The organism is Pseudomonas sp. Marseille-Q1929, from assembly GCF_017316265.1.
Lineage (GTDB): Bacteria > Pseudomonadota > Gammaproteobacteria > Pseudomonadales > Pseudomonadaceae > Aquipseudomonas.
This window is the reverse complement of sequence record NZ_JAFLWU010000003.1, coordinates 57,672-115,342: the sequence shown is the minus strand read 5'-3', so window position 1 is coordinate 115,342 and position 57,671 is coordinate 57,672. Positions and strand designations below refer to the sequence as shown.

Genomic DNA, 57,671 nt, shown 5'->3' with positions numbered 1-57,671 from the left:
CGTCACTGATGAAACCCGGCAGGATCAACAGGCCACCGGCCAGGGCCATCATCAAGCCTTCAAGCATGGTCTGAGCTGGCAGTTCGCCACGATTCAGGCTTTCACGAGCACGCAGTGCCGTGGCCAGGCCGGCGACGCGCAGCACCAACACGCCAAGCATCGAGCCGAGAATAATCAGCAGCAACGCCGGGAAAAACCCGATCGCACTGCTGACTTGAACGAAGACAAACAGCTCCAACACTGGAAATAGCAGAAAGAGCAATAAAAAAGGGCGCATCAACTGGTTCCTCAACGCAAGAATGCCTTGCTAGTCCACCTTAGATGACGTCGCCGTTTCGTGAATTCAAGCGCTGGCCACGGTTTTTTTCGGCCAGGCCTCGGCGTGAGCCAATGAAACCAGGGCTTCGCGCACTTGTGTCGGCGTGTTGCAGGGTTCTGCAAACGGCAGCCAATGCAACGATTGGCCGACACGCAAGTGCATGCCCTCGCTGTCGATGCCTGCCAACTGCGCTGGCTCGAAAGTGGGCAAGCCGGTCAAGGCGACGTAGTGGGCGATGGCCTTGGTGTGATCGCTGTTCATGTGTTCGATCATGCTGCGCTCAGCCTTGCCAGCGAACGGGTTGGCCAGAGTCAGTTGATCAACCCAGTGAATCGCGCCAAACCCGCCGATGTAGCGATGGCGTACCGGCTTGAGCACCCAGAAATCAAAGTCATGGGCCTTGTGGTAGTTGGCCGAGTCGGGGAAGTAGCGGTAATAACGCTCTGCCGCCGCTTCGATCGCAGCCGGGTCTTCGATCTTCTCGGCTTCACCCAGGTAGGTCAGGCGCCCTACCGCCTGCACGTCATCCGCCTCGCGCTCGCCGACCAGCAGCGAACACTTGGGGTCTTTTTGCAGGTTGTGGGTGTGCTGGGCGATGCGGCTGATGAGGATCAGCGGGCGGCCCTGCTCGTCGAGGCAGTACGGCACCACTGAGCCGAAAGGAAACCCGGGCATGGCTTTGGATTGTGTGGCGAGAGCCCCACGGTATTCCTTGAGCAAAAGCTCTCGGGCGTTCTTGGCAACCTGTGCGCTCAACGTATGACTCCTCGGGGTATTCAGCCGCCCATAGCATATGGGAATGGATCTCAACACAAGGTAATCAATATCCGCAGAGGTTGCCAAGCAGGTTTTGTTCGACCGTGTTACCAGGCCACGCCAAAACCAGCGGTGTAGCGGGTCTTGCTCAAGCTGCTGTCGGAATCGCCACTGATGATGTCGCGCTCGGCCTTGAGGTTGAGGGACGCCCATTCGGTGACTTTGTAGCGCAGGCCCATTTCCGCATCCAGGGAGTAGTCGATCGGACCGTCGACAGGCTTGCCCACTTCACCGGTGGTGAAGAATTCAACGGTCTTGCCCACCAGGTAGCGGTTGTAGTTCCACTTCATGGCCAGCGAGTAGAAATGGTCTTTGCCACCCTCGGAATATTCGTAATCGGTGCGGTTGACCAGGGAACCGAGGGAGAACGCGCCCAGTTCATCATCCCAGAACTGGTAGCCCGGACCTGTACCGACGGTGCGCTGGCGCGAGAGGTCTTCAACCTTGTCGCGCTTGTAGGTCAGACGGCCCTGCCAGAACCAGTGTTCGGTGATAAATCGGTCCAGGTCATATTCCAGCGCCCAGTTGTCGGTAGTGGTCACGTCATCCTGGAACTCGCGGTTGTACTCGCCCTGCCCGGTGTGGCGCCATTGGCCATGACGGGCAGAGGTCTTGAAGTCGATGTCGTAGTCGTTGGTGTCTTTTTCCGCACGCTTGTAGTCCAGCGCCAGATCGACATTGCCCTTCCACACCAGGTCTTCGATCACCGGCTTGGGCTTGATGATCTGCTGGATGCTCGCCAGGTCGACGGTTTTCGGCGCCTCGCCATTGGCCAGCACCACCTTGCCGTCATCCGCCGCTTTCAACGACTTGGCCTTCTCGCCGGTGTAGGCGTCCTGCTTGACCAGCAACTCCTGGTCGCTCTCCAGGGTTTTCACCTGTTTCCAGTCGATCGGGATGGCCCCTGCGTAATCGGTCTGAATCAGCAGCTTGCCACCATCGAAGACTTTGATCTTGCCGCTCAGGCGGTCACCGTTCTTCAACCAGACGGTGTCAGCCAGCAAGGGCGTGGAGGCGCTGAAAACAGCAAGGCACAGCAGGGTTCTGGACAACATAAGCGGATTCGGGGCTCAGGATTGGCGAAAAGGGCGCGTTATCGTGTTAGATAGCTAGGACTGACTCAAGGATTAAAATTGAGTTCAATTCTCATCGGCATACTTACAGATGTTTCTTACAGACAGACCGAGAATCTCAACGGATGCCCCCACAGTGAATCAATCCGCCGCCCCCCCGCAAAGCCCCGCCGAAATGCGCCGTACGGCGCTGTACCTGACGCTGGCCCAGGTGCCCGAAGGCTGCGTGGTGAGTTACGGCGAGCTGGCACAGCTGGCCGGATTGGGTCGGGCGGCGCGCTGGGTCGGGCGCACGTTGAGCCAGTTGCCGCAAGACACGCGGTTGCCCTGGCACCGGGTGCTGGCTGCCGGTGGTCGGATAAGCCTGCCAGTGGGCAGCGCCTCGGGCGACGAACAACGTGCGCGTTTACGCAGCGAAGGCGTCAGTATCCTGAACAATCGCGTGGATATTCAGCGTCATGGCTGGCGCCCGGTAGAGCACAGCGGTTAGAGTGCGCGCTTTGTTTTCGCAATCCTGAGGCAGACTCCAGCCCATGCCCCGTAAAACCTGGCGCGCCGCGCTCGCCGCCTATGCCAGCCCCTCGACATTAGTCCTGTTGTTGCTCGGCTTTGCCGCCGGCTTGCCTTACATGTTGGTGTTCTCGACGCTTTCGGTGTGGCTGCGTGAGGCCGGTGTGGCCCGCGAGACCATCGGCTATGCGAGCCTGATCGGTTTGGCGTACGCCTTCAAATGGGTCTGGTCGCCGCTGCTCGATCAATGGCGCCTGCCAATCCTCGGCAAACTCGGGCGTCGACGTTCCTGGCTGGTGCTTGCCCAATCGCTGGTGATCCTCGGATTGATCGGCATGGGTTTCTGCGATCCGCAGAAACACCTGTCCTGGCTGATAGCCATCGCCGTGGTCGTGGCCTTCGCGTCGGCCACCCAGGATATTGCGGTGGACGCCTACCGCCTGGAAATCGCCGACGACAGCCGCCAGGCCGCCCTGGCTGCCAGCTATATGTCCGGCTACCGCATCGCCGCCCTGCTGGCCACGGCCGGTGCGCTGTTCTTTGCCGAAGGTTTCGGCTCTACCGGTTTCAACTACCAACACTCGGCGTGGCTCGGCACCTATGTGCTGTTCGGCGTACTGATGGTGCCGGCGCTGTTGACCACCCTGTTCATGCGCGAACCGAATGTGCCACTGCGCACCCAGTTGCAGGCCGGGCGCTACAGTTTTGTGCATCAATTGGTCTCGGTGTTTGTGCTGATTGTGCTGCTGGTGTCGGTGCCGGCGATGTTCACCCAGCTGTACAACACCGATTTCGAGAGTGTGCTGTTCCACGGCATGAGCCTGTGGGACCTGTTGATGGACGACCGCGCGTTCCTGCGGGCCATCCTCTATATCACCCTCACCGCGCTATGCCTCTCGGCCATGGGCCGCCGCGGCCTGGCACCGGTGCTGACGCCGGTCAACGACTTCATCCTGCGTTACCGCTGGCAGGCGCTGCTGCTGCTCGGGCTGATCGCCACCTACCGCATGTCCGACACGGTAATGGGCGTGATGGCCAACGTGTTCTACATCGACCAGGGCTTTACCAAGGACCAGATCGCCGGGGTCAGCAAGATCTTCGGCCTGATCATGACCCTGCTCGGCGCCGGCATGGGCGGCCTGCTGATTGTGCGGTTTGGTATCTTGCCGATCCTGTTTATCGGCGGTGTGTTCTCGGCCGGTACCAACCTGCTGTTCGTCGCGCTGGCCGACATGGGCCCCGACCTGCAGATGCTGATTTTCACCATTTCCCTGGATAACTTCAGCTCGGGCATGGCGACCTCGGCGTTCGTCGCCTACTTGTCGAGCCTGACCAACCTGAAGTTCTCCGCCACCCAATACGCCCTGCTCAGCTCGATCATGCTTCTACTGCCGCGCCTGATCGGCGGGTATTCAGGGGTGATGGTGGAGAAGTTCGGCTATCACAACTTCTTCCTGATCACCTGCCTGCTGGGTGTGCCGACGTTGTTTCTGATTGCACTGCATTGGTTCCAGGAGAACCGGCGGGCGCGGTTGAATCCACCGCAAGAAGACTGACACACCCCGATCAATGTGGGAGCCAGCTCCCACAAACACACACTGCGCCCTCGCGCCTGTACTCCGGCAGCAACCGCCCGTACAATCCCAAGTCATTTCAAGTCCAAGCAACCGACAACGGCCTACCATGCGTACCAGTCAATATTTGCTCGCCACACAGAAAGAAACGCCTTCCGACGCGGTTGTGATCAGCCATCAGCTGATGCTGCGCGCCGGTATGATCCGCAAACTGGCCTCCGGCCTGTACACCTGGCTGCCCATGGGCTTGAAGGTGATGCGCAAGGTCGAAGCCATCGTTCGCGAAGAAATGAACGCCGCCGGCTCTCTGGAAGTGTTGATGCCGAGCACCCAACCGGCTGAACTGTGGCAGGAATCCGGGCGCTGGGAAGAGTACGGCCCGGAATTGCTGCGCTTCAAGGATCGTCACGGCCGCGATTTCTGCGCAGGCCCGACCCACGAAGAAGTGATCACCGACCTGATGCGCAACGAGCTGAGCAGCTACAAGCAGCTGCCGCTGAACCTGTATCAGATCCAGACCAAGTTCCGTGATGAAATCCGCCCACGCTTCGGCTTGATGCGCGGCCGCGAATTCATCATGAAGGATGCCTATTCGTTCCACGCAGACCAGGCGTCCCTGCAGGTCACCTACGACCGCATGCACCAGGCCTATTGCAACGTGTTCACGCGCCTGGGCCTGAAATTCCGCCCGGTTGAAGCGGACAACGGTTCCATCGGCGGCGCCGGCTCCCACGAATTCCACGTACTGGCCGAATCCGGCGAAGACGACATCGTGTTCAGCAACGGTTCCGACTACGCGGCGAACATCGAGAAAGCCGAAGCCGTGCCACGGGAAACTTCCCGCCCAGCGCCAAGCGAAGAGCTGCGTCTGGTGGACACGCCTGAGACCAAGACCATCGCGGCCCTGGTGGAAAAATTCAATCTGCCGATTGAAAAGACCATCAAGACCCTGATCGTGCGCGCCGAGGAAGAAGGCAAGCTGATCGCCCTGGTGATCCGTGGCGACCACGAACTCAACGAAATCAAGGCGGCCCAGCAACCTGGCGTGGCCAGCCCGCTGGTCATGGCCACCGATGCCGAACTGCGCGACGCCATTGGCGCTGGCGCCGGTTCCCTCGGCCCGCTGAACCTGGCGCTGCCGATCATCATCGACCGTTCGGTCGAGCTGATGAGCGACTTCGGGATTGGCGCGAACATCGACGACAAGCACTACTTCGGCGTGAACTGGGAGCGTGACCTGCCGGTTCCGACCGTGGCCGACCTGCGCAACGTCGTCGCTGGCGACCCAAGCCCGGATGGCAAGGGCACCCTGGAAATCAAGCGCGGCATCGAAGTCGGGCACATCTTCCAGCTGGGCAACAAGTACAGTCAGGCGATGAACTGCAAGGTGCTGGGCGAAAACGGCAAGCCGGTGATCCTCGAAATGGGTTGCTACGGTATTGGTGTGTCCCGCGTGGTTGCCGCTGCCATCGAGCAGAACAACGACGCAAACGGCATCATCTGGAGCGACACCCTGGCGCCGTTCCAGATCGCCCTCGTGCCCCTGCGCTACGAAACCGAGCAAGTACGCGAAGCCACCGACAAACTGTATGCCGAACTGACGGCCGCCGGTTTTGAAGTGCTGCTGGATGACCGGGACAAGAAAACCAGCCCGGGTATCAAGTTCGCCGACATGGAACTGATTGGCATCCCGCACCGGATCGTGGTCAGTGACCGCGGCCTGGCCGATGGCAATCTGGAATACAAGAGCCGGACCGAAGCCGAAGCCCAACCGTTGCCGGTGGCTGACGTGCTGTCTTTCCTTCAGGCGCGTATTCGTCGCTGAAAACCAGATCAAGAGAAGTCATGTTCAAGCGAAACACCAGAGCCCTGGGGGGCGCCGCCTTGTGCGGCGCCCTGCTGGTCAGCGGCTGCGCCAACCAGATGTCGCAACGCAGTGAGCACGAGGAGCGGGTCGAGCGTAAGTTGCTCGACCACAGCCTGCAGATCGATGTAGGCGAACCCAAAGTGCTGGAGCTGCCGCAACGCCGGGTACGCATTCACGAGCAGAAGACCTTTGAGGTCACCGAGTTCGAAGTCACCCGTCGTTACGACCGCTACACCCCCTACCAGCCCTGGCGCAAACTCTATGAGATGCCTCTGGGTGCCGTCGCCCTGGTGGCCGGCGCGGGCGCCAACGTGGTGAATATCTTCGCCCTTGGCAACCTGCCGACCAGCGTTACCCGCGATTGGTTGACCTATGGCGTGGACGGTCTCAACCCGTTCATGAACGTGCAGTCCCATGGCCGCGCGCAACAGAACCTGGCGGGTATCGATGAAGTCCAGCGCGACAAGCGCGTGGAGTATTCGAGCCTGCCCTGGAGCGAGCGCCCGGTACAAGTCACCGCCGGCAAGCAAACCCATGAGCTGAGCACCGACCGCAACGGCGTCCTGCGCCTGAACCTGTTGGACAGCCCGTTTGCCGAGCAGGACCTGAACCGCATCACCACCCTGAAAATCAGCGTGGAAGATGGCCAGGACGACGTGCATTCGGACTCGACCCTGGCGATCAGCAGCACATTGCGCGGCAAGCTGCTGGAAGCCCATGGCCTGATCTACGACGACCTGGAAGATGACGAGGTGAACCAGTGGGTGCACCGGGTCAAGCGCTTGTCGGAGTTGGGTTTGGAAGAGGAAGCCAGTGAGTTGGAACAGAGCTTGATTGAACTGACGCGCAATGATCCGGAGTTGCAGCAGGAATTTTTGCAGGCATTGACCAAGGATGCCGGGCGACTCGTCGCAGATCCCGGCGCTCGCTGAGACCTTAAGCCTGCCACAGATATAAATGTGTGGGCTTGTGTGGGAGCTGGCTTGCCTGCGATGGCATCACCTCGGTGTTACTGACACTCCGAGGTGCCTGCATCGCAGGCAAGCCAGCTCCCACAGTTTTATTCGGTTTCTACCAGGAGAATTCGAGTTGTTCGTTGCCGCTGCTTAAATCCAGCAGCCGCACACCAATGCCTAATAGCCGCACCGGCTTCCCACCCCGATTAAACGCCTGCGTCAGCAGCTGTTGATAACTCTCCAGATCCCGCCCTGCCCCCGCCTGTTCCAGGGTCGTCTGGGTAAAATCATGAAACTTCACTTTAACGAACGGCTTGCCCGCACGGTAGCTGCTGTCGATACGCGCCATGCGCCCAGCCAGGGTTTCCATCAGTTCGGGCAGTTTCGCCAGGCAGCTTGAGAGATCCGGCAGGTCGACATCGTAGGTATTTTCCACGCTGATGGATTGCCGACGACTGTCGTTGTGCACCACCCGGTCATCAATCCCACGCGCCAGGCTCCACAGTCGCTCGCCAAAACTGCCGAATTCGCGCACCAGCGCCAGCTTGTTCCATTCGCGCAACTGCAAGCAGTCTTCAATGCCCAGGCGCGCCAGCTTGTCCGCCGTGACTTTGCCGACACCGTGCAATTTGTTCACCGGCAATTGGGACACAAAGTCTTCGACCTGGTCCGGGGTAATCACGAACAGGCCGTTGGGTTTCTTCCAGTCGCTGGCGATCTTGGCCAGGAACTTGTTCGGCGCCACGCCAGCGGAGACGGTGATGTGCAACTGATTGGAAACCCTACGCCGGATATCCTGGGCAATACGCGTGGCACTGCCGCCAAAGTGCGGGCAGTCGGACACATCCAGGTAGGCTTCATCCAGCGACAGCGGCTCGATCAGGTCGGTGTAGTCGCGAAAGATCGTGTGGATTTCTTTCGACGCTTCCTTATAAGCATCCATGCGCGGCTTGACGATGGTCAGGTCCGGGCACAGCTTCAAGGCGTGGCGTGAAGACATGGCCGAACGCACCCCATACGCCCGCGCCTCGTAGTTGCAGGTGGCGATCACTCCGCGCCGGTCAGCCGAGCCGCCTACCGCCAACGGCTTTTGCGCCAGGCTCGGGTCGTCGCGCATCTCGATGGCGGCGTAGAAACAGTCACAGTCGACGTGGATGATTTTGCGCTGCGTCATATAAACAGAGGGTTGATTCAACGGATCGCCAGTATCGCACCCGCACCTGTATATAGCACCAGTAGTTTGAATCTTCCGCTTGAGCGATAGGAAGATTCGCGGATGAATTTATTTTTTCAATCGAATCTAGCCTCCCGATAGAGCTGAAACCCTTAGCCAGACTGGGCCAAAAGGCTTTACGCAACCCCCTTGGAGAGCTAACCGATTGAACCACAAGCGCTTTTCTTCGATTAAGCGGTTGACACCCCAGCGTTCCTCTGTAGAATGCCGACACACAGACGCGGGATGGAGCAGTCTGGTAGCTCGTCGGGCTCATAACCCGAAGGTCGTCGGTTCAAATCCGGCTCCCGCAACCAAACATCAAAAAAGGCTACTCGAAAGAGTGGCCTTTTTTGTGCACGTCTGTTTTTGATTGTCGGACAAAAATCTTTGTCTATCGCGCACTTACCGCTCGCGGGCGGCCATTCAACGGCTAATTCACACTTATTTGACCGATACATCTATTAACGGTTGACACCCCGCCGCTTGGCTGTAGAATGCCGCCCACAGACGCGGGATGGAGCAGTCTGGTAGCTCGTCGGGCTCATAACCCGAAGGTCGTCGGTTCAAATCCGGCTCCCGCAACCAAACATCAAAAAAGGCTACTCGAAAGAGTGGCCTTTTTTGTATCCGGTGAAAAAGTCCTTCTGAAACAATGGCATGGCATCTTTCATGAAACCGTAGACGGTTTGTAGAGTCCATCTCATTGCAAGCTATGCTCAATGCTCAAGCGCTGCCCTCTACGACCAATGGCCGCAGTCGCCGCCCCCGGCGATCCGCGTTAATATTTGTAATTATTTTGTCCATAGGGATTGGTAACTTGGCTGGATACCTCCATCCTGTCGCGCACAATCCACGAGGTGATTGATGCGCGCCAACTCGTCTGAACCACTAGACACCGTCACAGCAGAACAACCGATCGCTCCCGCCCGTTTGCGCTGGCTGGATCTGTTGAGCAAATACCGCCAACCTATCGGGCTGGCCGTCACGTTGCTGCTGTTCGCAATCGCCCTGATCGCCTGCCGGCACTTGCTGCTGGAACTGGACCTTTACGCCCTGCATGACTCAATCCTGGAAGTGCCCAAACCCGCCCTACTCGGCGCGTTTGCTGCAGCCGTCGCCGGTTTCGTCATTCTGTTGGGCTATGAGTTTTCCGGTGCGCGCTACGCCGGCGTGAACCTGCCGGCCAAGACCCTGGCCCTCGGCGGCTTCACCGCCTTTGCCATTGGCAACGCCATTGGCCTGTCGATGCTCTCCGGCGGCTCGGTACGCTACCGTTTATATGCACGGCATGGCATCGGGGCTTCAGAAGTCGCCCACATGACCGTGTTTGCCAGCCTGGCCCTGGGCACCGCCCTGCCACCACTGGCTGCACTGGCGACGCTGAGCAACCTGCCGGCCGCCTCGACCTACCTGCATTTGCCGCAAGCGGTGCTGGGCGGAATTGCTGGCGCGGTGCTGCTGTTGTCGGCGGTGCTGTGCATCGGCATTTATCGTCGCCGCCTGCCTGAGCAACCCTACCCGGACAATCTGCTGGTGAAAGCCGGCCGGCGCACCCTGCGCCTGCCGGGCCGTCGCCTGACCTTCTTGCAACTGATCATCACCGCACTGGACGTCGCTGCCGCCGCCACTGTCCTCTATATGTTGCTGCCGGAAGCGCCACCCTTCGGCCCGTTCCTGCTGGTATACCTGCTGGCCCTGGCGGCCGGCGTGCTCAGCCATGTGCCGGGCGGTGTGGGTGTGTTCGAAGCGATCCTGCTCGCCGCCTTCGCCGACAAACTCGGTGCTGCGCCATTGGCTGCCGCCCTGCTGCTGTACCGCATGATCTATGTGGTGCTGCCATTGCTGATCGCCTGCGTGTTCCTGCTGGTCAATGAAGCGCAGCGCCTGTTCCAGACCCAGCAAAGCCTGCGGGTCGCCTCTGGCCTGGCGGCACCAGTGTTGGCCGTCCTGGTTTTTTTGTCCGGCGTGGTCCTGCTGTTTTCCGGCGCCACGCCAGAAATCGACTCACGCCTGGAAAACATCGGCTTCCTGATTCCCCACCGCCTGATTGACGCCTCGCACTTCGGCGCCAGCCTGATCGGTGTGTTGTGCCTGTTGCTGGCCCAGGGTTTGCGCCGACGCTTGTCGGCGGCCTGGATGCTGACCATGGTGTTGCTGCTGACCGGCGCCCTGCTCTCGCTGCTCAAGGGTTTCGACTGGGAAGAAGCCAGTCTGATGACCATGACCGCGATCCTGCTGGCGATCTTCCGCCGCTCGTTCTACCGCGCCAGCCGCCTGACCGAACTGCCGTTCTCACCGCTGTACCTGGTGGCCAGCGTCTGCGTGCTCGGCGCGTCGATCTGGCTGCTGCTGTTCGCCTATCAAGACGTGCCCTACAGCCACCAACTGTGGTGGCAGTTCACCCTCGACGCCAACGCCCCACGCGGCCTGCGCTCGTTGCTGGGTGCCGCCGTGCTGCTGGTGATCGTGTCGCTGACCTGGCTGCTGCGCACCGCACGCCCGATCATCCACCTGCCGACCCCGGAAGAACTGGAGCGCGCCAGCAAGATCCTGATGGCCTCGTCCCAGCCCGACGGCGGCCTGGCGCTGACTGGCGACAAAGCGCTGCTGTTCCATCCCAATGATGAAGCTTTCCTCATGTACGCCCGTCGCGGCCGCAGCCTGGTAGCCTTGTACGACCCGATCGGCCCGACCCAACCGCGTGCCGAGATGATCTGGCAGTTCCGCGACCTGTGCGACATCCACCATGCGCGCCCGGTGTTCTACCAGGTGCGGGCGGAAAACCTGCCGTACTACATGGACATCGGCCTCACCGCGATCAAGCTGGGCGAAGAAGCCCGCGTCGACCTGAAACGCTTTGACCTGGAAGCCAAGGGCAAAGAGATGAAGGACCTGCGCTACACCTGGAACCGTGGCACCCGGGACGGCCTGTCCCTGGAGATCCATGAACCGGGCACGGCGCCGATGGATGAACTCAAAGTCATCTCCGACGCCTGGCTGACCGGTAAGAACGTGCGGGAAAAAGGCTTTTCCCTGGGACGATTCAGCGACGACTACCTCAAGCACTTTCGTATCGCGATCATTCGCTTCGAAGGGCGCCCAGTGGCTTTCGCCAACCTGCTCGAGACCTACAACCACGACCTGGCCAGCCTCGACCTGATGCGTGCGCACCCGGACGCGCCCAAGCTGACCATGGAGTTCATGATGGTCGGCCTGATTCAACACTATAAGAGTCACGGCTACGCCCGCTTCAGCCTCGGCATGGTGCCGTTGTCGGGCCTGCAACCACGACGCGGCGCCCCACTGACCCAACGCCTGGGTTCGATGGTGTTCCGTCGTGGCGAGCAACTGTATAACTTCCAAGGTTTGCGCCGCTTCAAAGACAAGTTCCAGCCTGACTGGGAACCCCGTTACATGGCCGTGCCCGCAGGACTTGATCCGCTGGTGGCACTGGCCGATACCGCCGCCCTGATCGCGGGCGGCTTGACTGGATTGGTGAAACGCTGATGATTCGACGTTCCTGGCGGTATGTATTGGTCGCTGTAGTGCTGCTCGCCCTGATCGCAGGCGGTGGCTTTTGGTACTGGAACCGCCCTGCCCCGCAGCCGACCCTGGAGCAACTGCCCCAGGCGGACGGCTCGGCGATCACCCGCGTGACGCCAAACGGCACACCCAAAGCCCGCGTCGTCGTGGCCGTGATGGCAGATGAAACCCTGACCGATAGCCAACTGATTGCCCTGAGCCAGGGCGGCAAGGCACAAATCGTACAGGTTGTCCTGCCAAAGGATGACTGCAAGCTGCAGGAACAAGCACTGCAAAGCGCCCTGGCTCAGCTCAAGGGCCCGGCAACGCTGGTCAGCGGCATCGGCCCTGGCGCAGGCCTTGCCTGGCGCTGGCTGGCCACCCAGAACGACGACAAGGCCAATGCCATCTCCGTTGGCTTCGCCCTGGTGCAGGAAGGTTGCAAGGATCCACTGCCAAAAACTTCAGCCCATGGCAACTGGCTGGTGGCGTGGAACGACAACCCTGACGACGAAAGCGCCAGTTTCGTACGTGACACACCGCGCGCCACCACCAGCATCAGCGACTACGACATTCACTACCCGCAAGTGCTGAACAACGAGCTGCGCAAGCAACTGGTGGGCTCGGACAACGGCGGCCTGGCAATCCCGGTGGTCGAAGTACCGGCAGGCCAAGCCAAGGACACCGTGACCCTGTTCCTCTCCGGTGACGGCGGCTGGCGCGACCTGGACCGCGACGTGGCCGGCGAAATGGCCAAGATCGGCTACCCGGTGGTCGGCATCGACACCCTGCGCTACTACTGGCAGCACAAGACCCCGGAACAAAGCGCCAAGGACCTCACCGAACTGATGCAACACTACCGGCAGAAGTGGGGCACCAAGCGTTTCGTCCTGACCGGTTACTCGTTCGGCGCCGACGTGCTGCCCGCGATCTACAACCGCATGCCGGAAAACGAACAGCAGCGGGTTGACGCGATCATCCTGCTGGCCTTTGCCCGCACCGGCAGCTTTGAAATCGAAGTGGAAGGCTGGCTGGGCAACGCCGGCAAAGAAGCGGCGACCGGCCCGGAAATGGCCAAGCTGCCGCCGGAGAAGGTGGTGTGCATCTATGGTGCGGAAGAAGTCGACGAGAGTGGTTGCACCGACAAGACGGCGGTGGGTGAAGCGTTGAAGCTGCCAGGTGGGCATCACTTTGACGAGAACTACCCGGCGCTGGCGCAGCGGTTGGTGGATATCATCGTGAAGCATCAGGCCAAGGACAAAGCCGAATAATTTTAGCCATATGCAAAACAAACTGTGGGAGCGGGCTTGCCCGCGATAGCGGTGGGTCAGTCACAACATCGTTGGCTGACACTCCGTAATCGCGGGCAAGCCCGCTCCCACATTTGTTTGATGGTGTGGCTGATAACTAGCGCGGCTCGATATGCGCAATCATCAACTGCACCGTTTCATTCCCCCGAAACTCATTCACATCCAGCTTGTAGGCCAACTCCACCCACTTCACCGTCGGGTTTGGCCAGACTTCACGGTCCACGCCAAACGCAATGCCATCGAGCTTCACCGATCCGCATTCACTCTTGAGCACCACCTTCAGGTGCCGCTCCCCCACCACGCGCTGCTCCACCAACTGAAACACCCCGTGAAACAACGGCTCGGGAAAGTGCTGCCCCCATGGGCCGGCGTGGCGCAGGGCGCGAGCCAGTTCCAGGTGAAATTCTTCCACTGCCAGGGTGCCGTCAGACAGTAGACGACCGGTGAGGTCTTCTTCGCGCAATTGCCGACGCACTTCAGCATCAAAGGCTTCAGCAAACAGTGGGAAGTTTTCCTCGGGCAGTGTCAGCCCCGCCGCCATCGCGTGACCGCCGTATTTGGCGATCAGGTCGGGATGCTGGCTCGCGACCACCGCCAGCGCGTCACGGATGTGAAAGCCCGGCACAGAGCGCCCTGAGCCCTTGAGCAAGCCATCACCGGCGTCGGCGAAGGCGATGGTCGGGCGGAAGTAACGCTCCTTCATGCGTGACGCCAGGATGCCGATCACACCTTGGTGCCATTCCGGGTCGAACAGGCACAAGCCGAACGGCATCGACTCCACCGGCAAGTCCTTGAGCTGGGCCAGGGCCTCGCGCTGCATGCCTTGCTCGATGGATTTGCGGTCCTGGTTCATGCCGTCCAGTTGTGCGGCCATTTCCCGCGCGGCGGCGACGTCGGTGGTGAGCAGGCATTCGATGCCCAGGCTCATGTCATCCAGGCGCCCGGCGGCGTTGAGCCGTGGGCCGAGGATGAAACCGAGGTCGGTGGAGGTGATACGCGCCGCGTCGCGCTTGGCCACTTCAAGGATCGCCTTGATCCCCGGCCGCGCACGACCGGCACGAATGCGCTCCAGGCCCTGGTGCACGAGGATGCGGTTGTTGGCGTCCAGGGGCACCACGTCCGCCACGCTGCCCAGGGCCACCAGGTCGAGCAAGTCGCCGATGTTCGGCTGCGGTTTGTTGGTGTACCAGCCCAGGTCGCGCAAACGCGCACGCAGGGCCATCAGCACGTAGAAGATCACGCCCACGCCCGCCAGGGCCTTGCTCGGGAAGCCACAGCCCGGCTGGTTGGGGTTGACGATCGCATCCGCCGCCGGCAATTCATCGCCCGGCAAGTGGTGGTCGGTGACCAGCACTTGCAGCCCCGCCGCTTTCGCCGCCGCCACGCCTTCGACGCTGGAGATGCCGTTATCCACGGTGATCAACAACTGCGGCTCGCGCTGCAACGCCACCGCGACGATTTCCGGGGTCAGGCCGTAGCCGTACTCGAAGCGGTTGGGCACCAGGTAATCCACATGGGCCGCGCCGAGCAAGCGCAAGCCCAGGGTGCCCACGGTGCTGGCGGTGGCGCCATCGGCGTCGAAGTCACCGACGATCAGGATGCGCTGGCGTTGCTCCAGGGCCGTCACCAGCAAGTCCACGGCCGCGTCGATCCCTTTGAGCTGCTGATAGGGAATCAACCGCGCCAGGCTTTTATCCAGCTCGGCTTCTGACTGCACGCCGCGAGCGGCATAGAGACGGGTCAACAGCGGTGGCAATTCACCGAGGAACGGCAAGACGGCGGGCAACGGGCGGGGATCGATACGCATGGGGTGAGGAAGGCTTCTCTTCGATACAACGGTTAAACAGGAATATTGAGAACGGTACAAATTTAATGTGGGAGCTGGCTTGCCTGCGATGCAGGCACCTCGGTCAAACAGTTGGACCGCGGTGATGCAATCGCGGGCAAGCCCGCTCCCACAGAAGCCAGTTCCTACAGGGTCAGCCGCGCTCGCCGACCAGCCATTGCAGTTGCACTTCGTGCTGGCCGCGGTCGTCGGTGACGAAGATCGTGCCTTCGCTGATCATCACATCCCACTTGATCACGCGCGGCATGTCCTTGGCCAGGGTCTCCAGGATGTCCTGCGGCACGGCAGCGATGTGCACGTTTTTCAGGTTGTTGGCCACCGGCACCACCTTGCCTTCCCACACGCGCAGGCTGCCGTAGGCCAGCAGGCTGGTGCGCTCGGTACGACGCGAGCACCAGGTCAGGCGGTCTGCATCCGGCTGGCCGACTTCGATCCAATGCAAAACCCGATCATCCAGGCTTTTTTCCCACAGGGCTGGCTCGTCTACATCTGACAGGCCACGGCCGAACGACAACTGCTCGTTGTACCAGAGGGCGTAGGCCAGCAGGCGCACGGTCATGCGTTCTTCGGTTTCCGAAGGATGGCGGGCGATGGTCTGTTTGACGCTCTCGTACACCGAACGATCGAGGTCGGTGAGGTTGAGTTCGAATTTGTAGGTCGTGGACGGCTGGGCCATGAACGGGCTTCTAGAGACAGGGAAAGGCGGCCAGTCTAACCGATGGCGAGGCCATTCAACGAATACTGCGCTGCATCATCCTTATCCATGGGCCGCTCGCCTATGTTAAAAGGCATCACACCACCGTCCCGTGTTTGTAAGGATCCCCATGTCGCTTAATGCCAAACCCCTTGCCGGCCTGAAAGTCATCGAACTGGGCACCCTGATCGCCGGCCCGTTTGCCTCGCGGATCTGCGCCGAGTTCGGCGCCGAGGTGATCAAGGTCGAATCCCCGGACGGCGGCGATCCGCTGCGCAAATGGCGCAAGTTGTATGAAGGCACTTCGCTGTGGTGGTTTGTGCAGGCACGCAACAAAAAGTCACTGACGCTGAACCTCAAGCACCCGGACGGCCTGGCCATCCTCAAGCAGTTGCTGGCGGATGCCGACATCCTCATCGAGAACTTTCGCCCCGGCGTGCTGGAAAAGCTCGGCTTGAGTTGGGAGACCCTGCACGCGCTGAACCCGAAGCTGGTGATGGTGCGCCTGTCGGGGTTCGGCCAGACCGGGCCGATGAAGGACCAGCCAGGGTTTGGCGCGGTGGGCGAATCCATGGGCGGGCTGCGCTATATCACCGGTTTCGAGGACCGCCCGCCCGTGCGCACCGGGATCTCCATCGGCGACTCGATTGCCGCGCTGTGGGCGGTGATCGGCGCGCTGATGGCCCTGCGGCATCGCGAAGTCAACGGCGGGCTGGGCCAGGTGGTGGATGTGGCGCTGTATGAAGCCATCTTCGCCATGATGGAAAGCATGATTCCCGAGTTCGACGTGTTCGGGTTCATCCGCGAGCGCACCGGCAACATCATGCCCGGCATTACCCCGTCCTCTATCCACACCAGCGCCGACGGCAAGCATGTGCAGATCGGCGCCAACGGTGATGCGATCTTCAAACGCTTCATGCTCGCCATCGGGCGCGAAGACCTGGCCAACGACCCGGCACTGGCCAGCAATGACGGGCGCGATAGCCGTCGCGATGAGCTGTATGGCGTGATTGATCGATGGGTCAATTCATTGCCGCTGGAGCAGGTGGTCGAGGCCTTGAATAAAGCCGAGGTGCCCGCCAGCCGGATCTACAGTGCCGAAGACATGCTGGGCGACCCGCAATTTCTCGCCCGGGAAATGTTCCTCAAGGCTCAGTTGCCCGATGGCAAGGACTTCAAGATGCCCGGCATCGTGCCCAAGCTGTCGGACACCCCGGGCAGCTGCGAGTGGGTAGGCCCGCAGCTGGGCGAGCACAATGGCGTGCTGCTGGAGAGCCTGGGTTACGACGCCGCCGCCATTGCCCGTTTGCGTGAGGAAGGCGCGATCTGATGGTGCTTCGGTGCAAACGCGGGTGGGTGCAGCTCTGCCTTGTCGCTTCGATGCTCGGTGGCTGGCCCCTGTCGGCCCACGCCGGCGAGACGTTGACCTGGCTGTTGCGCGACCTGCCACCGCTGACCATTTTCGAGGGGCCGCGCAAGGGCCAGGGCGCACTGGACCAGCTGTTGCCGATCCTCATCGAGCACCTGCCGGACTATCAACATCAGGTCCTGCACGTCAATCGCGCGCGCGGCATACAGATGATGCGCGAGCCGACGACACTCACCTGCGACCCCTCATTGCTGTGGACGGCAGAGCGAGCCAAATACATCGTGTTTTCCAGCCAGGCGTTTGTGGTCGCCAGCAACGGCATCATGATCCGGCAGAGCCAGGAGGACGCGATGGCGCCCTATATCGTCGATGGCCAGTTTGACCTGCAAGCGTTTTTCGATGCGCATAAAGCACGGGCGGGCGCCATTGCCGAACGCAGTTATGGGCCGGTCGTCGATCGACAGCTCAAGCAGGCCGATGCGCACAAACTTGCCCTTCATTACGGCAACGATGCCCTCGGCAGCCTGCTGCAAATGCAACGTCTAGGGCGACTGGAGGCGGTGTTGGGTTATTGGCCGGAAATCCGCTATCACGCGATGCAGCAGGGCATCCCGGCTGCTGACTTGAGCTTTTATCCGATCAAAGGCTCGGCGCCCTACCAACGCACGCATATCGGTTGCTCGGATACGCCTCGGGGGCGTCAGATCATTCAACGCATCAATCAGGTGCTGCTGAACATCCCACTGGAACAGGTGCAGCAGTCCTACGCTTCGTGGCTGGACCCGGTGATGCGCGAGCACTATCTGCGGGATAACCCAAGCTTCTTCCAGGACTCACCAGAGCCCTGACAAATCGCAGGCAAAAAGAAACCCCGAAGAGTGGGGAGACACTTCGGGGTTAAACGTGGCCTACAAAGACCAGTACAACAAGGTACAAACACCGGAGCACAATGTTTGCTCTTGCTGTTACAAAATCTGACCGGCCATGTTGTAGGAAGTTTCCATGATTAAACAATTCTTCATGCGGCGGCCGCGCTGCGGGTCTGGGCAGCGTTGCGCAACGCCGCAATGACCGAGGGTTCCAGACGCCCTTCGGCAATCTTGATGTCACGCAGCAGGCAGTCCACCACATCCACCAGCACGCGTTTATCCAGCAACTGTGTGCGGTCCACTTCTCGCTCGACCACGATGGCGCCAGCAGGGTTCTTCACGGTGACCAGGCACTCGTCCTGCACACCGGAGGTGGTCAGCGTAACCTGATAAGGGCTCAGTGCTTCTTCGAGCAATAGGCTGATACTTTCCATCTCGATCACCACTCAATAGTTCAGGAACAATCGGTTCAACGGGAGCTGCATCTCTCCTAAGTGACTGTTTGTGACGTAGGAAAGTTCGCTTTATCGTCTTTATGGGGCCGCCAGGGGTGACGGATTCCAGCATGCGCTTTCAACATGACAAGCAAAAAACGGCGCACATAAATGCTTACGCAATGGGCGACTGTTTTGGGGGTTGCCGACGGCTGAGGCCGGGGGTGAATCCTATACTCGGTGAGCGCTGGTGACGCGGCTACGCAGATAAAAGCGCATGTCAAAAGGCCCTTATTGCGAAGGATGAAGACGATGGCAGAACAAAATGAACAGCAGACTTCAACAGACAGAATGCACGCCGAGGTATCACGTATTTTTGCTGAAATAGCACGCATGAATGCAGAGCAAAACAAGATGAATGCAGAGCAAAACAAACTCAACAAAGAATCGCTGAAGATAACCTGTGAGACTTTCTGGTACCCGGTGGGTATCGCAACAGGCTTTTATGCCGCTGTCGGCACCGTGATCGTGGTCGTGCAGAAGCTATTCTCATAACGCTCGGCCGGGCCTGCCAAAACAAAAAACGCCGCCAACCCAAGGAACGGAAAGCGGCGTGTTTCCACACAGTTAAAAACCCACATTCAACCACCACCGGGTTAACAGGCTAGAATCCCCGAATTGCCCGGGGAACCTACTTTGAGAAGCGCACCTGAAACACCCTTGCGCATCATCCTTGCCGACGACCATCCGATTTTCCTGATTGGTCTGCGGGCGGTCTTGGAGCGCGATGAACAACTGGAAATAGTCGGCGAAGCCAACTCTCCCCAATCCCTGACCCAATTGCTGCAACACTGTGCCTGCGACCTGTTGATCACCGATTTCATGATGCCTGACGAACCCCAGGCCGACGGCTTGCGCCTGATCGACCAACTGCGCCGCCATCACCCGTCGCTGCCTATCGTCGTGGTGACCATGCTCAACAATGCGGGGTTGTTTCACGCCATCCTGGAGCTGGGTGTCATGGGCTTGCTGAGCAAAGCCAGCCTCGCGAACGAATTGCCTGAAGCGGTACGCCAGGTACGCCTGCAGCGCTGCTATGTGGCCCACACCATTCGCCAGGCGCTGAGCGCACTGGGCACTGATCGATTACAGTCCCACGAGCAGCTGTCGCCCCGCGAGCTGGAGGTGATTCGCCTGCTGGCGAGAGGCCTGACCGTTGGCGAGATCGCGGCCCATCTGCATCGCAGCAAGCAGACGGTCAGCGCGCAAAAAGTCAGCGCCATGCGCAAGCTTGGGCTCAGTACCGACGCCTCACTGTTTATCTACGTGCAGGAGCATGGGTTGGCCTGACCTGGCGGCAGATCCACGCTTTCAGTGCCTGGGCGTCCATCGGCGGTGCAATCAGGCAACCTTGCAACCAGGCAGGGCCCAGCAGAGCGACTGCATCACGATCGGCAGGGGTTTCAATACCCGTCACCACCACGTTCATGCCCATGCGGCTGGCCATGCTCATGGCGCCCGCGACGACGGCCACTTTGCGCTCATCACGGGCCATGCCACAGGCAAAGGCCGGTGGTATTTTCAGCTCAGTGAACGGCAACTCCAGCAAACGCTGCAAGCTGGTACCGCCGACGCCGAAGTCACCGATAGACAACTTGCACCCGATCATGCGCAAACGCAGCAAGCTGCTGACATGCGCACTGTCGGTGTTCAACCGCGTGGTTTCGACCAATTCCAGCGTCAGGCTATGGGCCGGCACGGCATGGCGTTGCAGCAAGCGCTGCAGCGCCTGGGGGAAGTGCGCATGCTCCAGCATTCGCCCGGGAATGTTCACCGCCACCGGCAGGATCTCGCCCGTGTCCCACACGATCTGGCTGACAAAGCTCAGGGCCTCTTCCAGCACATGCCAGGTAAACGCCTCCTCCATGCCGGCAAACTCCAGCACCGGCAGGAATTCATGGGGCAGTAACACTTCCCCGTCAGGCAGATACCAGCGCGCCAACACCTCAACCCCCTGCAATACACCTGCCTGGCAAACGATAGGCTGGAAGCTGGCGCTGGCGTAGCGCGCAATGGCCACCTGGCAGGCATCCACCGAAGGCGGCAACTCATCCAGCTCATTCAAACCCAACAGTTGGCGCACCTTATCCCAGGACACGACCTGCGGCCCCGGACGCAAGTGTTGCAGGCAAGCGCTCAGCAGTTGCCCAACCAACTGGGCCGAAGCGGGTTTGGGCAAACACCGGAGCACATTCAACCCAGCCTGGCGCGCCATGCTGGCGACCCCTTCCAATACGTCAGGCTGAGCACTGCTCAACAGGATCAGCACCTGAGCCTGGCGCAGTTCGCCCAGTTCGCGAATCAGTTCAAGGGCATCACCTTGCTCCAGATAGAGGTCGCAAATGGCAATGTCTACCGGCCCCTTGCTCGCCAATGACTGCCGGGCGGCGTCTACGGTTTCGGCGGTCATGACATTGAACACACCGTTGGCGTTGAGCATCTGGTGCAGGGCCATCAGTTGGAACGGGTGATCTTCGAGGATCAAGACATTGAGGGAGCGCATGGCAAACTCTGAGACGCAGAAGCAAGGTTGCGCAGGCTACGCAAAAGGTCATGCGCGCCCCATAGGACACGTCCTATTCTTGCGGACTCAAATGGGTGCCCAGCTCAACCCTGAATGCTGCCAGCGCTTCACTCAGCACGCGCCACAGCGCTTCAACCTCGTCAATGCGCTGCTCACGCAGGCAGCCCTCAAGCCCCACACACGCCTTGGCCAGCGGCAGCGCATCCACCAGGCAGCAAATCCCCTTGAGGCGATGCAACGAGGCCATTACCCCTGGAAAGTCCTGACACGCCAACGCCGTCTTGATCCCATCGTGCTCATGTTCAAGACTCTTCGCCAACTCCTCCAACATGCGCTGCAGGACCGGCCCATCGGCCTGGGTCATCGCCTGCAAGGTGTGGATATTGAAGGTGCGCAACGGCGCCACGCGGGCGAGGACCCGGGCCCACTGTTCAAGGGTCACCGGCTTGACCAACAACTCATCCATCCCCGACGCCAGGCAACGCTGGCGCTCATCCTCCAGGGCATTGGCGGTACACCCCACCAGCGCCGTGCGCGATCGTTGCTCTTGGGTTTCAATACCGCGCACGGCTTCGCTCAAGGCGTAGCCGGACATGCCCGGCATGTTGCAATCCGTCACCAGCACGTCAAAAGCGTCATCGCGCCAGCGCTGCAAGGCTGACTCAGCCGAGTCGAAGGCCACCACCCGGTGGCCGAGGAATTGAAGCTGCTGAGCCAGCACCAGGCGGTTGGCCGCCAGGTCATCGACGATCAGCACCGACAAACGGCGACCGGCAGCCGGCAGGACCGCCGCAGGCTCAGTTGGCCTGTCGTCGCCGCTGACCCGCTGCAGGTACAGGTCAATGCAAATCGTCGTGCCCTCGCCCGCCGCGCTGCTCAGGGAGATCGTGCCGCCCATCAACTCCACCAGTTGTTGGCAAATGCTCAAGCCCAACCCCGTGCCGCCATGTTGAGCCGCCGTCAGCGGGCTGACCTGGACAAACGGCTTGAACACCCCAGCCTGTTGTTCAGCGCCGATTCCCGGCCCGGTGTCTTCGACACACAGATGCAGGAACTCTGCCCCGGACTCATCGCGCCGAGTATCGACGCTGAGGCGCACCGCACCACGCTCGGTAAACTTCAACGCATTGCCCACCAGGTTATGCATGACCTGCCGCAAGCGCAGCGGGTCGAACCAATAATCCCCTTGCGCCGCCGGGTCGAACGCCAGGGTAAAATCCAGGCCTTTTTGACTCGCCATCGCCGCAAACAGCCGCTGGATGCCGTCGAAAAAAACCTTCAGGTCAGTGGTCTGCGGCACCAGCTGCAAATGGCCAGCTTCGATCTTGGCCAGGTCCAGGCTATCGCCCATCAACTCAATCAGCTCACGTGCCGAGCGATGGGCCACCTGCAAAGCTTCGGAGACGCGCTTGCCTTCAGCCAGTGCGCGTTCTTGCTCCAACTCAAGCAGGCCGATGATGGCGGTCATGGGGGTGCGGATTTCGTGACTGAGTGTGGAGAGAAACGCACTTTTTGCGTAGTTCGCGTCATCGGCGGCCTGGCGTGCGTCCATCAGCTGACGCTCCAGGACCTTGCGCTCATTGATGTCGATCCAGCCGCCCAGCAGCCCCTGCAATTGGCCGCGCGCATCGAAAAACGGCACCGTCCATTGGTAAACGTGGAACGTCCCGCTGTTGAACTCCAGTTGCCGATCAACAAACAACGATTGCTGTGTGGCCAACTGCTCCATGTGCCCGGCGTGCAGGCGTGCGGCCGTGGCTTCTGGCAGCAAGCCGCTTTCCATCAAGGTCAGGCCCTGGATCAGTTCGCGTCGGGTGGCCAACTGCTGTTCGTAACGGGTGTTGCAGGTCACCAACCGGCCAGCCAGGTCCCGTACGAAGACCGGATTGGGCATGCCATCGAGCAGGGCCCGCTTGAAGGCCAACTGGTCGCTCAGCCGTTGCTCGGCCACCAGGCGCTGCTGGATCTGCCGCTTGAGCCGGCTATTCCAGACCAACGACACCAATACACACAACAGCGCCATGGCGACCGTCCAGTAGGCCCATGGCGGCACACGTTGCCAAGCCGACGTCGGGATCGGCACCGTGCCCAGCCAGCGCAAGCGCAGCGCGCTCAACTCTGCCACCGGCATCGCTTCCAACGCCTTGTTCACAATGCTCAACAGCTCGGGCTGGTCCTTGCGCACCACCAGGCTGTTGGACGACCACTTGCCCTCGACACTGCGCCCGATGCGCAAGCCGTCGGACGGGTAGCTTTGCACCTCCACTTCATTCTGGATCGTCGCCGCCGCACGCCCCTGGATCACCTGCTCACGGGCCTGGGTGTAGTTGTCGACGGAGAGAATCTCGATGTCCGGGTGTTCACGGCGAATAAAGTTTTCCAGCACATGCCGGGCCGGCAACGCCAACACCTGGCCGGAAAGCTCACTCAAGCTGGCCACTAACGGCGTGTCGCTGCGCTGGACAAACACCCAACCGGCGCCGCCAAAACCATGGCTGAAATCCAGGAACTGCCTACGTTCCTGATTCTCCGCCAGCGTGGTGTTCATGTCCGCCCTGCCCGCTGCCAGTAATTCCAGGGTCTGCGCGGTGGAAGACACTTCCTCCATCACGAACTGCAAGCCGGTCATGCGTGAAATCCGGTTCAGCAGATCGACGTTCAAGCCGACCCATTGACCGTCCTTGTCCTTGAAGATGTACGGCGACTGTTGCTGGGACACCACCACCACATGGGGATGGTGCAATAGCCACGCTTGCTCCTCGGCCGACAACACAATGCGGTCGGCGGCGATGCCCACCCCCAGGCCGGTGGTCCAGCGCGCGAGGATTTCACGCTGTATCGACTCGTCGATACTCGCCAGGGCCCGGTCCAGCATGCCCCCCAACAGCGGGTCGGCCGTGCGGGAAGCAAAGGCAAAGCCAATCGGCGCCAGCCGGCTCTCCACGTTTATCTGCAACCCCAGGTAAGGACGCAGCGACTTGTAGGCGCGCACAATCACTTCATTGCCGATAAATGCATCGGCATCCCCTTGGTTCAACGCTTCCAGGCCGCTGTAGAGGTTCGGGGCCAGCATGATATGGCTGGCGGGATAAGCCCGATGCACGTTGCCGACATTGGCATAGCCCTCCAGCAAGACCACCTTCTTGCCCTCAAGGTCGTCGTTCTGCGTGGTGTCGTCGCGGCGCACGACCACCACCGAACGGTCCGGCATGTAGTCGCGGGTAAAGCGCAAACCCGGCACATCCCGTTCATAGCCATTGGCGCTGGTCAGAATATCGATGGCCCCACTGCGCAAGGCTTCCACCGCCTGCGCCCGCTCAGCAAAGCCCATCACCTGCATGGGCACATCGAGGCGCGCGCCGACCAGGCTCAGGTAGTCGGCGCTGATGCCCTGGTAGCGATTGTGGTCACGGGTGATATCAATCGGCTGGTAGTCAGCAATGGAAATGCCGACCTTCAACGTTCGATGGCTCGCCAGCCATTGCTGCTCGGCGGCCGTCAACGGCAAGGCTGCCAACGGGGTAAACGCCGGCACCAGTTTGAACGGCAGGCTGACGGCGGCCAGGCTTGCCGGCGATTGACCAAGCAAGAGCAAACACAGCAGCCACACGCACCTTCGGCTCAATAAACGCACCGGGTTGGTTTCCTCTCTTTTTTAGTCGATTGCCCACTGGAGTATGGCGTGCCCCAATGAAAAAGCCCGTCACGAAGACGGGCTTGAGCAACCTTGCAAAGCCGTTGGATCAGAGCGGCTTGCCACGATTGCCGTGCTGGCTCACAAACGCCTGCACGGCTTTCAGGTCATTGGCCAACACGGTGCAACGCTCTTCACGCTCGAACAGGTCCGCCAAGTGCGCTGGCAATTCCAGCGCCTTGCCAACACCGGCCTTTTCCACTGCTTCCGGGAATTTGACCGGATGCGCGGTGCCGAGGATCACCATCGGGATGTCCAGGCTGCGACGACATTCGCGGGCGGCCTTCACACCGATGGCGGTGTGTGGGTCCAGCAGCTCGCCGGTCTGGGCGTAGACTTCGGCGATGGTTTCGCACGTTTCGGCGTCGTCCACGGCCAGGGAGTCGAACAGCTTGCGGGTTTCGGTCCAGCGCTCTTCTTCAACGCTGAAACCGCCACCGCTCTTGAAGGTGTCCATCAAGCCGGCAATTGCCGCGCCGTTGCGACCGTGCATGTCGAACAGCAGGCGTTCGAAGTTCGACGAGACCATGATGTCCATCGACGGCGACAGCGTGGCGTGCAGGGTTTCCTTGACGTACCGGTTGCCGCTCATGAAGCGGTGCAGGATGTCGTTGCGGTTGGTGGCGACGATCAACTGGTTGATCGGCAAGCCCATGTTGCGCGCCAGGTAACCGGCGAAGATGTCGCCGAAGTTGCCGGTCGGCACCGAGAACGACACCGAACGCGCCGGGCCGCCCAACTGCAGCGAGGCATGGAAGTAGTAGACGATCTGGGCCATGATCCGCGCCCAGTTGATCGAGTTCACCGCTACCAGGCGCGTGCCTTTGAGGAAGCTCTGGTCAGCGAAGCTGTTCTTGACCATTTCCTGGCAGTCATCGAAGTTGCCTTCGATGGCGATGTTATGGATGTTCTCGCCAAAGATGGTGGTCATCTGGCGACGCTGCACTTCCGACACGCGCTGGTGCGGGTGCAGGATGAAGATGTCGACGTTTTCGCAGTGCTTGCAGCCTTCGATGGCGGCCGAACCGGTATCACCGGAGGTAGCACCGATGATCACCACGCGCTCGCCGCGCTTTTGCAGCACGTAGTCGAGCAGGCGACCCAGCAGTTGCAGGGCGAAGTCCTTGAACGCCAGGGTCGGGCCGTGGAACAGTTCCAGGACCCACTCGTTGCCATTCAGCTGACGCAATGGCGCGATGGCGCTGTGGGAAAACACGCCGTACGTTTCTTCGAGGATCTTCTTGAAATCCGCATCCGGGATGCTGCCGGTGACGAACGGGCGCATCACCCGGAACGCCAGCTCGTGGTACGGCAGGCCGGCCCAGGACGCGATTTCTTCCTGGGTGAAGCGTGGCAGGTTTTCCGGCACGTACAGGCCGCCGTCAGTGGCAAGGCCTGCCAGCAGGACGTCTTCGAAATTCAGGGCCGGTGCCTGGCCGCGGGTGCTGATGTAACGCATGACTGGCTCCTCTAAAACATTCTCGAACAGGGGCCGCCGCACACACGGGGCCCCTGGAACAAATCGGTTAGTTCAAGTGCTCGACGCGGATGCGCACCACAGGGCCGACCACGCCTTGCAAGGCTTCCAGGGCGGCGATGGCATCGTTCATATGCTGTTCAAGCACGCGGTGAGTCAGCAGGATCATCGGCACCTGGCCGTTTTGCTCCTCGACTTCCTTCTGCATGATCGACTCTATGTTGATACCGCGCTCCGACAGGATGCTGGCGACCTGGGCCAACACGCCCGGGTGGTCCTGGGCCTGGATGCGCAGGTAGTAGGCGCTTTCGCAGGCTTCGATCGGCAGGATCGGGTGGGCCGACAGCGAGTCCGGCTGGAAGGCCAGGTGCGGCACGCGGTTTTCCGGGTCGCTGGTCATGGCGCGAACCACGTCCACCAGGTCGGCGATCACCGACGAAGCGGTCGGCTCCATGCCGGCGCCGGCGCCGTAGAACAGGGTCGAACCGGCAGCATCACCGTTGACCATCACGGCGTTCATCACGCCATTGACGTTGGCGATCAGGCGGTCGGCCGGGATCAGTGTCGGGTGCACACGCAGCTCGATACCGGCTGGGGTGCTGCGCGCGACACCGAGGTGCTTGATGCGGTAGCCCAGGGCTTCGGCGTAGTTCACGTCGGCGGTGGTCAGCTTGGTGATGCCTTCGGTGTAGGCCTTGTCGAACTGCAGCGGGATACCAAAGGCGATGGACGCCAGGATGGTCAGCTTGTGCGCCGCGTCGATGCCTTCCACGTCAAAGGTTGGATCGGCTTCGGCGTAGCCCAGGGCCTGGGCTTCGGCCAGCACGTCTTCGAAGGTGCGGCCCTTCTCGCGCATTTCGGTGAGGATGAAGTTGCCGGTGCCGTTGATGATGCCCGCAACCCAGTTGATGCGGTTGGCGGACAGGCCTTCACGGATCGCCTTGATCACCGGGATACCACCGGCCACGGCGGCTTCGAACGCCACGATCACCCCCTTCTCGCGGGCCTTGGCGAAGATCTCGTTGCCGTGCACGGCAATCAGCGCCTTGTTGGCGGTAACCACGTGCTTGCCGTTCTCGATGGCCTTGAGCACCAGCTCGCGGGCCACGGTGTAGCCGCCCACCAGCTCGATGACGATATCGATTTCAGGGTTGGTGGCAACGGCGAAGACATCGTTGGTAATCGCAATACCGGTCGTTTCGAACTGAGGCTTTGGCGAACGCGTGGCAATTTGCGCCACTTCAATCCCGCGACCTGCGCGGCGGGAAATTTCTTCAGCATTACGCTGAAGTACGTTGAAGGTGCCGCCACCGACGGTCCCTAACCCACAGATGCCTACTTTGACCGGTTTCACTGAAGAACTCCCCATGAAACGGCCGACACTAGGTCGGCCGTGGAAAACAGCCGCACGACTGCGGCTTGCAATTAACGACCCGCCGACGTGTCAGCGAGCCTTGATCGTCGATGCTTCGACGATGCTGGTTTATTTGGCACCGAGCGCCAGTTTGGCAACTTGTGGTGCCGGCTGGTAGCCCGGAATCACTTGGCCGTCAGCCAAAACGATGGCCGGTGTACCGTTCACACCGATGGACTGGCCCAAGGCGAATTGCTTGGAAACCGGGTTGGCGCATTTGGCCGCCTTGATTTCCTTGCCATCGACCATCTTGTCCATGGCTGCCTTCTTGTCAGCCGAGCACCAGACGGCTTGCAACTGCTCGTCACCCGGCGAGCCCAGGCCCTGGCGCGGGAACGCTACGTAGCGTACTTCCACGCCGAGCTTGTTCAGCGCAGGCACTTCGGCGTGCAGCTTGTGGCAGTACGGGCAGGTGGTGTCGGTAAACACGGTGATGTGGGTCTTGGTCTCGCCAATGGCCGGGTAAACCACGGTCTCGGCCACCGGAATACCATTGATCAACTTGGACACGCCCAGGCGCTCGGCTTTCTCGGTGAGGTTGACCGGCTTGCCGTCTTTCAACTGGAACAGGTAGCCCTGCACGATGTACTGGCCATCGGCACTGGCGTACAGCACACGGCTGCCCTTGAGCTTGACTTCATACAGGCCGGCCATCGGGCTGGCACTGATGCTTTCGATTGGCGTGTCGAGTTGCAGGTTGGCCAGGCTCTTGCGGATGGTCTGCTCGGCAGCGTCATCGGCGACAACAAAGGTGGAAACCAACGCAATGGCTGCGGCGGCAATAATCTGGGTCAAGCGCATGGGAACTCCTGAAGGCAGATACAGGGACGGGCATAAACGCCGCTTGGAAACACAGGCCTGGGCCGTCCCCTTTGCTAACCGGCAAAGCCTACCACAGTTGGGCGCAAGGGCAGCCCGCAGCGGGACAAATTGGCGGTTTTCAGCCTCGTGGGTGGTGCTTGGCGTGCATATCCTGCAAACGTGCCCGCGCCACGTGGGTGTAGATCTGGGTTGTGGATAAGTCGCTGTGACCGAGCAGCATTTGTACAACGCGCAAATCCGCCCCGTGGTTGAGCAAATGGGTGGCAAAAGCGTGACGTAATGTGTGGGGCGACAGGCTCTTGCCGATACCCGCGACCTTGGCCTGATGCTTGATGCGGTGCCAGAACGTCTGGCGCGTCATCTGCTCGCCACGCTGGCTGGGAAACAGCACATCGCTGGGGCGCCCACCGAGCAACTCACTGCGTCCGTCGCGCATATAACGCTCGACCCACACGATCGCTTCCTCCCCCATCGGCACCAGCCGCTCCTTGCTGCCCTTGCCCATCACCCGCAACACGCCCTGACGCAGGTTGATCTGCTCCAGGGTCAGGCTGATCAACTCCGTCACCCGCAGGCCGCAGGCGTACAACACCTCCAGCATGGCGCGGTCGCGCTGGCCGATGGCTTCGCTCAGGTCCGGGGCGGCGAGCAAGGCATCGACGTCGGCTTCCGACAAAGACTTGGGCAACGGCCTGCCGAGTTGTGGCATATCGACTTGCAGGGTCGGGTCGAGGGCGATCAGTTTTTCCCGCAACAGGTAGCGATAGAAGCCACGCACACCGGAGAGGAATCGCGCAGTGGAACGCGGCTTGTAGTTCTGCTCAAGGCGCCAGGCCAGGTGATCGAGGATCAGCTCGCGGCCAGCATTGGGCAGTTCGAGGTTTTTTTCCTGCAGCCAGCCATTGAACAGGGCCAAGTCGCTGCGGTACGCCTGGCGGGTGTTGTCCGACAGGCCTTTTTCCAGCCAGAGGGCGTCGAGGAAGCGGTCGATCAAGGGGTGGTCGATGGCGGGCATGGGGGCTCAGGCGGGTTTCTGTAGTGTCTGTTAGATCCTATCGCAGGCAAGCCAGCTCCCACAGGGGTTTTGTGTCGGGTCACTGATTTCTACCCACCACAGATCAATTGTGGGAGCTGGCTTGCCTGCGATAGCCGCGACTCGGTCTCAAGTCAGTCTACAAACCCAGGCAACACCGGCACCGGCCGCTTATCGGCATCAATGGCCACAAAACTGAACACACCCTGGATCGCCCTTTCACGGCCATCGGCACTCATGCTCTCGACAAACACTTCCACTTCAACCTTGAGGCTGGTGTTACCCACTTTGATCACCCGGCCGATCAGTTCAACGATGGAGCCGGCAGGGATCGCATGATTGAAGTCGATACGGTCGGTGGAAACCGTCACCAACGGCAATCGGCAAAACCGCGTAGCCGTGATGAACGACACTTCATCCATCCAGGCCAACGCCGTGCCACCGAACAGCGTGTTGTGGTGGTTGGTGGTCGGCGGGAACACCGCCTTGGTCACATGGGTCACGGAAAGGTCGGTGCGGCGCTGGATTTCTTCAAGGCGAGTGGTCATTAACAAATACCGGCAAATAGACAAATTTCAGGCACAAAAAAGCAGCCCGTAGGCTGCTTTTTCCTGCATCGGGAAGCTGGACTTAAGCCAGTTTTTCCTTGATGCGAGCTGCTTTACCGGACAGGTCACGCAGGTAGTACAGCTTGGCTTTACGTACGTCACCGCGACGTTTAACGGCCATGCTGTCGATTTGCGGGCTGTAGGTCTGGAAAGTACGCTCTACGCCAACACCGTTGGAGATTTTACGAACAGTGAAAGCACTGTTCACACCACGGTTACGCTTGGCAATTACCACGCCTTCGAACGCTTGCAGACGCGAACGGTCGCCTTCCTTCACTTTCACCTGAACGACAATGGTGTCGCCCGGGGCAAAGGTAGGGATCTCTTTGGTCATCTGCTCTGCTTCGAGTGCAAGGATGATTTTGTTAGTCATGCTGTGCTCCTAAGGTAAGTCAATGGACCTACCATCGATACGTTGTTAACTATCGTCCCGCGCGAGGATGTATTCCTCGAGCAGCTTCTTCTCTTCTCCAGAAAGCGAGCGGCTTTCCAGAAGATCGGCGCGTCGTTCATAGGTCCGACCAAGGGACTGCTGTAAACGCCAACGCCGGATGTGTGCGTGATTGCCACTTAGCAATACGTCGGGAACACGCTGATCCGCATACACCTCCGGTCGGGTGTAGTGCGGGCAATCCAGCAAACCATCCGTGAAGGAATCTTCCTCCGCGGAGTCCGCATGCCCTAAAGCTCCAGGCAGCAGTCGTGTAACCGCATCTATCAGGACCATCGCCGGCAGCTCGCCGCCAGACAGGACATAGTCCCCAATCGACCACTCTTCATCGACATGAGCATCTATAAAACGCTCGTCAATGCCTTCGTAGCGACCGGCAATCAGGATCAATGCTTCCTCATTCGCCATGTCGCGTACCGCAGCCTGTTTCAGCTGACGGCCTTGAGGGGACAGGTAAATTACCTTCGCCTTCTCCCCGGCTGCGGCCTTGGCCTGGGCCAACGCGTCTTCCAGGGGCTTGATCTTCATCACCATGCCCGGGCCACCGCCAAATGGGCGATCGTCCACAGTGTGATGTCGATCCGTCGTGTAGTCTCGCGGGTTCCAACAGGTGAGCTGCAACAGCCCCTGTTTCACCGCCCGACTGGTGATGCCGTACTCGCTGATGGCGGAAAACATCTCGGGAAACAAACTGATCACTTCAATGCGCAAATTAGCCACGCTTAGAAGTCCGCATCCCATTCCACCTTCATCTCGCCTGCGGCCAGGTCGACGGCCAACACGCATTGCTCCGTATAGGGCAACAGGCGTTCGCGATCATCCAGGCTGCCAGCGCAAGGCTTGACCACCATTACATCATTGGCGCCGGTTTCCAGAAGATGGTCGATTTTCCCGAGCAATTGCCCGAGTTGATCAATAACCTTCAGACCTTCCAGCTGGTACCAGTAGTACTCGCCGTCGGTCAATTCAGGGAACAGGTTGCGCGGCACGCAGATCTCATAACCAGCCAGAAGACGAGCTTCTTCACGATCATCAAGACCCTTGAGCTTTGCGACCAGGAACTTGTCGCTCCCGCGTCCACTGACCAGCTCGACCTGTTTCACACTCCCTTCGCGCTTGAGCGTCCAGGTTTTGTACTGCAACAGGTTTTCAGTCGGATCAGTAAAGGAATACACCTTCACTTCGCCGCGAACGCCATGAACAGAGTAGATCTTGCCGATAACGATCAAATCATCAGCAACAGCTGGCGTCGCGTTCATATTGCTCAGGCTGCGGCCTTAGCCGAGTCTTTCAACAGCTTGGCAACGCGCTCGGATGGCTGTGCGCCAACGCTCAGCCAGTAGGCTACGCGCTCTTGGTTCACGGACAGACGAACTTCTTGACCACGAGCGATCGGGTTGAAGAAGCCAACTTGTTCCTTGTGAGAGCCGTCACGCGGGTTGCGGCTGTCAGTTACGGTCAAGTGGTAAAACGGGCGCTTTTTGGAGCCGCCAAGGGCAAGACGGATTGTTAGCATGTGAACATCGTTCCTGTAGTCGGTGCTGCAAATCTAAATGCACAGCGGGCATAGGTGCCCGAAAGGCCGCATATTCTAAGGAATATCCGGACTTTTGCAAATGTCTTTTTCTGGCGCCTATCGGCGTGCCATTCAGATCTGCTATAGAGCCGTCGGTTAAAACGGCAAGTCAGCTCCCGCTAACCGCGGGTTTGCTGGAGATCCCACGTCCATGTGGGTCGGAGCGCAAGCGTGCTTGCGCTCGAATACTTTACATTTTCGGCATGCCGCCGCCGGGCAACATACCGCCCATGCCGCGCATCATCTTGGCCATTCCGCCTTTTGCGGAGAATTTCTTCATCATCTTCTGCATCTGCTTGTGTTGCTTGATCAAGCGACCGATGTCCTGCACCTGGGTGCCGGAACCCATGGCGATCCGACGCTTGCGCGAACCGCTGATCAATTCAGGGTCGCGGCGCTCGGCCGGGGTCATGGAGTTGATGATGGCTTCCATCTGCTTGAACTGCTTCTCTGCCGCGCCCTGGGCATTGCCCATTTGCGCCAGGTTCACACCGCCGATGCTCGGCAGCTTGTCCATCAGGCCGCCGAGGCCGCCCATGTTCTTCATCTGTTGCAGCTGGTCACGGAAGTCTTCGAGGTCGAAGCCCTTGCCCTTCTTCAGCTTCTTGGCCAGCTTGTCGGCCTTGTCCTTGTCGAGCGTGGCTTCGGCCTGCTCGATCAGGCTGAGCACGTCGCCCATGCCAAGGATGCGCGACGCGATACGCTCCGGGTGGAACGGTTCGAGCGCTTCGCTCTTCTCGCCCATACCGATGAACTTGATCGGCTTGCCGGTGATGGCACGTACCGACAGCGCGGCACCGCCACGGGCGTCGCCGTCGACCTTGGTGAGAATCACGCCGGTCAGCGGCAGCGCATCACCAAAGGCCTTGGCGGTGTTGGCCGCATCCTGGCCGGTCATGGCGTCGACCACGAACAGCGTCTCGACCGGGTTGATCGCGGCATGCAGCGCCTTGATCTCGCCCATCATCTCTTCATCGATGTGCAGGCGACCGGCGGTATCGACGATCACTACGTCGATGAACTTCAGCTTGGCTTCTTTAATAGCCGCGTTGGCGATATCGACCGGCTTCTGGCTCAGGTCGGACGGGAAGAAGGTCACGCCCACTTCGCCCGCGAGCATTTCCAGCTGTTTAATCGCCGCCGGACGGTAGACGTCGGCCGACACCACCATCACGGATTTCTTCTTGCGCTCTTTAAGGAAGCGCGCCAGCTTGCCGGCGGTGGTGGTCTTGCCCGCACCTTGCAGACCGGCCATCAGCACGACGGCCGGTGGCACGGCGCTGAGGTTCAGGTCTTCGTTGGCGGCGCCCATCAGGCTTTCGAGTTCGGCCTGGACGATCTTCACGAAGGCCTGGCCCGGCGTCAGGCTGCGGGACACTTCGGTGCCCACTGCGCGCTCTTTGACCGAGTTGACGAAGTCCTTCACCACTGGCAAGGCCACGTCGGCTTCCAGCAACGCCATGCGCACTTCACGCAGGGTGTCTTTGATATTGTCCTCGGTCAGCTTGGCCTTGCCGGTTACGTGGCGCAGCGTCTGCGAGAGACGGTCAGTCAAGTTTTCAAACATGCGCGTTCCTTTCAGGCCCTACTCATCGAAATGCAGTGGTAGACCGAGGTAATGACGGCCCAGGCTGTGGTAAATCGCTATTAAAAACAGCGCTCGGCGAGCCTGCGGCGTGGGCAGGTCGCGGATTATAGCGAAGACTGCCGCCATGCACACCCGCTGTCTGGCCTGAGAGTCTTTCGTGTTACGCGGGGGTATGCCAAACTCAGCGTCTTTCGGGCTTGCCTAACAGGATTTATGCTCCCTTTGTCACCCAGTTTGCTACCCAGCCTCGCCGCCGCCCTTTTGTATGCCGCTGCGACTCTCTATCAGGGCACTCGTCTGGCCCAAGGCACCAAGGCGGACAAGCGCCTGCTGGTTGGCCTCGGCGTCGCTGCCCTGCTGGCCCACGCGGCCAGCCTGTTTACCCACCTGATGACGCCGGTCGGCCTGGGCCTGGATTTTTTCAGCGCGGCCAGCCTGATCGCCGCGGCCGTGATCGCCTTGACGCTGATCGCCTGCTCGCGCATCCCGGTGGAGAACCTGCTCGTCCTGCTATTCCCCCTGGGCCTGCTGACGGTGCTGCTGTCGCAATTCGCCCCCACCGGCACCGTACAGGTGATCGATGAGGAGCCGGGCATCCTCGCGCACATCCTGCTGTCGATCCTGGCCTACGGCATGTTCACCATCGCGGTGTTCCAGTCCCTGCTCCTGCTGCTGCAGGACCACCAGCTCAAGCACAAGCACCCGTCCGGGCTAATCAAGAACTTCCCGCCGCTGCAAACCATGGAAAGCCTGCTGTTCGGTTTCCTCTGGGCCGGCTGGACGCTGCTGTCGCTGTCACTGATCTCCGGCTGGCTGTTCGTCGAAAACCTGTTTGCCCAGCACCTGGTGCACAAGACCCTGCTGGCGTGCCTGGCCTGGGTGGTGTTCAGCGTGCTGCTGTGGGGCCGTAACCGCCTTGGCTGGCGCGGGCACAAGGCGATCCGCTGGACCCTGGCCGGTTTCTGCCTGCTGATGCTGGCCTATTTCGGCAGCAAGCTGGTTCGCGAATACATCCTGCATATCTGACGGGCAGCGATCATGGACAACTTGCCCCTGGGGCCGATGCTCGCGGTAATCGCCTTGCTGGTGTTATGGGCGGCGCTGTTTACCGCCATCGAAGCCGCACAACAACACCTGCTGGCCCTGCGCCCCGGTACACGCCAGGGTGACAAGGCGGCGGCGCGCCTGAACTTCCCGCGCAACAGCCTGATTCTGTGCAACAGCTTGTGCCGCGCGGCAGTGGTGATTCTCTGCACGCTGCTGGCGATCTACGCCTGGGCGCAAAACGGCCCTTGGCTGGGCTGGATGATTTCCTGCGCGATCCTGCTGATCCTCGCCGACTATCTGCCCCGCGCCCTCGCCACGCGCTATCCGCAGGCGGTGCTGGGCTTTGGCAACACGCTGCTGGGCGTGCCGCTGAAAATCCTCTACCCGCTGGCCTGGCTGCTCAATGGCATCAGCCTGTTGTTGCTGCGCCCGTTTGCCCGCAAGTCCGGCGTGGTGAAAAAGAGCGACGAGCCGTTGCCGGATCATGATGACGAGCCCGAGCCCCAGGCCGATGAAGACCGCACGCCGGGCATGCCGGGCATCCACGCGCTGGACAACATCACTGTCAACGACATCCTGGTGCCACGCAGCGAAGTGGACGGCATCAACCTGGATGATTCGATCGAAGAAATCATCGAGCAACTGCGCACGTCCCAGCGCACCCGCCTGCCGGTGTTCCACAGCGATATCAACCAGGTCGAAGCCGTCCTCAACACCCGGCAGATCCAGCACCTGCTGCCCAACGCCAGCCTGACCAAGGAAGCGTTGCTCGCGGCGTGCCACGAACCCTACTTCGTCCCGGAAAGCACGCCGCTGCAACTGCAACTGCTGAACTTCCACAAGCAACAGCGCCGCCTGGGCATGGTGGTGGACGAATACGGCGAAGTGCTGGGCATTGTCACCCTCGAAGACATCCTTGAAGAAATCGTCGGCGAATTCGAAAGCGAACAGGGTGCAGACAATCCTCACATCGAACCGCAGCCCGATGGCCGCTACATTGTCGATGGCGCGGCGTCGATCCGCGAACTGAACAAGAGCCTGAACTGGCACCTGCCCAGCGACGGCCCCAAGACCCTCAATGGCTTGGTCACCGAAGCGCTGGAGACAATTCCCGATTGCGCGGTGTGCCTGAAGATCGGGCGTTATCGCCTGGAAATCCTCGAGACCGAAGACAACCGGGTCAGCAAAGTGCTGATCTGGCACACCAGCCGGGTGCCTGTCGCCGCCTGAACCCACTCGATCAACCTGTGGGAGTTGGCTTGTGTGGGAGCTGGCTTGCCTGCGATGCAGGCGACTCGGTTCATCAGTTGCACCGAGGCGATGCTATCGCAGGCAAGCCAGCTCCCACACAAGCCCAGCTCCCACAGAGATCCAGTTTCAGCCCACCAGCCTCTTGTTGTATTTCAAAACCCCTTCCTATAATCCCTGCGGCTTACCAAAGCCCCGCCCGTCCGCGTGCTACCCGCACTCAAAGCGTCCAGGCACCGCTTTACCGTGTCTGACCGGTGTTCGCTCCCATCCCGAGCCGCCCCGCGCACAACCCATGATCCATGGGTGTTCGACCCATAATAATCCGCGTCCAAACGCGCAATGACCGCTAGGGATACCGCCATGAGCACCACCTATAACGAGGCCGCGACCGACGCCGCCCCGACCAACTCGACCGCACGGGTCGCCACGGCCAGCATCGTCGGCACCGCCATCGAGTTCTACGACTTCTATATCTACGCCACGGCCGCCGCGCTGGTGATCGGACCGGTGTTCTTCCCGCAGACCTCCGGCACCGCGCAGATGCTGGCGTCGTTCCTGACCTTCGGCATCGCCTTTATCGCCCGCCCGCTGGGTTCGGCGTTGTTCGGCCACTTTGGCGACCGTATTGGCCGCAAATCCACCTTGGTCGCCTCGCTGCTGTTGATGGGCGTGTGCACCACGCTGATCGGTTTACTGCCGGGCTACGACAGCATCGGGGCCTGGGCGCCGATCCTGTTGTGCGTGCTGCGCTTCGGCCAGGGCCTGGGCCTTGGTGGGGAATGGGGCGGTGCCGCCTTGCTCGCCACCGAGAACGCGCCGAAAGGCAAACGTGCCTGGTTCGGCATGTTCCCGCAATTGGGCCCGTCGATTGGCTTCCTCGCGGCCAACGGCCTGTTCCTGATCCTGGCCATGAGCCTGAGCGACGAGCAGTTCCGCAGCTGGGGCTGGCGTATCCCGTTCATCCTCAGCGCAGCCTTGGTGATGGTGGGCCTGTACGCGCGCCTGAAACTGCATGAAACCCCAGTGTTCGCCAATGCCGTGGCCAAGGAAGCCCCGGTCAAAGTGCCGCTGGTGGAGCTGTTCAGCCAGCACTGGCTGCCGGTGCTGCTGGGCGCGGCGTCGATGGTGGTGTGTTATGCACTGTTCTACATCACCACCGCGTTTTCCCTGAGCTACGGCGTGTCGACCCTGGGTTACAGCCGCGAGACATTCCTCGGCCTGCTGTGCTTCGCGGTGTTGTTCATGGGGCTGGCCACACCGCTGGCGGCCCTGGCCAGTGATCGCTACGGGCGCCGGCCGGTGCTGATCGTCGGCGCAATCCTGGCGATCCTGTCGGGCTTTACCATGGAGCCACTGCTGACCCACGGCTCAACCTGGGCCGTGGCACTGTTCCTGGCGCTGGAGCTGTTCCTGATGGGCGTGACGTTTGCACCGATGGGCGCGATGCTGCCGGAACTGTTCCCGACCCGCGTGCGTTATACCGGCGCATCGGCGGCGTATAACCTGGGTGGGATCGTGGGCGCGTCGGCGGCACCGTTCTTCGCGACCAAGCTGGTGGCGATGGGTGGGCTGAGTTATGTCGGCGGGTATGTGTCGGCGGCAGCGTTGCTGAGCTTGATTGCGGTGCTGTGCCTGAAAGAGACGCGGGATAATGATTTGAACAAGGTCGCCTGACAGACCGCCATCGCGGGCAAGCCCGCTCCCACATTTGAAGGTATTCACAATTCAAACTGTGGGAGCTGGCTTGCCTGCGATGGGCGCGACTCGGTTACAGCTCTACTACAACAGCCTTGGAAGCACGAGTAGCCTTGGCCCGAGCCGCTTCAATCGACTCATCCCGCGCCAACGCCACACCCATCCGCCGCTGACCATTCACTTCTGGCTTGCCAAACAGGCGCAGCGCCGTGTCCGGTTCGCTCAAGGCCGCGCCAAGGTTGGCGAATGCCGTCTGGGTCGACTGCCCTTCCACCAGAATCACCGCCGACGCCGAAGGCCCGAACTGACGGATCAACGGAATCGGCAGGCCGAGGATAGCGCGCGCGTGCAGTGCAAACTGCGACAGGTCCTGGGAAATCAGGGTCACCAAGCCAGTGTCATGCGGGCGCGGCGACACTTCGCTGAACCACACCTGATCGCCCTTGATGAACAGCTCCACGCCAAACAGACCACGGCCACCCAAGGCCTCGGTCACGGCTTTGGCGACGCGCTCGGATTCGGCCAAGGCAATCGGGCTCATGGCCTGCGGCTGCCAGGATTCCTGGTAATCGCCCTTCTCCTGACGATGACCAACCGGTGCACAGAAGGTGGTGCCGCCAATGTGGCGCACGGTCAGCAAGGTGATTTCGTAGTCGAAGTCGATAAAGCCTTCGATGATCACCCGGCCTTTACCGGCACGCCCGCCTTCCTGGGCGTAATCCCAGGCTGTCTGCACGTCATCAGCGCTGCGCAGCAGGCTCTGGCCCTTGCCCGACGAACTCATCACCGGCTTGACCACGCACGGGAAGCCCAGGTCTTGCACGGCCTTGCTGTAGTCTTCGAAGGTATCGGCGAAGTGGTACGGCGAGGTTGGCAGGTCCAGCTCTTCGGCGGCCAGGCGACGGATGCCTTCGCGGTTCATGGTCAGCGAAGTGGCACGCGCCGTCGGGATCACGGTGAAGCCTTCGGCTTCCAGTTCCACCAGGGTGGCGGTGGCGATGGCTTCGATTTCCGGCACGATGAAGTGCGGCTTCTCGGCCTCGATCACCGCACGCAGGGCGGCGCCGTCGAGCATGTTGATCACGTGGCTACGGTGCGCAACCTGCATGGCAGGGGCGTTGGCGTAGCGATCCACGGCAATCACTTCAACGCCCAGGCGTTGCAGTTCGATTACCACTTCCTTGCCCAGCTCACCGCAGCCACACAGCAAAACGCGGGTCGCGGTTGGCGACAATGGAGTTCCGATTCGGGTCATCTCAGGTCCTCAGGGGAGCGGATCGTTTGGAGAAAGGCCGGCATTTTACATGAACTGTAAAAATTGGCCTCAGTTGACGACGGCGCGCTTGCGCACGCGCCAGGCCATGACCAGCCACACCACCGTGACCCCGGCGAATTTCGACGCCAGCGCAGTGCCGGCCACGGCCGGGGTGAGTGCACCGATCAGGCCGAAAAAGATAAAGGTATCGAGGGGAATGCTCAGCGCCGAACTGATCCACAGACGGTCGTGGAGCGGGCGCTTGGTGATGCTGAACACCAGCCAGTCGATGCACTCGGACACCGCGAACGCCGTGGCGCTGGCCAACGCAATGGCCGGGTCGGAGGTTACATACGACAGCACCAGCGCGGCCAGCATGGCCACGATTGCGCCGTGGCCGAAGCGGGTTTGCACCATGTCGCGCAGGATAAAGACCAGGCCACCCCAAGCGGACCAGATGACATCCAGGTGCGGGGCGGTGGAGAAGGCGAAGTTGATCAGCACGACGCTGCTGATGTAGGCGATCAGGAAGAGCATGGGAAAGTGGACCTGTGGGTTATGCCGCACAGGGTACTTCACAATTGGAAATATGTCGTCTGGGAGGGCCTCATCGCAGGCAAGCCAGCTCCCACATTTTGACCGCATTCCTACAGGATAAACGCGGTCCAATGTGGGAGCTGGCTTGCCTGCGATAGCAATCTATCAGGCGCCAGATTTCCCAGGAACCATAAACACCATCCCCCCCGCCACCGCCCGCTCATGACACAACCCCAACACCACCCGGCGCTCGGCATTGTCCATGCGCCCCCAGCGCGTGATCTCGTCCACCGTACGCTGGCAGCCCGTGCAGATATCGTCGTCATCCAGCGCACAAATACTCACGCACGGCGAGGCAACGGGGCGTTCAATCGGGTTCATTCTTCCTGCTCAACCAAGTCACGCGCGTAACGCTGCGAGTTATGCACATAGTGCGCGGCGCTGGCTTCGAGCATCTTCTTCTGCGCCTCGGTCAACTCACGCACCACCTTGCCCGGCGAACCCATCACCAGCGACCCGTCAGGAATTTCCTTGCCCTCGCCGATCAGCGAGTTGGCGCCGATGATGCAGTGCTTGCCGATCTTGGCGCCGTTGAGGATCACCGCGTTGATGCCGATCAGGCTGTAGTCGTCCACCGAGCAGCCGTGCAGCATGGCGTTATGGCCGATGGTCACGCCGGTGCCCAGGGTCAGCGGGTAGCCCATGTCGGTGTGCATCACGCTGCCGTCCTGCACGTTGCTGTTCTTGCCGATCAGGATCAGTTCGTTGTCGCCACGCAACACCGCGTTGAACCAGACGTTGGCGCCCTCCTCCAGCTTGACCTTGCCCACCAGCGTGGCATTGGGGGCCACCCAGCTGTTGGGGTGCGTCTCGACGCGGGCGTCGCCCAGGCGGTATTTCATGGTTTTTCCTCACGGCTCGCCATTCAAACGATGGCTTATTAGATGTTGATGAAGCTTTTCGGTGGCTGGTGCAGGCTGATCTTGGCGTCGTCATAGAGCAGGTTGATCAACTCGACGATCATGATCGCCGTCAGGCCCCAGATCTTGTATTCGCCAAACCGATAGCTGGGCACGTACCAACTGCGGCCCTGGTAATCGATCCTATGGGTATGTTCGCGCGGGTCCTGTCGGAAAAACTCCAAGGGCACGCTGAACACGGCAGCAATCTCGGCATCGTTGGCCAGGTACTCGACGTAATCGGGGATAACGCCGACATAGGGTGTCACCCGAATGCCATGCAGGGAGATCAGTGGACTCAACGGGCCAATCACTTCCACCAGGCCGGGCGGCAGGCCGATTTCTTCTTCGGCTTCACGCAGCGCGGTAAAGATCAGGTCCGGGTCTTCGGGATCGCGGCGCCCGCCGGGGAAGGCCACTTCGCCGCCGTGGGTCGACAGGCCACTGGCGCGCAGGGTCAGGATCAGCTCAGGTTCGTCACTGCGGGTAATCGGCACCAGCACCGCGGCCTCGGGGAAACGCCCGTCGGTCTCCAGGGTGTGGGGAGTGTGATTGCTTACCCGGCGAAGTAGCTCGTCCAGCATGAGTCATCTCGGTCTGTTGGCTACCTTGCATCATGCACCAAAGCGTGCGGGCGCCCAACCCCAAAACCCAGGGGCTGTCGCTAAACGACAACTTGCAGGGCCCTGCCCGCCAAGCCAAGATAGACGCACTTTCCAGGAACCCCAGCATGAATTTCTGCAGCCAGTGCGGTAAACCGGTTACCCAACGTATCCCCGAAGGCGACGGCCGCCTGCGTTTTGTGTGTGATCACTGCTCGACCATTCACTACCAGAACCCCAATATCGTCGCTGGCACCGTGCCAGTGTGGGGCGACAAAGTGCTGCTGTGCCGCCGCGCCATCGAACCGCGCCTGGGTTACTGGACCCTGCCTGCCGGCTTCATGGAGAACGGCGAAACCGTCGAACAGGCCGCCGCCCGCGAAACCCTGGAAGAAGCCTGCGCCCGCGTGCGCAACCTGAGCATCTACACCCTGATCGACGTGCCGCACATCAACCAGGTGCACATCTTCTACCGCGCCGACCTGGTGGACCTGGACTTCGCCGCCGGCCCCGAAAGCCTTGAAGTGCAGCTATTCGACGAAGCCGACATCCCTTGGTCCGAGCTGGCTTTCCGCACGGTCGGGCGTACCTTAGAATGCTTTTTCGCTGACCGCCGGCAACAGCAGTTCCCGGTGCGCAGCGAAGCGGTGCCGCCGATGATGCCATCGCCCAAATAACACTCCAGGCAGGAAATCGTTTTAATGCGTCTGTTGCTCGCCCTTATCTGCCTGTCGTTCGCTACCTTGTCATCAGCCTCCACGGTGGAAACCATCGGCGGCAAAACCGTCGAAAAAGTCCTGGTCCTCAAGTCCGCCCACCAATTGCAACTGATCAACGACGGCAAGCCCCTCAAGACCTACCGCATTTCCCTCGGCAAGAACCCCAAGGGCCACAAGCTGATCGAAGGCGACCGCCGCACGCCAGAAGGCCTCTACTGGCTCGACTGGCGCAAGACCAGCGACCGCTTCAACCTGGCCATGCACATTTCCTACCCCAATATCAGCGACGCCGCGCGCGCCCGCCGTGAAGGCGTGAAGCCCGGCAGCATGATCATGATCCACGGCACCCCCGACACCGAGGAGTACCCGGAGCAGTGGTTCCACACCCTGGACTGGACCGACGGCTGCATCGGTATGCGCAACGTGGATATGCGCGAAGTGTGGAACCTGGTCAAGGACGGCACCCTCATCGAGATTCGTCCGTAATCTCGTACCGTTCGTAAAATAATTCGATTTTTTTTCCTGCCCCCAGCAACGCCTGCCGGTGAATACCAGTTCACCGCGCCGGGCTGCACTGTTCTGCGCGCGATAAAGACCTCTCTAATACCACTTGATACCAGCCCCCATTACAGGGCTCTAAAACCTTGGCCTGCACCATTTTGGCCGCATTGACATGGTATTTAAGTGGTATTAATTTCCGGCCAATACCGGGCGACAACACTCCAATAACCGCATCGGAAACCCAACAGATGAACCCCATCCTGGCCCTGCGCCCCGACGACAAACAATCCACGCCGCTGTACCTGCAATTGGCGCGCAAACTGGAAGCGGCGATCCACGCCGGCCAGTGGACGTCTGAACAGGCGCTGCCCTCGGAACGTGCGCTATGCGAGCAGTTGAGCATTTCGCGGGTTACCGCCCGCAAAGCCCTGGAAGTGCTGTTTGCCCAAGGCCTGATCCGCCGCAGCCAAGGCTCCGGCACCTTTATCACGCCGCGCCTGGAACAGCCGCTGTCACGTCTCTCGGGCTTTAGCGAGATGCTGCGCCTGAAGGGCTTTGTGCCCAGCTCCCAATGGCTGGAGCGCGACATCACCCCGCCGACCCACGAAGAACTGATCCGCCTGTGCCTGTCGCCCACCGACAAAGTGGCGCGCCTCAAGCGCCTGCGCAAAGCCGACGACACGGTGATGGCCATTGAGATGACCGCCATGCCCGCCGCCATCTTGCCCAACCCGCAGGTGGTCGGCAGTTCGCTGTACGAATACCTCGAAGGCATCGGCAAACCCATCGTGCGCGCCCTGCAACATATCCAGGCGATCAACGCCTCGGACGAATTCGCCAAGCTGGTGGGCATCGCTCCCGGCACCGCCATGTTGCTGATGACCCGCGTGGGCTACACCGCCGACAACACGCCGATCGAAATCACCGACACCTATTGCCGCAACGACTACTACGACTTTGTCGCAGAGCTGCGCCGCTATGACTTTGCCGCCGAGCTGCGGCCTTAGAGAACTGCCATGTCCGAAGACAATATCCTCACGCCCCACGGCTGGATGCGCGGCCGCCTGGTGCACGAACACGGCAAGGTGATCGCCATCGAAGGCACGCCTTGCGACCCGGCCGACAACGATTTGCCCTACCTGCTGCCGGGTTTTATCGACCTGCACGTACACGGCGGTGGCGGCAAGGACATCATGGAAGGCTTTGCCGCCTTCGAGACCATTACCCGCACCCACGTGCGCTTTGGCACCACGTCACTGCTGGCCACGACCATGACCGCGCCGGTGGACGAGATCTCCAGCGTGCTCGACCAGCTTGGCACCTTCTGTGAACAACGCCCTACCGGCTGCGCCCGGGTTCTCGGCGTGCACCTGGAAGGGCCCTACATCAATCCGGGAAAACTCGGCGCCCAACCCAACTTCGCCCACACCGCGCTGATGGATGAAGTGGAAGCCTACCTGCGCCTGGCACCGATCCGCGTGATCACCATCGCGCCGGAAATCGCCGGCCATGACGCGTTGATCCGCTCCCTCAGCCAGCGCGGCGTGCGCATGCAGATCGGTCACACCCTGGGCAGCTATGAAGAAGGCGTCGCCGCCCTCGCCGCTGGCGCCACTAGCTTCACCCACTTGTACAACGCCATGAGCCCGCTGCATCACCGTGAGCCGGGCATCGTCGGCGCCGCGTTGGCCCACGCCAAGTACGCCGAGTTGATCCCCGACTTGCTGCACGTGCACCCCGGCGCCATGCGCGTGGCCTTGCGTGCGATCCCGTGTTTGTACTGCGTCACCGATTCCACCGCCGCCGCCGGCATGCCCGACGGTGAATACAAGCTGGGCAGCCACACCGTGACCAAATGCCTGGGCGGCGTGCGCCTGGCCGACGGCACCCTGGCCGGCAGCACCCTGACCATGGATCAGGCGTTGCGCAACCTGGTGAAAATCGGCCTGCCGATCAGCGAAGCCTCACAACGCCTGTCGCAATTTCCTGCGGACTATCTGGGCCTGGAAGAACGCGGCCGCCTGCAACCCGGCAGTTTTGCCGACTGCGTGCGCCTGGACCGCTCCCTGCAACTCACCGACGTAATGGTCGAAGGAGAAACCATTGACTTCAAAAATGCTTGAAGAGGCCCTGGCCTCCTGCGACGCCGTCGCGGCACAGCTGCAACGCCTGGAACCACAGCTTGCAGAAATCGCCGGCCGCCTGCGCCGCCAGCCGCCGCAAGTGGCAATGACCATCGCGCGCGGCAGTTCGGACCACGCCGCCAGCTACTTTGCCTACCTGGCGATGCAGCACGTGGGCATCCCGGTAGCGTCGCTGCCGATGTCGGTGGTGACCTTGTTGCAGGCGCCGATGAAAGTCAGCGGCCAAGTCGCGTTCGGCTTCTCCCAGTCCGGCCAGAGCCCGGACCTGGTCAACAGCCTGCGCCTGCTGCGCAAACGCGGCGCGCTGAGCATCTCGCTGGTCAACGCCGAAGACTCACCGCTGGAAGCTGCCTGTGAGTTCCACGTACCGCTGTGCGCCGGTCCGGAACACAGCGTCGCCGCGACCAAAAGCTTTATCGCCACCCTAAGCGCCAGCGCGTTGTTGGTCGGCCACTGGAACGGCGAAGCGGACTTGCTGCAAGCCTGCCAAGCGCTGCCCGACGGCCTGCGCGAAGCCGCCAAGCAAGACTGGAGCGCCGCCATAGACGCCTTGAGCGGTTGCCAGCAACTGATGGTGATCGGCCGTGGCGCCGGGTTTGCCATCGCCCAGGAAGCCGCGCTCAAGCTCAAGGAAACCTCGGCGATCCAGGCCGAAGCCTTCAGCAGCGCCGAAGTGCGCCACGGGCCGATGGCCTTGATCGGCGCCGACTACCCGCTGCTGGTCTTCGCCCCACGCGGCGCCGAACAGGCCGGCCTGTTGAGCCTGGCCGCCGATATGCGCCAACGCGGTGCCCGTGTGTTGCTGGCCGCGCCGGACGATATCGCCGAGCGCGACCTGACCCTGAGCCGCGCCGAACACCCAAGCCTGGACCCGATCCTGGCGATCCAGAGTTTCTACGTGATGGCGGCAGGTCTGGCTGAAGCCCGGGGCATGGACCCGGACCAGCCGCGTCACCTGAGCAAAGTTACCCGCACTCACTGAGTCGCGCTTTCCTGATGAGTACCGTGCCCATGTCCTACAACAATAATGAATTGACCCTCAGCGCCCCGTTAAGCGGGCCCGTGCTGACCCTGGGCAACGTTCCCGACGAAGTGTTCGCCAGCGGCGCCATGGGCGATGGTATTGCCATCGACCCGCTGAACGATTGCCTGCATGCGCCCTGTGACGGTGTGATCATCCATGTCGCGCGCACCGGGCACGCCCTGACGATTCGCGCCGAGAACGGTGCCGAAGTGCTGATGCATGTGGGCATCGATACGGTGGAACTGAATGGCGAAGGCTTTGCCTTGCTGGTGAAGGAAGGCACAAAGGTGAGCAAGGGCCAGGCGCTGGTGCAGTTTGACCTGGACCGCATTGCGCGCCAGTGCAAAAGCCTGGTCAGCCTGATCATCCTGACCAATGGCGAGCGCTTTGAGTTGCGTTCGGTGGCCGGGAAAGCGGTGAAGGTCGGCGAGCCGTTGTTGCAGATCGTGGCGCGCTCGGCGGCAGCGATGCAAACCGCTGTGGATAACTCGGACACTGAAGTCAGCGCCCACGTGCGCATCACTCACCGAGGCGGTTTGCACGCGCGTCCTGCGGCGTTGATTCGCAAGACGGCCCAGGGTTTCAGCAGCCAGGCACAGCTGCATTTCAGCGACAAGTCGGCGTCATGTGACAGCCTGATCGGCTTGATGGGCCTGGGAATTGGAGAAGGTGATGAAATCCGTGTGAGCTGTCGTGGCAAAGATGCGGAGGCAGCGTTGCAGGCACTGATCGCGGCTTTATCAGCCGTTATCAAGGAAGAACACCACGCGCCGGTCGTTGCCACCCCACGCCGAGCCAATACTGAAGCCGGCGTTTTGCAAGGTGTGTGTGCTGCGCCGGGCCTGGTGTGCGGGCCGCTGTTCCGCCTGACCGGTATCGAACTGCCGGCAGACACCGGCCACCATGCTGCCGATGAGCAACTGCAACGACTGGACACCGCCCTGGAGCAAGTACGCAGCGAAATCCGCATGACTCTGGATCAAGCGCGCCAGCGCAAGAACGTCGAAGAAGAAGACATCTTCGCCGCCCATCTCGCACTGATGGAAGACCCTAACCTGCTGGAAGCCGCGACCGGTTCCATTGAACAAGGCAGCGCAGCCACCCACGCCTGGCGCGATGCAATCCAGGCGCAATGCGCGGTGTTGCTGGCCCTGGGCAAACCACTGTTTGCCGAACGCGCCAATGATCTGCGGGATTTGCAACAACGGGTATTGCGCGCGCTGCTGGGTGAAGCCTGGCATTTCGAATTGCCCGCCGGGTCGATTGTCAGTGCCCATGAGCTGACCCCGTCTGACCTGCTGCAACTGACTGCGCAACAGGCCGCCGGCATCTGCATGGCCGAAGGTGGCGCGACGTCCCACGTGGCTATTCTCGCGCGCGGCAAAGGCCTGCCCTGCGTCGTGGCGTTGGGCAGCGAAGTGCTCGACGTGCCCCAAGGCCAACGCGTGGTACTGGACGCCGCCAATGGCCGCCTGGAACTGGCCCCCAGCGACGCGCGCCACGCCGAGGTGCACCAGATTCGCGACGCACAACAACTGCGCCGTCAGCAGCAACATGCCCAAGCCCACCAACCGGCACGCACCACAGATGGTGTGAGCATCGAAGTCGCCGCCAACGTCGCCTCCAGCAACGAGGCCCAAGTGGCGTACGAAAATGGCGCCGACGGCGTCGGCCTGCTGCGCACCGAATTCCTCTTCGTCGACCGCCGCACCGCGCCGGATGAACAGGAACAACGCCAGGCCTATCAAGCGGTGCTCGATGCCATGGGCGACAAGGCGGTGATCATCCGCACCATCGACGTGGGTGGCGACAAGCAACTGGACTATCTGCCGTTACCCGTCGAGGCCAATCCCGTGTTGGGCCTGCGCGGTATCCGCATGGCCCAGGTGCGGCCCGAACTGCTCGATCAACAACTGCGCGCGCTGTTGCAAGTCTCGCCGCTGGAGCGTTGCCGCATCCTGTTGCCGATGGTCAGCGAAGTGGATGAGCTGTTGCAGATCCGCCAGCGCCTGGATGAATTGTGCGTCGAACTGGAACTGACCCAACGCCCCGAACTCGGCGTGATGATCGAAGTGCCCGCCGCCGCGCTGCTGGCCGAACAACTGGCCAAGCACGCGGACTTCCTCTCCATCGGCACCAACGACCTGTCCCAGTACACCCTGGCCATGGACCGCGACCACGCCGGCCTCGCCGCCCGCGTCGACGCGCTGCACCCGGCGCTGTTGCGGCTGATCGCCCAGACCTGCGCGGGTGCGGCCAAGCATGGGCGTTGGGTCGGCGTGTGCGGCGCCCTCGCCTCCGACCCGCTGGCTACGCCGGTGCTGATCGGCCTGGGCGTCAGCGAGTTGTCGGTAAGCCCGCCGCAAATCGGTGAAATCAAGGACCGCGTCCGCCACCTGGACGCGGCGCAATGCCGGCAACTGAGCCAGGGCCTGCTCGACCTGAGCAGCGCCAAGGCCGTTCGCCAAGCCTGTCAACACCACTGGCCGCTGAGCTGACAACAACAAGAAAAAAGGAGACACGCCATGTACCAACACTTTATCGAAGGCCTGCAACGCCTCGGCCGCGCGCTGATGCTGCCGATTGCGATCCTGCCCATCGCCGGCCTGCTGCTGCGCCTGGGCGACACCGATCTGCTGAACATCGCGGTGATGCACGATGCCGGGCAGGCGATCTTCGCCAACCTGGCGCTGATCTTCGCCATCGGCATTGCCGTGGGTTTCGCCCGCGACAACAACGGCACGGCGGGCCTGGCCGGGGCGATTGGTTACCTGGTGATGATCTCCACCCTCAAGGTGATGGATACGAGCATCAACATGGGCATGCTCGCGGGTATCGCCAGCGGCCTGATGGCGGGCGGGCTGTATAACCGCTTCAAGGACATCAAGCTGCCGGAGTACCTGGCGTTCTTTGGCGGGCGACGGTTTGTGCCGATTGTCACCGGGTTCAGCGCGGTCGGGCTGGGGGTGATCTTTGGCTTGATCTGGCCGCCGATCCAGCACGGCATCAATGGTTTTGGCGTGTTGCTGATGGAAAGCGGCAGCCTCGGCGCGTTCGTGTTTGGTGTGTTCAACCGCCTGCTGATCGTCACCGGGCTGCACCATATCCTCAACAATATGGCGTGGTTTGTGTTTGGCAGCTTTACCGACCCGGCAACCGGCGCAGTAGTGACTGGCGACTTGACCCGCTACTTCGCCGGCGACCCGAAAGGCGGCCAGTTCATGACCGGCATGTTCCCGGTGATGCTGTTCGGCCTGCCGGCGGCGTGTCTGGCGATGTACCGCAACGCGCTGCCGGAGCGGCGCAAGGTAATGGGCGGGATTTTCCTGTCGATGGCACTGACCTCGTTCTTGACCGGGGTGACCGAGCCGATTGAATTTGCGTTCATGTTTCTTGCGCCATTCCTGTACCTGATCCATGCGCTGCTTACCGGGCTGTCGATGGCTGTCACCAACATGTTGAATATCCACCTCGGGTTTACCTTCTCCGGTGGGTTTATCGACATGGTGCTGGGTTGGGGCAAGTCCACCAATGGCTGGCTCGTATTTCCGGTGGGGTTGGCGTATGCGCTGATCTACTACAGCGTGTTCAGCTACTGCATTCGCCGGTTCAATCTGAAGACGCCGGGGCGTGAGGATATCCAGGTGGTGCAGGCCGAGGTGATGACCGATAACCAGCGGGCCAGCGCATACATCCGTGCATTGGGCGGCGCTTCGAACCTGTTGAGTGTGGGCGCGTGCACGACGCGCCTGCGCCTGGACATGGTGGACCGCAACAAGGCGGTGGATGCGGACTTGAAAGCGCTGGGCGCCATGGCCGTGGTTCGACCGGGGAATGGCGGCAGTTTGCAGGTGGTGGTTGGGCCGATGGCCGATAGCATTGCCGATGAGATTCGCTTGGCGATGCCTTCGTTTGTTGCCAGTGCACCGGTGATGGTTGCGCCTGTGGATAAGCTGGTGGCGGTGAACGTGCAGGAGGCCGAGAAGTGGCTGGATGCCTTGGGTGGCCGGGGGAATGTGCGGCAGTTGGAAGCCGTGGCGATGACGCGGTTGCGGGTGGAACTGGGGGATGATTCGGTACTGTCGGAAGCGGATCTGACTGCACTGGGTTGCCAAGGTGTGAGCCAACTGGACAGCGGTGTTTGGCACTTGCTGATTGGTGACAAGGCTTCGGGGTTGGGTGAGGCGTTGGAGCGGTTGGTCAGTGGTCGGCAGATTGGGGCTGGGGCTTAACGCGTCAGTGCCTGGACCGGCCCCTTCGCGGGCAAGCCCGCTCCCACATTTTTGATCTGTGAATACATTCAAAACTGTGGGAGCGGGCTTGCCTGCGATGAGGCCCTCACAGACAACAAAAAACCCGCTGGCCAAACTGGCCCAGCGGGTTTTTTATTCGCAATCTGCGCCTAGGCAGACGCCCTACGCTGTTGCGCTTCGTAATGGCGCGTCTGAAATGGCATCAACGCCTGCGCCTTCAAACCCAACCCCTCACTAAGTCCCCAAGACACGGCCAACTCATCACGTCGACTGCGCAACGCAACAGTGCCCAGCGGTTTCACATACGGTTTGGAAGCCGATGCCGAAAACAGCTCAAGCGCTTCCAGCGCCTCGAGAACCCGGCTATCCGTAACACACGAAAAGCGCGTAAAACGCTCAAGCAGATACCCTGCGCGACGCACCTCCAACTCACTGGAGTGGCCATCCAGAAAGTTTCTCACTTCGCCCACAAGGTTCACATCCGAGTACCACACAGCCTTCGCGGCACTCACGAGAGCGTCGTCGTCAGCCTGATTCAGCGGATTTTTAACCAGTGTGTCCAAGGCGGACGAGAGGACGGGACCGTTAATCGGCTTCGCCATCTGCAGTCTCCAGATATTCGTGCAAGATATTGGTCAGAATAGATTTGGGCGGCTCTTTGTTGCCAACATACATATCAATCGCCTGCATTGCCAGCCGACGGAGCTCAGCGGTCACGATGAAGCCCGCCCTGAGCAACGCCATGATGTCACTCACGTCCTGCTCTGTAGCTCTACCCAGCTTTGAGATAGCAATATCGATAGGTGCCGCTATATGCAGATGCAGCGCGGATTCAAGCGGAAAGTCTTCCAGTGGGATGCTTCGCTCCCAATAGTCTTCGTGAAGCGGACCAAAACCGGTGTTGTATTGAAGGTCATAGTTCAGCTCCATGACACGGCCAGAGTGCTCATCGAAAAACTGTTCGGGAAACTCTGCCAGTAGGGTTTGAAGGCGCAGTGTATTTCGACAATCCGAGGAATAGATCTCCGCATCCACATCCGTGGAAATACGATGGTGCGTATATAAGTGAACAGCGCAGCCGCCGAAGACAATCACCTTGACCGCCCCCGGCTTGGCGCCTTCAAGTATCAACTCCTCTTCGATTGACTTGAACATCGCAACCAAAGCTCGCCCTAGTGAAGTACTTGTCTTGATGCGCGGAACGACGGTATCTGGTAATGCCATCATTGAATGTCAAACCCGTAAGCCATGTTGCTGGACGGGCCTTGAATTCAGATCCCGATCACTGAACCGACAGCGACCGATAAAGGCTATTGAGGCAGGTTCCGAGGGACAACCTGAAAGGCTTGTCGGAAAGGTCTGAAGCGCCTGTACGGACGCCATCGCGGGCAAGCCCGCTCCCACATTTTTGATCTGTGAATACATTCAAAATGTGGGAGCTGGCTTGCCTGCGATGAGGCCCTCACAGCCAACAAAAAACCCGCCGGCCAAACTGGCCCAGCGGGTTTCTTGTTTTTGCAGCGTACGAATCAGAAATCCGCCAACTGCCACACTTCATACGCCGGTGTCTCATACGGATGGCTCAGTTTCAACGCAGCCACAACAGCCACCATCAACTCATCCGCCACCACCAACTCCACCTTCCATTCTTCAACCACTTCAACCTGGCCCACTTGCCCGATAAACGGCTGACTGCCGTCCAACGCGCGGAATTGGCCCTGGCCCAGCACTTGCCAGGCGCAGCTGTCGTAGTTGCCGATGCGCCCGCCGCCAGCAGTGAAGACGGCGGTTTTCACCGTCTCCACATGGCTGTCGGGCACAAAGAAGGCGAGCTTGTACACCGTCTTAGTTCACCCACACGCGAGCGTTACGGAACATGCGCATCCACGCGCCGTCTTCGTTCCACTCTTCCGGGCGCCACGAGTTCTGCACGGCGCGGAACACGCGCTCCGGGTGCGGCATCATGATGGTGACGCGACCGTCGCGACTGGTGAGGCCGGTGATCCCGCGCGGCGAGCCGTTCGGGTTGGCCGGGTAGGTCTCCGTGACCTTGCCGTGGTTGTCGACGAAACGCAGGGCGACGGTGCCGGACAAGTCGGCTTCCAGCAACGCTTCTTCGCTGGCGAATTCGGCATGGCCTTCACCGTGGGCGATGGCGATTGGCATGCGCGAACCGGCCATGCCTTGCAGGAAGATCGAGTTGGACTCCTGCACCTGCACCATGGCGACGCGGGCTTCGAACTGCTCGGAACGGTTGCGCACAAAGTGCGGCCAGAACTCGCTGCCCGGGATCAGTTCGCTGAGGTTGGACATCATCTGGCAACCGTTGCACACACCCAGGGTGAAGCTGTCGTTGCGCTCGAAGAAGCCTTGGAACGCGTCGCGGGCACGGCTGTTGAACAGCGCCGACTTGGCCCAGCCTTCACCGGCACCCAGCACGTCGCCGTAGGAGAAACCACCGCAGGCCACCAGGCCTTTGTACTCGTTGAGGTCAACGCGACCGGCGAGGATGTCGCTCATGTGCACGTCGATCGCATTGAAGCCCGCACGGTCGAACGCAGCCGCCATTTCCACCTGGCCGTTGACGCCCTGCTCACGCAGTACAGCAACCTGTGGGCGGATGCCTTTCTTGATGTAAGGCGCGGCGATGTCCTGGTTGACGTCGAAGCTGAGCTTGGTGCTCAGGCCCGGGTTGTCTTCTTCCAGGATCACGTCGAATTCCTGCTCGGCGCACTCCACGTTGTCGCGCAGACGCTGGATCTGGTAGCTGGTCTCGGCCCACTGGCGTTGCAGCAGACGGCGCTGGCCGGCAAACACGGTGTCGCCGTTGAACGAGATGTTGATCTCGCCGTTGTTGATCGGCTGGCCGATCACCGCCACGCAGTCATCCAGGCCGGCAGCGCTGAACTGTGCAAGCACGTCTGGGGTAGCGTCCTGGCGAACCTGGATCACCGCGCCCAACTCTTCGTTGAACAGGATGCCGTTGATCTCGGATGCATCCTCGGCAACGCTGTCGAGCACGATGTTCAGGCCGCAGTGACCGGCGAAGGCCATCTCGACCACGCTGGTCAGCAAACCACCGTCGGAACGGTCGTGGTAAGCCAGCAGGTGGCCGTCGGCGTTGAGGCCCTGGATCACGGCGAAGAAGGCCTTGAGGTCTTCAGCGTCGTCGACGTCCGGTGCCTGGCTGCCGAGCTTGCCGTGGGTTTGCGCGAGGATCGACGCGCCCATGCGGTTCTGGCCACGGCCCAGGTCGATCAGGATCAGATCGGTGGTGCCCTTGTCCATGCGCAGTTGCGGGGTCAGGGTCTGGCGGATGTCGGTGACCGGTGCGAAACCGGTAACGATCAGCGACAGCGGCGAGGTGACGCTCTTGTCGGTGCCGTCTTCGTTCCAACGGGTGGCCATGGACATGGAGTCCTTGCCCACCGGAATGGTGATACCCAGCTCCGGGCACAGTTCCATGCCGACCGCTTTGACGGTGTCGTACAGGCGCGCATCTTCACCTGGGTGACCGGCAGCGGACATCCAGTTGGCCGACAGTTTGATGTCAGACAATTTACCGATACGCGACGCCGCGATGTTGGTGAGGGTTTCACCAATGGCCATGCGGCCCGACGCCGGGGCGTCCAGCAGGGCCAGCGGCGTACGCTCGCCCATGGCCATGGCTTCACCGGTGTAGACGTCGAAGCTGGTGGCGGTGACGGCAACGTCGGCCACCGGAACCTGCCACGGGCCGACCATTTGGTCACGGGCCACCAGGCCGGTGATGGTGCGGTCGCCGATGGTGATCAGGAAGCTTTTGCTCGCCACGGCCGGGTGGTGCAGCACGCGTTCGATGCTATCGGCCAGTTCCAGCGTGCTTGGGTCGAAGTCATCGCCCAATTCAGCCTCACGCACAGCCGAACGGTGCATGCGCGGGGCTTTGCCCAGCAGCACTTCCAGCGGCATGTCCACCGGGCTGTTGCCGAAGTGGCTGTCGGTGACGGTCAGCTGTGGCTCGGCAGTGGCTTCGCCGACCACGGCGAACGGGCAGCGCTCGCGTTCGCAGATGGCTTGGAAGCGTGCGAAGTCTTCAGCGCCGACGGCCAGAACGTAGCGTTCCTGGGATTCGTTGCTCCAGATTTCGTGCGGGGCCATGCCCGGCTCGTCGTTTGGAATGTTGCGCAGTTCGAAACGGCCACCACGGTCGCCATCGTTGACCAGTTCCGGGAAGGCGTTGGACAAACCGCCCGCGCCGACGTCGTGGATGAAGCTGATCGGGTTCTTGTCACCCAACTGCCAGCAACGGTCGATGACTTCCTGGCAGCGACGCTCCATCTCTGGGTTTTCGCGCTGTACGGAAGCGAAGTCCAGGTCTGCCGAGCTGGTGCCGGTGGCCATGGAGGAAGCGGCGCCGCCGCCCAGGCCGATCAACATCGCCGGGCCGCCGAGCACGATCAGCTTGGAGCCGACCAGGATCTCGCCTTTCTTGACGTGTTCTTCACGAATGTTGCCCATGCCGCCAGCCAACATGATTGGCTTGTGGTAGCCGCGCACTTCATCGCCACGGGGGGTGGTGATGGATTGTTCGAAGGTGCGGAAGTAGCCAGTCAGGGCCGGACGACCGAACTCGTTGTTGAACGCGGCGCCGCCCAGCGGGCCTTCGATCATGATGTCCAGCGCAGTAACGATGCGCTCAGGCTTGCCGTACGGCACTTCCCACGGCTGTTCGAAGCCCGGGATCTGCAGGTTGGACACGGTGAAACCGGTCAGGCCCGCCTTTGGCTTGGCGCCACGGCCGGTAGCGCCTTCGTCGCGGATTTCGCCGCCGGAACCGGTGGCTGCGCCCGGGAACGGGGCAATCGCGGTCGGGTGGTTGTGGGTCTCGACCTTCATCAGGATGTGCACCGGTTCCTGCACCGCGCCGTACTGGCGGGTTTCAGGGTCCGGGAAGAAACGACCGGCGACGGAACCGACGATAACCGAGGCGTTGTCCTTATAAGCCGACAGAACGCCTTCGCTGTGCATCACGTAGGTGTTCTTGATCATGCCGAACAGGCTTTTTTCCTGGCTTTCGCCGTCGATGTCCCAACTGGCGTTGAAGATCTTGTGACGGCAGTGCTCGGAGTTGGCCTGGGCGAACATCATCAGTTCGATGTCGTGCGGGTTGCGCTTCAAGCCGTTGAAGGCATTGACCAGGTAGTCGATCTCGTCGTCGGCCAGGGCAAGGCCCAACTCGGTGTTGGCCTTCTCGAGGGCGGCGCGACCGCCACCGAGCACGTCAATCGCGGTCAGCGGCTTGGGCTCGGCGTGGCTGAACAGACCGGCAGCCTGTTCCAGCTGGCTGACGATGATCTGGGTCATGCGGTCGTGCAGGCTGCTGGCGATCAGCTCGGCTTCGGCATCGCTGAACTGGCCAGCGACATAGAAGGCGATACCGCGTTCCAGGCGCTGGATTTTTTCCAGGCCGCAGTTGCGGGCGATATCGCTGGCCTTGCTCGACCAGGGCGAGATGGTGCCGAACCGTGGCAGAACCAGGAACAAGCGGCCGGTCGGCTCTTGAACGGGAACGCTTGGGCCGTACTTCAGAAGGCGTGCCAGCACTTGCTGTTCGTCGGCGGTCAAGACGCCGGTGGTTTCGGCGAAGTGAGCAAATTCAGCATACAGGCCTGTAACCGCTGGAACCTTCTGGCTCAGTTGCTCAAGGAGTTTGCTGTGGCGAAAGGCAGAAAGGGCAGGAGCGCCGCGCAGGATCAACATCTTCGGGACAGCCTCGGGAAGGGGTGTGCTTTGAGGCCGTGCATTCTAGCGTAAACCGTCGCCAACGGCACCCGAAACGGCACCGCTGGCCGCTGCCGAACGTCAGTTGGCCGGGTTTGCATGCTATCGGGGCAAAATCCGCGCGATGTCGCGCAGTTATTTTAACCGTCACAATCCCGCGCGAAGCCCCATTTCTGCGGGCTGCAGCACGCTTTTGCGGCGTCTAGCAGACAACGCCCACGCTGTCGAGATATGGCGCCGTGGGCCGTTTGCGTATACTGCGCAGATGTTCTCCCCAACTGCTTTGCGCCCGCGATGTGCCAAATGGCTCTTCGCAACCGGACTCTTCCTGCTGCTCAGCGCCTGTGTTGATAAACCCAGCACGCTCGAGCGAATCAAGGAGGATGGCGTATTGCGGGTGATTACCCGGAACAGCCCGGCGACATATTTCCAGGACCGCAACGGTGAAACCGGTTTCGAATACGAACTGGTCAAGCGCTTTGCCGATGACTTGGGCGTCAAGCTGGAGATCGAGACCGCCGACAACCTCGATGACCTGTTCGGCCAGTTGGGCAAGACCAACGGCCCGGTGCTGGCTGCCGCTGGCTTGGTCAGCAGCGAGCAGCGCCAGCAGCAGGTACGTTTCTCCCATCCTTACCTGGAAGTGACCCCGCAGATCATCTATCGCAATGGCCAGTCCCGTCCGACAAACGCGGCGGACCTGGTGGGCAAGAAGATCATGGTGCTCAAGGGCAGCACCCACGCCGAACAACTGGCGGCGCTTAAACAGCAGAATCCTGCAATCGAATACGAAGAGTCCGATGCCGTTGAGGTGGTCGACCTGCTGCGCATGGTGGACGAGGGGCAAATCGACCTGACCCTGGTGGACTCCAACGAAGTGGCGATGAACCAGGTGTACTTCCCCAACGTGCGCGTGGCGTTCGACCTCGGCAACGCCAGCAACCAGAGCTGGGCCGTGGCCGCCGGTGAAGACAACAGCCTGCTCAACGAAATCAACAGCTACCTGGACAAGGTCGAGAAAAACGGCACCTTGCAACGTCTGAAAGATCGCTATTACGGGCACGTCGATGTACTCGGTTATGTAGGTGCCTATACCTTCGCCCAGCATTTGCAGCAGCGCCTGCCCAAGTACGAGAAGCACTTTCGCGCCTATGCCAAGGAAGAAAAGGTCGATTGGCGTTTATTGGCGGCCATCGGCTATCAGGAATCGCTCTGGCAACCGGCGGTCACCTCCAAGACCGGCGTGCGCGGCCTGATGATGCTGACCCAGAACACCGCCCAGGCCATGGGTGTGTCCAACCGCTTGGACCCCAAGCAAAGCATCATGGGTGGCGCCAAGTACCTGGCCCGGATCAAAAGTGAACTCGACGACAGCATCGCCGAGCCGGATCGTACCTGGTTCGCGCTCGCCGCCTACAACGTCGGCGGCGGCCATCTGGACGATGCGCGCACCCTGGCCAAGCGCGAAGGCCTGAACCCGAACAAGTGGCTGGACGTGAAGAAGATGCTGCCACGCCTGTCGCAGAAGCAGTGGTACAGCAAGACCCGCTACGGTTATGCCCGTGGGGGTGAGCCGGTGCACTTTGTGGCGAACATCCGGCGCTACTACGACATCTTGACCTGGGTGACCCAGCCGCAGTTGGAAGGCAACCAGGTGGTCGAGGGCAACTTGCATGTGCCGGGTGTGGACAAGACCAAGCCGCCAGAAGACAACCCGAAACTCTAAGAACACCACCGAACCCATGTGGGAGCGGGCTTGTGTGGGAGCTGGCTTGCCTGCGATAGCGGTTGGTCAGTCGCCACATGAGTTGACTGATCCACCGCTATCGCGGGCAAGCCCGCTCCCACATTTTGATCTGCGTTTGGTTTAGAGGCCGGTGAGCAGGTGCACCACGCCGCCCGTCAACACCATCACCCCTGGCACACCGGCCGCCGTCAAAGCCTGCTCGTCCAATCGGGTCGCATCCTGCAACTGCACCCTCACCCGCGTCAGCGCAACCCGCTGCTGCAACTTAAGGTTATCCGCTCCACCCAACGCCTTCAGCACCTGCGCCGACAACAACCCCGGCGTTGCCACCGTCTCAGCCACCAAATCCGGGGTCAAGGCCTTCCAGAACGCCCGCTGCAATTTCTCGAACATGCTCAAAGCTCCACGACAGGTGAGGTTTCAACGGTAGCCGCGTGGTACTGGCGCAATGCCTCACGCACTTGCGCGGCTTCTTCCAGGCCCAGCACTTGGCGGGCGATGATCTGGCAGTCGGCCATGTCCAGCTCGCGCACGGTGGCCTTGATGGTGGGG

At 61.1% G+C, this 57,671-nt stretch carries 51 protein-coding genes and 2 tRNA genes (2 of these 53 cut by a window edge); 23 read left to right on the top strand and 30 right to left on the bottom strand.

The features are described from left to right. From J1G37_RS06475 to J1G37_RS06465, 3 genes are all read right to left on the bottom strand, one after another. A protein-coding gene (locus J1G37_RS06475; protein ID WP_017736750.1) for an FxsA family protein crosses the window boundary here: on the bottom strand, window positions 1–277 show its 5' portion. The gene continues 200 nt to the left of window position 1, outside the view; only the first 277 of its 477 coding nucleotides appear in the window; it begins with the start codon at window positions 275–277; the stop codon falls past the left edge of the window. A 66-nt stretch (window positions 278–343) separates the two neighbouring features. Then, window positions 344–1,075 (bottom strand): HugZ family protein, encoded by a 732-nt coding sequence (locus J1G37_RS06470; RefSeq protein ID WP_207040594.1) that lies wholly within the window; start codon window positions 1,073–1,075, stop codon window positions 344–346. A gap of 107 nt (window positions 1,076–1,182) precedes the next feature. Continuing rightward, window positions 1,183–2,190: a DUF481 domain-containing protein gene (locus J1G37_RS06465; protein WP_207040593.1), complete on the bottom strand. Its 1,008-nt coding sequence runs from the start codon at window positions 2,188–2,190 to the stop codon at window positions 1,183–1,185. Window positions 2,191–2,383: 193 nt separating this feature from the next. Here J1G37_RS06465 and J1G37_RS06460 point away from each other — a divergent pair, with 193 nt between their 5' ends. From J1G37_RS06460 to J1G37_RS06445, 4 genes are all read left to right on the top strand, one after another. Next, window positions 2,384–2,698 carry an MGMT family protein gene (locus J1G37_RS06460; protein WP_207040803.1) on the top strand — a complete coding sequence of 105 codons (315 nt, stop codon included), beginning with the start codon at window positions 2,384–2,386 and terminating at the stop codon, window positions 2,696–2,698. 43 nt (window positions 2,699–2,741) lie between these two features. Continuing rightward, complete coding sequence (locus J1G37_RS06455; protein WP_124525008.1) at window positions 2,742–4,274, top strand: AmpG family muropeptide MFS transporter; 1,533 nt, start codon at window positions 2,742–2,744, stop codon at window positions 4,272–4,274. A gap of 127 nt (window positions 4,275–4,401) precedes the next feature. Then, window positions 4,402–6,117, top strand: a complete 1,716-nt coding sequence (locus J1G37_RS06450) for a proline--tRNA ligase (protein WP_207040592.1) — start codon at window positions 4,402–4,404, stop codon at window positions 6,115–6,117. A gap of 20 nt (window positions 6,118–6,137) precedes the next feature. Then, window positions 6,138–7,091, top strand: a complete 954-nt coding sequence (locus J1G37_RS06445) for a hypothetical protein (RefSeq protein WP_207040591.1) — start codon at window positions 6,138–6,140, stop codon at window positions 7,089–7,091. A gap of 139 nt (window positions 7,092–7,230) precedes the next feature. Here the strand turns inward: J1G37_RS06445 and dinB are convergent, their stop codons facing one another. Beyond that, complete coding sequence (gene dinB / locus J1G37_RS06440) at window positions 7,231–8,289, bottom strand: DNA polymerase IV (protein WP_017736757.1); 1,059 nt, start codon at window positions 8,287–8,289, stop codon at window positions 7,231–7,233. Window positions 8,290–8,568: 279 nt separating this feature from the next. Here dinB and J1G37_RS06435 point away from each other — a divergent pair. The 4 genes from J1G37_RS06435 to J1G37_RS06420 all read left to right on the top strand — a co-directional run bounded on the left by J1G37_RS06435 (window position 8,569) and on the right by J1G37_RS06420 (window position 13,124). Beyond that, window positions 8,569–8,645: transfer RNA gene (locus tag J1G37_RS06435), tRNA-Met, on the top strand. Window positions 8,646–8,839: 194 nt separating this feature from the next. Continuing rightward, window positions 8,840–8,916 (top strand) — tRNA-Met (locus tag J1G37_RS06430). A 279-nt stretch (window positions 8,917–9,195) separates the two neighbouring features. Continuing rightward, window positions 9,196–11,838, top strand: a complete 2,643-nt coding sequence (mprF, locus tag J1G37_RS06425) for a bifunctional lysylphosphatidylglycerol flippase/synthetase MprF (RefSeq protein ID WP_017736759.1) — start codon at window positions 9,196–9,198, stop codon at window positions 11,836–11,838. Further along, on the top strand, window positions 11,838–13,124 hold the full coding sequence (locus J1G37_RS06420; RefSeq protein WP_207040590.1) for a virulence factor family protein: 1,287 nt from the start codon (window positions 11,838–11,840) through the stop codon (window positions 13,122–13,124). Before mprF ends, J1G37_RS06420 begins: the two co-directional genes overlap by 1 nt. A gap of 136 nt (window positions 13,125–13,260) precedes the next feature. Here the strand turns inward: J1G37_RS06420 and recJ are convergent, their stop codons facing one another. Next, the gene (recJ, locus tag J1G37_RS06415; RefSeq protein ID WP_207040589.1) at window positions 13,261–14,970 is read right to left on the bottom strand and encodes a single-stranded-DNA-specific exonuclease RecJ; all 1,710 of its coding nucleotides are present in this window, start codon (window positions 14,968–14,970) and stop codon (window positions 13,261–13,263) included. 172 nt (window positions 14,971–15,142) lie between these two features. Beyond that, window positions 15,143–15,685 carry a YaeQ family protein gene (locus J1G37_RS06410; RefSeq protein ID WP_207040588.1) on the bottom strand — a complete coding sequence of 181 codons (543 nt, stop codon included), beginning with the start codon at window positions 15,683–15,685 and terminating at the stop codon, window positions 15,143–15,145. A gap of 148 nt (window positions 15,686–15,833) precedes the next feature. On the opposite strand from J1G37_RS06410, the gene J1G37_RS06405 reads away from it, so the two are divergent. Both J1G37_RS06405 and J1G37_RS06400 read left to right on the top strand, forming a co-directional pair. Next, the gene (locus tag J1G37_RS06405; RefSeq protein WP_207040587.1) at window positions 15,834–17,033 is read left to right on the top strand and encodes a CaiB/BaiF CoA-transferase family protein; all 1,200 of its coding nucleotides are present in this window, start codon (window positions 15,834–15,836) and stop codon (window positions 17,031–17,033) included. Further along, window positions 17,033–17,920, top strand: coding sequence for a TIGR02285 family protein (locus tag J1G37_RS06400; protein WP_207040586.1), 888 nt, complete (start codon window positions 17,033–17,035; stop codon window positions 17,918–17,920). Before J1G37_RS06405 ends, J1G37_RS06400 begins: the two co-directional genes overlap by 1 nt. 170 nt (window positions 17,921–18,090) lie before the next feature. Here the strand turns inward: J1G37_RS06400 and J1G37_RS06395 are convergent, their stop codons facing one another. Further along, the gene (locus tag J1G37_RS06395; protein WP_207040585.1) at window positions 18,091–18,375 is read right to left on the bottom strand and encodes a DUF3509 domain-containing protein; all 285 of its coding nucleotides are present in this window, start codon (window positions 18,373–18,375) and stop codon (window positions 18,091–18,093) included. 312 nt (window positions 18,376–18,687) lie between these two features. Here J1G37_RS06395 and J1G37_RS06390 point away from each other — a divergent pair, with 312 nt between their 5' ends. After that, complete coding sequence (locus J1G37_RS06390) at window positions 18,688–18,930, top strand: hypothetical protein (protein ID WP_207040584.1); 243 nt, start codon at window positions 18,688–18,690, stop codon at window positions 18,928–18,930. 141 nt (window positions 18,931–19,071) lie between these two features. After that, window positions 19,072–19,725 (top strand): response regulator transcription factor, encoded by a 654-nt coding sequence (locus tag J1G37_RS06385; protein WP_207040583.1) that lies wholly within the window; start codon window positions 19,072–19,074, stop codon window positions 19,723–19,725. Here the strand turns inward: J1G37_RS06385 and J1G37_RS06380 are convergent. The 12 genes from J1G37_RS06380 to ffh form a co-directional block, all read right to left on the bottom strand. After that, window positions 19,694–20,938, bottom strand: a complete 1,245-nt coding sequence (locus J1G37_RS06380; protein ID WP_207040582.1) for an EAL domain-containing response regulator — start codon at window positions 20,936–20,938, stop codon at window positions 19,694–19,696. The genes J1G37_RS06385 and J1G37_RS06380 overlap by 32 nt on opposite strands. A 73-nt stretch (window positions 20,939–21,011) precedes the next feature. Then, complete coding sequence (locus tag J1G37_RS06375) at window positions 21,012–24,593, bottom strand: transporter substrate-binding domain-containing protein (RefSeq protein WP_207040581.1); 3,582 nt, start codon at window positions 24,591–24,593, stop codon at window positions 21,012–21,014. Between the two features lie 109 nt (window positions 24,594–24,702). Beyond that, window positions 24,703–26,112, bottom strand: a complete 1,410-nt coding sequence (thrC, locus tag J1G37_RS06370) for a threonine synthase (protein ID WP_124525022.1) — start codon at window positions 26,110–26,112, stop codon at window positions 24,703–24,705. 67 nt (window positions 26,113–26,179) lie between these two features. Then, complete coding sequence (locus J1G37_RS06365) at window positions 26,180–27,484, bottom strand: homoserine dehydrogenase (protein ID WP_049711679.1); 1,305 nt, start codon at window positions 27,482–27,484, stop codon at window positions 26,180–26,182. 129 nt (window positions 27,485–27,613) lie between these two features. Further along, window positions 27,614–28,345, bottom strand: a complete 732-nt coding sequence (locus J1G37_RS06360) for a thioredoxin fold domain-containing protein (protein WP_017736772.1) — start codon at window positions 28,343–28,345, stop codon at window positions 27,614–27,616. 139 nt (window positions 28,346–28,484) lie between these two features. Further along, on the bottom strand, window positions 28,485–29,381 hold the full coding sequence (gene xerD, locus J1G37_RS06355; protein WP_207040580.1) for a site-specific tyrosine recombinase XerD: 897 nt from the start codon (window positions 29,379–29,381) through the stop codon (window positions 28,485–28,487). Window positions 29,382–29,533: 152 nt separating this feature from the next. Continuing rightward, window positions 29,534–29,947 (bottom strand): acyl-CoA thioesterase, encoded by a 414-nt coding sequence (locus J1G37_RS06350; RefSeq protein ID WP_017736774.1) that lies wholly within the window; start codon window positions 29,945–29,947, stop codon window positions 29,534–29,536. 82 nt (window positions 29,948–30,029) lie between these two features. After that, window positions 30,030–30,380 (bottom strand): 50S ribosomal protein L19, encoded by a 351-nt coding sequence (gene rplS, locus J1G37_RS06345; RefSeq protein ID WP_003175895.1) that lies wholly within the window; start codon window positions 30,378–30,380, stop codon window positions 30,030–30,032. 45 nt (window positions 30,381–30,425) lie between these two features. Then, window positions 30,426–31,199, bottom strand: a complete 774-nt coding sequence (trmD, locus tag J1G37_RS06340; protein ID WP_177413985.1) for a tRNA (guanosine(37)-N1)-methyltransferase TrmD — start codon at window positions 31,197–31,199, stop codon at window positions 30,426–30,428. Continuing rightward, a complete protein-coding gene (gene rimM, locus J1G37_RS06335) occupies window positions 31,181–31,717 on the bottom strand; it encodes a ribosome maturation factor RimM (RefSeq protein ID WP_003175898.1) in 537 nt (178 codons plus the stop codon). Before rimM ends, trmD begins: the two co-directional genes overlap by 19 nt. 5 nt (window positions 31,718–31,722) lie before the next feature. After that, complete coding sequence (rpsP, locus tag J1G37_RS06330; protein WP_003238923.1) at window positions 31,723–31,974, bottom strand: 30S ribosomal protein S16; 252 nt, start codon at window positions 31,972–31,974, stop codon at window positions 31,723–31,725. A 250-nt stretch (window positions 31,975–32,224) separates the two neighbouring features. Then, on the bottom strand, window positions 32,225–33,601 hold the full coding sequence (gene ffh / locus J1G37_RS06325; RefSeq protein ID WP_207040579.1) for a signal recognition particle protein: 1,377 nt from the start codon (window positions 33,599–33,601) through the stop codon (window positions 32,225–32,227). A gap of 243 nt (window positions 33,602–33,844) precedes the next feature. On the opposite strand from ffh, the gene ccsA reads away from it, so the two are divergent. The 3 genes from ccsA (at window position 33,845) to J1G37_RS06310 (ending at window position 37,594) form a co-directional block, all read left to right on the top strand. Next, a complete protein-coding gene (ccsA, locus tag J1G37_RS06320; RefSeq protein ID WP_207040578.1) occupies window positions 33,845–34,648 on the top strand; it encodes a cytochrome c biogenesis protein CcsA in 804 nt (267 codons plus the stop codon). Window positions 34,649–34,660: 12 nt separating this feature from the next. Continuing rightward, entirely contained in the window at window positions 34,661–35,899 is a 1,239-nt protein-coding gene (locus J1G37_RS06315) for a transporter associated domain-containing protein (protein ID WP_207040577.1), read from the top strand. A 381-nt stretch (window positions 35,900–36,280) separates the two neighbouring features. Beyond that, window positions 36,281–37,594 carry an MFS transporter gene (locus J1G37_RS06310; protein WP_207040576.1) on the top strand — a complete coding sequence of 438 codons (1,314 nt, stop codon included), beginning with the start codon at window positions 36,281–36,283 and terminating at the stop codon, window positions 37,592–37,594. A gap of 94 nt (window positions 37,595–37,688) precedes the next feature. Here J1G37_RS06310 and purT read toward each other — a convergent pair whose 3' ends face one another. The 5 genes from purT to J1G37_RS06285 all read right to left on the bottom strand — a co-directional run bounded on the left by purT (window position 37,689) and on the right by J1G37_RS06285 (window position 40,950). Beyond that, a complete protein-coding gene (gene purT / locus J1G37_RS06305) occupies window positions 37,689–38,870 on the bottom strand; it encodes a formate-dependent phosphoribosylglycinamide formyltransferase (RefSeq protein WP_124525028.1) in 1,182 nt (393 codons plus the stop codon). 69 nt (window positions 38,871–38,939) lie between these two features. Beyond that, a complete protein-coding gene (locus tag J1G37_RS06300; protein WP_124525029.1) occupies window positions 38,940–39,407 on the bottom strand; it encodes a VUT family protein in 468 nt (155 codons plus the stop codon). 165 nt (window positions 39,408–39,572) lie between these two features. Beyond that, complete coding sequence (locus tag J1G37_RS06295) at window positions 39,573–39,788, bottom strand: DUF1289 domain-containing protein (RefSeq protein ID WP_207040575.1); 216 nt, start codon at window positions 39,786–39,788, stop codon at window positions 39,573–39,575. Next, entirely contained in the window at window positions 39,785–40,309 is a 525-nt protein-coding gene (locus tag J1G37_RS06290) for a gamma carbonic anhydrase family protein (protein ID WP_207040574.1), read from the bottom strand. Before J1G37_RS06290 ends, J1G37_RS06295 begins: the two co-directional genes overlap by 4 nt. Window positions 40,310–40,347: 38 nt before the next feature. Beyond that, window positions 40,348–40,950 (bottom strand): CoA pyrophosphatase, encoded by a 603-nt coding sequence (locus tag J1G37_RS06285; protein ID WP_017736785.1) that lies wholly within the window; start codon window positions 40,948–40,950, stop codon window positions 40,348–40,350. A 146-nt stretch (window positions 40,951–41,096) separates the two neighbouring features. On the opposite strand from J1G37_RS06285, the gene J1G37_RS06280 reads away from it, so the two are divergent. The 7 genes from J1G37_RS06280 to nagE all read left to right on the top strand — a co-directional run bounded on the left by J1G37_RS06280 (window position 41,097) and on the right by nagE (window position 49,588). Beyond that, window positions 41,097–41,645: an NUDIX hydrolase gene (locus J1G37_RS06280; protein WP_207040573.1), complete on the top strand. Its 549-nt coding sequence runs from the start codon at window positions 41,097–41,099 to the stop codon at window positions 41,643–41,645. A gap of 24 nt (window positions 41,646–41,669) precedes the next feature. Further along, window positions 41,670–42,173, top strand: coding sequence for a L,D-transpeptidase family protein (locus J1G37_RS06275; protein WP_207040572.1), 504 nt, complete (start codon window positions 41,670–41,672; stop codon window positions 42,171–42,173). A gap of 263 nt (window positions 42,174–42,436) precedes the next feature. Continuing rightward, window positions 42,437–43,195: a GntR family transcriptional regulator gene (locus J1G37_RS06270; protein WP_207040571.1), complete on the top strand. Its 759-nt coding sequence runs from the start codon at window positions 42,437–42,439 to the stop codon at window positions 43,193–43,195. A 9-nt stretch (window positions 43,196–43,204) separates the two neighbouring features. Then, a complete protein-coding gene (gene nagA, locus J1G37_RS06265) occupies window positions 43,205–44,311 on the top strand; it encodes an N-acetylglucosamine-6-phosphate deacetylase (protein WP_207040570.1) in 1,107 nt (368 codons plus the stop codon). Then, window positions 44,292–45,314, top strand: coding sequence for an SIS domain-containing protein (locus tag J1G37_RS06260; protein WP_207040569.1), 1,023 nt, complete (start codon window positions 44,292–44,294; stop codon window positions 45,312–45,314). The genes nagA and J1G37_RS06260 overlap by 20 nt, the downstream gene beginning before the upstream one ends. A 29-nt stretch (window positions 45,315–45,343) precedes the next feature. Beyond that, window positions 45,344–47,854: a phosphoenolpyruvate--protein phosphotransferase gene (ptsP, locus tag J1G37_RS06255; protein WP_207040568.1), complete on the top strand. Its 2,511-nt coding sequence runs from the start codon at window positions 45,344–45,346 to the stop codon at window positions 47,852–47,854. 27 nt (window positions 47,855–47,881) lie between these two features. After that, window positions 47,882–49,588, top strand: coding sequence for an N-acetylglucosamine-specific PTS transporter subunit IIBC (gene nagE / locus J1G37_RS06250; RefSeq protein ID WP_207040567.1), 1,707 nt, complete (start codon window positions 47,882–47,884; stop codon window positions 49,586–49,588). 170 nt (window positions 49,589–49,758) lie between these two features. Here the strand turns inward: nagE and J1G37_RS06245 are convergent, their stop codons facing one another. The 4 genes from J1G37_RS06245 to purL all read right to left on the bottom strand — a co-directional run bounded on the left by J1G37_RS06245 (window position 49,759) and on the right by purL (window position 55,351). Beyond that, window positions 49,759–50,211, bottom strand: coding sequence for a hypothetical protein (locus J1G37_RS06245; RefSeq protein ID WP_207040566.1), 453 nt, complete (start codon window positions 50,209–50,211; stop codon window positions 49,759–49,761). Then, window positions 50,195–50,836: a DUF6036 family nucleotidyltransferase gene (locus J1G37_RS06240; protein ID WP_242551450.1), complete on the bottom strand. Its 642-nt coding sequence runs from the start codon at window positions 50,834–50,836 to the stop codon at window positions 50,195–50,197. Before J1G37_RS06240 ends, J1G37_RS06245 begins: the two co-directional genes overlap by 17 nt. A 302-nt stretch (window positions 50,837–51,138) precedes the next feature. Beyond that, on the bottom strand, window positions 51,139–51,450 hold the full coding sequence (locus tag J1G37_RS06235) for an NGG1p interacting factor NIF3 (RefSeq protein WP_207040565.1): 312 nt from the start codon (window positions 51,448–51,450) through the stop codon (window positions 51,139–51,141). Between the two features lie 4 nt (window positions 51,451–51,454). Beyond that, complete coding sequence (purL, locus tag J1G37_RS06230) at window positions 51,455–55,351, bottom strand: phosphoribosylformylglycinamidine synthase (RefSeq protein ID WP_207040564.1); 3,897 nt, start codon at window positions 55,349–55,351, stop codon at window positions 51,455–51,457. A gap of 286 nt (window positions 55,352–55,637) precedes the next feature. Between purL and mltF the strand changes: the two genes are divergently transcribed. Beyond that, a complete protein-coding gene (gene mltF / locus J1G37_RS06225) occupies window positions 55,638–57,098 on the top strand; it encodes a membrane-bound lytic murein transglycosylase MltF (RefSeq protein WP_207040563.1) in 1,461 nt (486 codons plus the stop codon). 141 nt (window positions 57,099–57,239) lie between these two features. Here mltF and J1G37_RS06220 read toward each other — a convergent pair whose 3' ends face one another. Together J1G37_RS06220 and ptsP (J1G37_RS06215) are read right to left on the bottom strand one after the other, a co-directional pair. Then, window positions 57,240–57,512, bottom strand: coding sequence for a PTS transporter subunit EIIB (locus J1G37_RS06220; protein WP_207040562.1), 273 nt, complete (start codon window positions 57,510–57,512; stop codon window positions 57,240–57,242). Between the two features lie 2 nt (window positions 57,513–57,514). After that, window positions 57,515–57,671, bottom strand: the 3' portion of a protein-coding gene (gene ptsP / locus J1G37_RS06215) for a phosphoenolpyruvate--protein phosphotransferase (protein ID WP_207040561.1). The gene runs 2,360 nt beyond the window's last position; the window shows 157 of its 2,517 coding nt (coding positions 2,361–2,517); its start codon lies beyond the right edge, outside the window; its stop codon occupies window positions 57,515–57,517.

Bases quoted from the DNA above. Each gene is read 5' to 3' on its own strand.
- J1G37_RS06395 (WP_207040585.1), bottom strand. From the start codon at position 18,375: ATGGAAAGTATCAGCCTATTGCTCGAAGAAGCACTGAGCCCTTATCAG.
- recJ (WP_207040589.1), bottom strand. From the start codon at position 14,970: ATGCGTATCGATCCCCGCCCGTTGCCCGCCGTCTTGCCGTTCCTCGGT.
- J1G37_RS06410 (WP_207040588.1), bottom strand. From the start codon at position 15,685: ATGGCCCAGCCGTCCACGACCTACAAATTCGAACTCAACCTCACCGAC.
- purL (WP_207040564.1), bottom strand. From the start codon at position 55,351: ATGTTGATCCTGCGCGGCGCTCCTGCCCTTTCTGCCTTTCGCCACAGC.
- J1G37_RS06280 (WP_207040573.1), top strand. From the start codon at position 41,097: ATGAATTTCTGCAGCCAGTGCGGTAAACCGGTTACCCAACGTATCCCC.
- J1G37_RS06380 (WP_207040582.1), bottom strand. From the start codon at position 20,938: ATGCGCTCCCTCAATGTCTTGATCCTCGAAGATCACCCGTTCCAACTG.
- J1G37_RS06445 (WP_207040591.1), top strand. From the start codon at position 6,138: ATGTTCAAGCGAAACACCAGAGCCCTGGGGGGCGCCGCCTTGTGCGGC.
- J1G37_RS06295 (WP_207040575.1), bottom strand. From the start codon at position 39,788: ATGAACCCGATTGAACGCCCCGTTGCCTCGCCGTGCGTGAGTATTTGT.
- J1G37_RS06360 (WP_017736772.1), bottom strand. From the start codon at position 28,345: ATGCGCTTGACCCAGATTATTGCCGCCGCAGCCATTGCGTTGGTTTCC.
- J1G37_RS06300 (WP_124525029.1), bottom strand. From the start codon at position 39,407: ATGCTCTTCCTGATCGCCTACATCAGCAGCGTCGTGCTGATCAACTTC.
- dinB (WP_017736757.1), bottom strand. From the start codon at position 8,289: ATGACGCAGCGCAAAATCATCCACGTCGACTGTGACTGTTTCTACGCC.
- mprF (WP_017736759.1), top strand. From the start codon at position 9,196: ATGCGCGCCAACTCGTCTGAACCACTAGACACCGTCACAGCAGAACAA.
- J1G37_RS06460 (WP_207040803.1), top strand. From the start codon at position 2,384: ATGCGCCGTACGGCGCTGTACCTGACGCTGGCCCAGGTGCCCGAAGGC.
- J1G37_RS06240 (WP_242551450.1), bottom strand. From the start codon at position 50,836: ATGATGGCATTACCAGATACCGTCGTTCCGCGCATCAAGACAAGTACT.
- J1G37_RS06465 (WP_207040593.1), bottom strand. From the start codon at position 2,190: ATGTTGTCCAGAACCCTGCTGTGCCTTGCTGTTTTCAGCGCCTCCACG.
- J1G37_RS06350 (WP_017736774.1), bottom strand. From the start codon at position 29,947: ATGACCACTCGCCTTGAAGAAATCCAGCGCCGCACCGACCTTTCCGTG.
- thrC (WP_124525022.1), bottom strand. From the start codon at position 26,112: ATGCGTTACATCAGCACCCGCGGCCAGGCACCGGCCCTGAATTTCGAA.
- J1G37_RS06400 (WP_207040586.1), top strand. From the start codon at position 17,033: ATGGTGCTTCGGTGCAAACGCGGGTGGGTGCAGCTCTGCCTTGTCGCT.
- trmD (WP_177413985.1), bottom strand. From the start codon at position 31,199: ATGGGATGCGGACTTCTAAGCGTGGCTAATTTGCGCATTGAAGTGATC.
- xerD (WP_207040580.1), bottom strand. From the start codon at position 29,381: ATGCCCGCCATCGACCACCCCTTGATCGACCGCTTCCTCGACGCCCTC.
- J1G37_RS06290 (WP_207040574.1), bottom strand. From the start codon at position 40,309: ATGAAATACCGCCTGGGCGACGCCCGCGTCGAGACGCACCCCAACAGC.
- purT (WP_124525028.1), bottom strand. From the start codon at position 38,870: ATGACCCGAATCGGAACTCCATTGTCGCCAACCGCGACCCGCGTTTTG.
- J1G37_RS06310 (WP_207040576.1), top strand. From the start codon at position 36,281: ATGAGCACCACCTATAACGAGGCCGCGACCGACGCCGCCCCGACCAAC.
- nagA (WP_207040570.1), top strand. From the start codon at position 43,205: ATGTCCGAAGACAATATCCTCACGCCCCACGGCTGGATGCGCGGCCGC.
- J1G37_RS06450 (WP_207040592.1), top strand. From the start codon at position 4,402: ATGCGTACCAGTCAATATTTGCTCGCCACACAGAAAGAAACGCCTTCC.
- J1G37_RS06275 (WP_207040572.1), top strand. From the start codon at position 41,670: ATGCGTCTGTTGCTCGCCCTTATCTGCCTGTCGTTCGCTACCTTGTCA.
- J1G37_RS06455 (WP_124525008.1), top strand. From the start codon at position 2,742: ATGCCCCGTAAAACCTGGCGCGCCGCGCTCGCCGCCTATGCCAGCCCC.
- ffh (WP_207040579.1), bottom strand. From the start codon at position 33,601: ATGTTTGAAAACTTGACTGACCGTCTCTCGCAGACGCTGCGCCACGTA.
- rimM (WP_003175898.1), bottom strand. From the start codon at position 31,717: ATGAACGCGACGCCAGCTGTTGCTGATGATTTGATCGTTATCGGCAAG.
- rpsP (WP_003238923.1), bottom strand. From the start codon at position 31,974: ATGCTAACAATCCGTCTTGCCCTTGGCGGCTCCAAAAAGCGCCCGTTT.
- J1G37_RS06315 (WP_207040577.1), top strand. From the start codon at position 34,661: ATGGACAACTTGCCCCTGGGGCCGATGCTCGCGGTAATCGCCTTGCTG.
- J1G37_RS06405 (WP_207040587.1), top strand. From the start codon at position 15,834: ATGTCGCTTAATGCCAAACCCCTTGCCGGCCTGAAAGTCATCGAACTG.
- J1G37_RS06245 (WP_207040566.1), bottom strand. From the start codon at position 50,211: ATGGCGAAGCCGATTAACGGTCCCGTCCTCTCGTCCGCCTTGGACACA.
- J1G37_RS06390 (WP_207040584.1), top strand. From the start codon at position 18,688: ATGGCAGAACAAAATGAACAGCAGACTTCAACAGACAGAATGCACGCC.
- J1G37_RS06420 (WP_207040590.1), top strand. From the start codon at position 11,838: ATGATTCGACGTTCCTGGCGGTATGTATTGGTCGCTGTAGTGCTGCTC.
- J1G37_RS06220 (WP_207040562.1), bottom strand. From the start codon at position 57,512: ATGTTCGAGAAATTGCAGCGGGCGTTCTGGAAGGCCTTGACCCCGGAT.
- ptsP (WP_207040568.1), top strand. From the start codon at position 45,344: ATGTCCTACAACAATAATGAATTGACCCTCAGCGCCCCGTTAAGCGGG.
- mltF (WP_207040563.1), top strand. From the start codon at position 55,638: ATGTTCTCCCCAACTGCTTTGCGCCCGCGATGTGCCAAATGGCTCTTC.
- J1G37_RS06285 (WP_017736785.1), bottom strand. From the start codon at position 40,950: ATGCTGGACGAGCTACTTCGCCGGGTAAGCAATCACACTCCCCACACC.
- rplS (WP_003175895.1), bottom strand. From the start codon at position 30,380: ATGACTAACAAAATCATCCTTGCACTCGAAGCAGAGCAGATGACCAAA.
- nagE (WP_207040567.1), top strand. From the start codon at position 47,882: ATGTACCAACACTTTATCGAAGGCCTGCAACGCCTCGGCCGCGCGCTG.
- J1G37_RS06270 (WP_207040571.1), top strand. From the start codon at position 42,437: ATGAACCCCATCCTGGCCCTGCGCCCCGACGACAAACAATCCACGCCG.